General features: G+C 58.6%; 53 protein-coding genes. 25 read left to right on the forward strand and 28 right to left on the reverse strand.

Going from position 1 to position 56,928, the window contains the following annotated elements:
• Window positions 1–47: 47 nt before the first annotated feature.
• Together ACS1BR_RS01800 and ACS1BR_RS01805 are read left to right on the forward strand one after the other, a co-directional pair.
• A complete protein-coding gene (locus ACS1BR_RS01800) occupies window positions 48–683 on the forward strand; it encodes a TipC family immunity protein (RefSeq protein WP_463559748.1) in 636 nt (211 codons plus the stop codon).
• A 145-nt stretch (window positions 684–828) separates the two neighbouring features.
• Entirely contained in the window at window positions 829–1,470 is a 642-nt protein-coding gene (locus ACS1BR_RS01805) for a TipC family immunity protein (RefSeq protein WP_463559750.1), read from the forward strand.
• A 170-nt stretch (window positions 1,471–1,640) separates the two neighbouring features.
• Here the strand turns inward: ACS1BR_RS01805 and ACS1BR_RS01810 are convergent, their stop codons facing one another.
• The 5 genes from ACS1BR_RS01810 to ACS1BR_RS01830 all read right to left on the reverse strand — a co-directional run bounded on the left by ACS1BR_RS01810 (window position 1,641) and on the right by ACS1BR_RS01830 (window position 6,768).
• The gene (locus tag ACS1BR_RS01810) at window positions 1,641–3,242 is read right to left on the reverse strand and encodes a Na+/H+ antiporter (RefSeq protein WP_463559751.1); all 1,602 of its coding nucleotides are present in this window, start codon (window positions 3,240–3,242) and stop codon (window positions 1,641–1,643) included.
• 26 nt (window positions 3,243–3,268) lie between these two features.
• Window positions 3,269–4,426 carry a cytochrome P450 gene (locus tag ACS1BR_RS01815; RefSeq protein WP_463559752.1) on the reverse strand — a complete coding sequence of 386 codons (1,158 nt, stop codon included), beginning with the start codon at window positions 4,424–4,426 and terminating at the stop codon, window positions 3,269–3,271.
• A gap of 198 nt (window positions 4,427–4,624) precedes the next feature.
• Window positions 4,625–5,548, reverse strand: a complete 924-nt coding sequence (locus ACS1BR_RS01820; protein WP_463559754.1) for an amidohydrolase family protein — start codon at window positions 5,546–5,548, stop codon at window positions 4,625–4,627.
• Window positions 5,549–5,649: 101 nt separating this feature from the next.
• Window positions 5,650–6,354 carry a type 1 glutamine amidotransferase domain-containing protein gene (locus ACS1BR_RS01825; RefSeq protein WP_463559755.1) on the reverse strand — a complete coding sequence of 235 codons (705 nt, stop codon included), beginning with the start codon at window positions 6,352–6,354 and terminating at the stop codon, window positions 5,650–5,652.
• An 18-nt stretch (window positions 6,355–6,372) separates the two neighbouring features.
• Complete coding sequence (locus tag ACS1BR_RS01830) at window positions 6,373–6,768, reverse strand: nuclear transport factor 2 family protein (protein WP_463559756.1); 396 nt, start codon at window positions 6,766–6,768, stop codon at window positions 6,373–6,375.
• 241 nt (window positions 6,769–7,009) lie between these two features.
• Here ACS1BR_RS01830 and ACS1BR_RS01835 point away from each other — a divergent pair, with 241 nt between their 5' ends.
• Both ACS1BR_RS01835 and ACS1BR_RS01840 read left to right on the forward strand, forming a co-directional pair.
• Window positions 7,010–7,861, forward strand: coding sequence for a helix-turn-helix transcriptional regulator (locus ACS1BR_RS01835; protein ID WP_463559758.1), 852 nt, complete (start codon window positions 7,010–7,012; stop codon window positions 7,859–7,861).
• Between the two features lie 76 nt (window positions 7,862–7,937).
• Window positions 7,938–9,353 (forward strand): sodium:solute symporter family protein, encoded by a 1,416-nt coding sequence (locus ACS1BR_RS01840; RefSeq protein WP_463559759.1) that lies wholly within the window; start codon window positions 7,938–7,940, stop codon window positions 9,351–9,353.
• A 14-nt stretch (window positions 9,354–9,367) separates the two neighbouring features.
• On the opposite strand, the gene ACS1BR_RS01845 is transcribed toward ACS1BR_RS01840, so the two are convergent.
• Window positions 9,368–10,726: a sugar porter family MFS transporter gene (locus ACS1BR_RS01845; protein ID WP_463559760.1), complete on the reverse strand. Its 1,359-nt coding sequence runs from the start codon at window positions 10,724–10,726 to the stop codon at window positions 9,368–9,370.
• A 35-nt stretch (window positions 10,727–10,761) separates the two neighbouring features.
• The gene (locus ACS1BR_RS01850) at window positions 10,762–11,757 is read right to left on the reverse strand and encodes an aldo/keto reductase (protein ID WP_463559761.1); all 996 of its coding nucleotides are present in this window, start codon (window positions 11,755–11,757) and stop codon (window positions 10,762–10,764) included.
• Between the two features lie 493 nt (window positions 11,758–12,250).
• On the opposite strand from ACS1BR_RS01850, the gene ACS1BR_RS01855 reads away from it, so the two are divergent.
• Complete coding sequence (locus tag ACS1BR_RS01855; RefSeq protein WP_463559762.1) at window positions 12,251–13,312, forward strand: zinc-dependent alcohol dehydrogenase family protein; 1,062 nt, start codon at window positions 12,251–12,253, stop codon at window positions 13,310–13,312.
• Window positions 13,313–13,420: 108 nt separating this feature from the next.
• On the opposite strand, the gene ACS1BR_RS01860 is transcribed toward ACS1BR_RS01855, so the two are convergent.
• The gene (locus ACS1BR_RS01860) at window positions 13,421–13,984 is read right to left on the reverse strand and encodes an arsenic metallochaperone ArsD family protein (RefSeq protein ID WP_463559764.1); all 564 of its coding nucleotides are present in this window, start codon (window positions 13,982–13,984) and stop codon (window positions 13,421–13,423) included.
• A gap of 188 nt (window positions 13,985–14,172) precedes the next feature.
• On the opposite strand from ACS1BR_RS01860, the gene ACS1BR_RS01865 reads away from it, so the two are divergent.
• A complete protein-coding gene (locus ACS1BR_RS01865) occupies window positions 14,173–14,706 on the forward strand; it encodes a PTS sugar transporter subunit IIA (protein WP_463559765.1) in 534 nt (177 codons plus the stop codon).
• An 8-nt stretch (window positions 14,707–14,714) separates the two neighbouring features.
• Here the strand turns inward: ACS1BR_RS01865 and ACS1BR_RS01870 are convergent, their stop codons facing one another.
• Together ACS1BR_RS01870 and ACS1BR_RS01875 are read right to left on the reverse strand one after the other, a co-directional pair.
• The gene (locus tag ACS1BR_RS01870) at window positions 14,715–15,875 is read right to left on the reverse strand and encodes an SMI1/KNR4 family protein (RefSeq protein WP_463559766.1); all 1,161 of its coding nucleotides are present in this window, start codon (window positions 15,873–15,875) and stop codon (window positions 14,715–14,717) included.
• A gap of 45 nt (window positions 15,876–15,920) precedes the next feature.
• A complete protein-coding gene (locus tag ACS1BR_RS01875; protein WP_463559832.1) occupies window positions 15,921–20,804 on the reverse strand; it encodes an NAD-glutamate dehydrogenase in 4,884 nt (1,627 codons plus the stop codon).
• A 328-nt stretch (window positions 20,805–21,132) separates the two neighbouring features.
• Here ACS1BR_RS01875 and ACS1BR_RS01880 point away from each other — a divergent pair, with 328 nt between their 5' ends.
• Window positions 21,133–22,158: a glycosyltransferase family 2 protein gene (locus ACS1BR_RS01880; protein WP_463559768.1), complete on the forward strand. Its 1,026-nt coding sequence runs from the start codon at window positions 21,133–21,135 to the stop codon at window positions 22,156–22,158.
• A 3-nt stretch (window positions 22,159–22,161) separates the two neighbouring features.
• On the opposite strand, the gene ACS1BR_RS01885 is transcribed toward ACS1BR_RS01880, so the two are convergent.
• Window positions 22,162–23,145 (reverse strand): sugar-binding transcriptional regulator, encoded by a 984-nt coding sequence (locus ACS1BR_RS01885; protein ID WP_463559769.1) that lies wholly within the window; start codon window positions 23,143–23,145, stop codon window positions 22,162–22,164.
• Between the two features lie 306 nt (window positions 23,146–23,451).
• Between ACS1BR_RS01885 and ACS1BR_RS01890 the strand changes: the two genes are divergently transcribed.
• The 6 genes from ACS1BR_RS01890 to ACS1BR_RS01915 are packed head-to-tail and all read left to right on the forward strand — an operon-like array spanning window position 23,452 to window position 29,095.
• Entirely contained in the window at window positions 23,452–24,450 is a 999-nt protein-coding gene (locus ACS1BR_RS01890; RefSeq protein ID WP_463559770.1) for a phosphotriesterase family protein, read from the forward strand.
• Between the two features lie 10 nt (window positions 24,451–24,460).
• A complete protein-coding gene (locus ACS1BR_RS01895) occupies window positions 24,461–25,117 on the forward strand; it encodes an orotidine 5'-phosphate decarboxylase / HUMPS family protein (RefSeq protein ID WP_463559771.1) in 657 nt (218 codons plus the stop codon).
• 11 nt (window positions 25,118–25,128) lie between these two features.
• Window positions 25,129–26,043 (forward strand): L-ribulose-5-phosphate 3-epimerase, encoded by a 915-nt coding sequence (locus ACS1BR_RS01900; RefSeq protein WP_463559772.1) that lies wholly within the window; start codon window positions 25,129–25,131, stop codon window positions 26,041–26,043.
• Between the two features lie 2 nt (window positions 26,044–26,045).
• A complete protein-coding gene (locus ACS1BR_RS01905; protein ID WP_463559773.1) occupies window positions 26,046–26,714 on the forward strand; it encodes an L-ribulose-5-phosphate 4-epimerase in 669 nt (222 codons plus the stop codon).
• Between the two features lie 33 nt (window positions 26,715–26,747).
• Entirely contained in the window at window positions 26,748–27,698 is a 951-nt protein-coding gene (locus ACS1BR_RS01910; RefSeq protein ID WP_463559775.1) for a sugar kinase, read from the forward strand.
• 20 nt (window positions 27,699–27,718) lie between these two features.
• Window positions 27,719–29,095, forward strand: a complete 1,377-nt coding sequence (locus ACS1BR_RS01915) for an MFS transporter (RefSeq protein WP_463559776.1) — start codon at window positions 27,719–27,721, stop codon at window positions 29,093–29,095.
• A 77-nt stretch (window positions 29,096–29,172) separates the two neighbouring features.
• Here ACS1BR_RS01915 and ACS1BR_RS01920 read toward each other — a convergent pair whose 3' ends face one another.
• The 5 genes from ACS1BR_RS01920 to ACS1BR_RS01940 form a co-directional block, all read right to left on the reverse strand.
• A complete protein-coding gene (locus ACS1BR_RS01920; protein WP_463559777.1) occupies window positions 29,173–30,489 on the reverse strand; it encodes a hypothetical protein in 1,317 nt (438 codons plus the stop codon).
• A 16-nt stretch (window positions 30,490–30,505) separates the two neighbouring features.
• Window positions 30,506–31,381, reverse strand: coding sequence for a glycosyltransferase family 2 protein (locus ACS1BR_RS01925; protein ID WP_463559778.1), 876 nt, complete (start codon window positions 31,379–31,381; stop codon window positions 30,506–30,508).
• Between the two features lie 31 nt (window positions 31,382–31,412).
• The gene (locus ACS1BR_RS01930) at window positions 31,413–31,838 is read right to left on the reverse strand and encodes a DUF2304 domain-containing protein (protein ID WP_463559779.1); all 426 of its coding nucleotides are present in this window, start codon (window positions 31,836–31,838) and stop codon (window positions 31,413–31,415) included.
• Window positions 31,839–31,841: 3 nt separating this feature from the next.
• Complete coding sequence (locus ACS1BR_RS01935; protein ID WP_463559781.1) at window positions 31,842–32,585, reverse strand: glycosyltransferase family 2 protein; 744 nt, start codon at window positions 32,583–32,585, stop codon at window positions 31,842–31,844.
• Window positions 32,586–32,668: 83 nt separating this feature from the next.
• On the reverse strand, window positions 32,669–34,735 hold the full coding sequence (locus tag ACS1BR_RS01940) for a DUF6541 family protein (protein WP_463559782.1): 2,067 nt from the start codon (window positions 34,733–34,735) through the stop codon (window positions 32,669–32,671).
• A gap of 212 nt (window positions 34,736–34,947) precedes the next feature.
• On the opposite strand from ACS1BR_RS01940, the gene ACS1BR_RS01945 reads away from it, so the two are divergent.
• On the forward strand, window positions 34,948–36,189 hold the full coding sequence (locus ACS1BR_RS01945) for an acetylornithine deacetylase (RefSeq protein ID WP_463559784.1): 1,242 nt from the start codon (window positions 34,948–34,950) through the stop codon (window positions 36,187–36,189).
• A gap of 17 nt (window positions 36,190–36,206) precedes the next feature.
• On the opposite strand, the gene ACS1BR_RS01950 is transcribed toward ACS1BR_RS01945, so the two are convergent.
• From ACS1BR_RS01950 to ACS1BR_RS01965, 4 genes are all read right to left on the reverse strand, one after another.
• Window positions 36,207–36,830, reverse strand: a complete 624-nt coding sequence (locus tag ACS1BR_RS01950; protein ID WP_463559785.1) for a VanZ family protein — start codon at window positions 36,828–36,830, stop codon at window positions 36,207–36,209.
• 68 nt (window positions 36,831–36,898) lie between these two features.
• Entirely contained in the window at window positions 36,899–37,210 is a 312-nt protein-coding gene (locus ACS1BR_RS01955) for a hypothetical protein (RefSeq protein ID WP_463559787.1), read from the reverse strand.
• Between the two features lie 152 nt (window positions 37,211–37,362).
• The gene (locus ACS1BR_RS01960; RefSeq protein WP_463559789.1) at window positions 37,363–38,028 is read right to left on the reverse strand and encodes a VanZ family protein; all 666 of its coding nucleotides are present in this window, start codon (window positions 38,026–38,028) and stop codon (window positions 37,363–37,365) included.
• Between the two features lie 245 nt (window positions 38,029–38,273).
• Window positions 38,274–39,299 (reverse strand): ornithine cyclodeaminase, encoded by a 1,026-nt coding sequence (locus tag ACS1BR_RS01965; protein ID WP_463559791.1) that lies wholly within the window; start codon window positions 39,297–39,299, stop codon window positions 38,274–38,276.
• A 140-nt stretch (window positions 39,300–39,439) separates the two neighbouring features.
• Here ACS1BR_RS01965 and ACS1BR_RS01970 point away from each other — a divergent pair, with 140 nt between their 5' ends.
• On the forward strand, window positions 39,440–39,871 hold the full coding sequence (locus ACS1BR_RS01970; RefSeq protein ID WP_463559794.1) for an Lrp/AsnC family transcriptional regulator: 432 nt from the start codon (window positions 39,440–39,442) through the stop codon (window positions 39,869–39,871).
• Between the two features lie 21 nt (window positions 39,872–39,892).
• On the opposite strand, the gene ACS1BR_RS01975 is transcribed toward ACS1BR_RS01970, so the two are convergent.
• Complete coding sequence (locus ACS1BR_RS01975; RefSeq protein ID WP_463559795.1) at window positions 39,893–41,461, reverse strand: amino acid permease; 1,569 nt, start codon at window positions 41,459–41,461, stop codon at window positions 39,893–39,895.
• Between the two features lie 389 nt (window positions 41,462–41,850).
• On the opposite strand from ACS1BR_RS01975, the gene ACS1BR_RS01980 reads away from it, so the two are divergent.
• Entirely contained in the window at window positions 41,851–42,594 is a 744-nt protein-coding gene (locus ACS1BR_RS01980) for a hypothetical protein (protein ID WP_463559797.1), read from the forward strand.
• Between the two features lie 88 nt (window positions 42,595–42,682).
• Here ACS1BR_RS01980 and ACS1BR_RS01985 read toward each other — a convergent pair whose 3' ends face one another.
• The 5 genes from ACS1BR_RS01985 to brnQ all read right to left on the reverse strand — a co-directional run bounded on the left by ACS1BR_RS01985 (window position 42,683) and on the right by brnQ (window position 48,202).
• Complete coding sequence (locus ACS1BR_RS01985) at window positions 42,683–43,078, reverse strand: fluoride efflux transporter FluC (RefSeq protein WP_463559799.1); 396 nt, start codon at window positions 43,076–43,078, stop codon at window positions 42,683–42,685.
• Window positions 43,075–43,509, reverse strand: a complete 435-nt coding sequence (locus ACS1BR_RS01990) for a CrcB family protein (RefSeq protein WP_463559801.1) — start codon at window positions 43,507–43,509, stop codon at window positions 43,075–43,077. The genes ACS1BR_RS01985 and ACS1BR_RS01990 overlap by 4 nt, the downstream gene beginning before the upstream one ends.
• 77 nt (window positions 43,510–43,586) lie before the next feature.
• On the reverse strand, window positions 43,587–45,149 hold the full coding sequence (locus ACS1BR_RS01995; protein ID WP_463559803.1) for a sensor histidine kinase: 1,563 nt from the start codon (window positions 45,147–45,149) through the stop codon (window positions 43,587–43,589).
• A 4-nt stretch (window positions 45,150–45,153) separates the two neighbouring features.
• Window positions 45,154–45,897 carry a response regulator transcription factor gene (locus ACS1BR_RS02000; protein WP_463559804.1) on the reverse strand — a complete coding sequence of 248 codons (744 nt, stop codon included), beginning with the start codon at window positions 45,895–45,897 and terminating at the stop codon, window positions 45,154–45,156.
• A gap of 952 nt (window positions 45,898–46,849) precedes the next feature.
• Entirely contained in the window at window positions 46,850–48,202 is a 1,353-nt protein-coding gene (gene brnQ, locus ACS1BR_RS02005) for a branched-chain amino acid transport system II carrier protein (protein WP_463559805.1), read from the reverse strand.
• A 241-nt stretch (window positions 48,203–48,443) separates the two neighbouring features.
• Here brnQ and ACS1BR_RS02010 point away from each other — a divergent pair, with 241 nt between their 5' ends.
• The 9 genes from ACS1BR_RS02010 to ACS1BR_RS02050 all read left to right on the forward strand — a co-directional run bounded on the left by ACS1BR_RS02010 (window position 48,444) and on the right by ACS1BR_RS02050 (window position 55,959).
• Complete coding sequence (locus ACS1BR_RS02010) at window positions 48,444–49,292, forward strand: PRD domain-containing protein (protein WP_463559833.1); 849 nt, start codon at window positions 48,444–48,446, stop codon at window positions 49,290–49,292.
• Window positions 49,293–49,487: 195 nt separating this feature from the next.
• A complete protein-coding gene (locus ACS1BR_RS02015) occupies window positions 49,488–50,483 on the forward strand; it encodes a mannose/fructose/sorbose PTS transporter subunit IIA (protein ID WP_463559806.1) in 996 nt (331 codons plus the stop codon).
• Window positions 50,480–51,292: a PTS mannose/fructose/sorbose transporter subunit IIC gene (locus ACS1BR_RS02020; protein ID WP_463559807.1), complete on the forward strand. Its 813-nt coding sequence runs from the start codon at window positions 50,480–50,482 to the stop codon at window positions 51,290–51,292. Before ACS1BR_RS02015 ends, ACS1BR_RS02020 begins: the two co-directional genes overlap by 4 nt.
• 9 nt (window positions 51,293–51,301) lie before the next feature.
• Window positions 51,302–52,171: a PTS system mannose/fructose/sorbose family transporter subunit IID gene (locus ACS1BR_RS02025; RefSeq protein ID WP_463559808.1), complete on the forward strand. Its 870-nt coding sequence runs from the start codon at window positions 51,302–51,304 to the stop codon at window positions 52,169–52,171.
• A 25-nt stretch (window positions 52,172–52,196) separates the two neighbouring features.
• Window positions 52,197–52,967 (forward strand): HAD-IIB family hydrolase, encoded by a 771-nt coding sequence (locus ACS1BR_RS02030; RefSeq protein WP_463559809.1) that lies wholly within the window; start codon window positions 52,197–52,199, stop codon window positions 52,965–52,967.
• On the forward strand, window positions 52,960–53,367 hold the full coding sequence (locus tag ACS1BR_RS02035) for a hypothetical protein (RefSeq protein WP_463559810.1): 408 nt from the start codon (window positions 52,960–52,962) through the stop codon (window positions 53,365–53,367). Before ACS1BR_RS02030 ends, ACS1BR_RS02035 begins: the two co-directional genes overlap by 8 nt.
• A gap of 127 nt (window positions 53,368–53,494) precedes the next feature.
• Complete coding sequence (locus ACS1BR_RS02040; protein WP_463559812.1) at window positions 53,495–54,616, forward strand: LLM class flavin-dependent oxidoreductase; 1,122 nt, start codon at window positions 53,495–53,497, stop codon at window positions 54,614–54,616.
• Window positions 54,617–54,626: 10 nt separating this feature from the next.
• Window positions 54,627–55,367, forward strand: a complete 741-nt coding sequence (locus tag ACS1BR_RS02045) for a CE1759 family FMN reductase (RefSeq protein ID WP_463559814.1) — start codon at window positions 54,627–54,629, stop codon at window positions 55,365–55,367.
• A gap of 112 nt (window positions 55,368–55,479) precedes the next feature.
• Entirely contained in the window at window positions 55,480–55,959 is a 480-nt protein-coding gene (locus ACS1BR_RS02050) for a MarR family winged helix-turn-helix transcriptional regulator (RefSeq protein ID WP_463559815.1), read from the forward strand.
• Here the strand turns inward: ACS1BR_RS02050 and ACS1BR_RS02055 are convergent.
• Together ACS1BR_RS02055 and ACS1BR_RS02060 are read right to left on the reverse strand one after the other, a co-directional pair.
• A complete protein-coding gene (locus ACS1BR_RS02055; RefSeq protein WP_463559816.1) occupies window positions 55,956–56,204 on the reverse strand; it encodes a hypothetical protein in 249 nt (82 codons plus the stop codon). The two genes, ACS1BR_RS02050 and ACS1BR_RS02055, sit on opposite strands and share 4 nt — an antisense overlap.
• A 10-nt stretch (window positions 56,205–56,214) precedes the next feature.
• A complete protein-coding gene (locus ACS1BR_RS02060; protein ID WP_463559818.1) occupies window positions 56,215–56,616 on the reverse strand; it encodes a hypothetical protein in 402 nt (133 codons plus the stop codon).
• Window positions 56,617–56,928 lie beyond the last annotated feature (312 nt).

The following is a 56,928-nucleotide window of genomic DNA, read 5'->3' on the forward strand; positions in this document are numbered from 1 at the left end:
GAGGAAGAAGACAACGAGCTCAGCTCCTATGCCGGAAGTGAAGACCAATGACCAAGACACGCGGTGATGTAATCACACTAATCATTGTCACGGTGATTGTTACCCTGTTCGCCGCCTGGGTCGGCGGCGGCATCAAGAAAAGTGTTCTCCCCCTACGGACAAATATTTTTGATGAAATATTCTACGATACTCAAAACTACTTTAGTTCTGGAGGGAACAGGTTACAGAAGGTTGAGGGGCTAACTTCACCTCGCTACGGCGGACTCCTCGGAGAACCCGTATACGAGGGTCCGGAGTATGACTATGATGATGATCGGCTTCCCGCCGGATACGAGTTTATTTCTATCACTTTCACATTTATTGATAGTGAGGAGAAAAATTTTATGATATTTTTTACAAAAAAAGTTAATGAAACTACTAAAATAACTTTTTATAATACCTATGATTCAAAAACAAAAATATTGATAGTAAACGTATTTATTGATAATGGAAGAAATAGTATTGATTATGTTGATCCCGCTGCTCGGGAAGTTCTAGACCAACAAAGTATCACTAATGAAAACCTCAGATCTTATAATGAGAGAGCCCTCAATGATGTGGTGCTAACCGACTGGACCACGGTCTATCATTCCCGGTTCTCCCCCGATAATTACGGTGATGTCGAGGTGTCCAAGCAGTGGTAGCCGTCGTCAGGGTAGACCGAAACCTGTCCAGAGACTCTCTGGATACACATGCAGAGTGTTACCGGGATTCCTATAACTTCCTGCGTTCCCTCGAGGAAGAAGACAACGAGCTCGGCCGCTACCACTACGCTGAAGGTGAGGACCAGTGACCAAGACACGCGGTGATGTAATCACACTAATCATTGTCACGGTGATTGTTACCCTGTTCGCTGCCTGGGTCGGCGGCGGCATCAAGAAAAGTGTTCTCCCCCTACGGACAAATATTTTTGATGAGATACTCTACAATACACAAAATTATTTTGATAGTATTCACGGTTCACGATTAACCCGGGTTCCCGGATTGACATCACCTCAATATGGCGGTTTACTTCCCGATCCGCTACTTGAACCTCATATAAATTTTACCTACAAAAGTAGAATACCTTCTACTTATGGGAATATTTCTATATCTGTTGACCCCCCAGGTTCCGAAGGAGACAGCCTATATATTTCTTTTGATAGGTATGTCGGCGATGAAAAAATACATTTTTCAAATTCCTATGACTCAAGTGACCATATTCTTGAGCAAAGAGTCTCTCTGCGAGTTAATTATCTTAATAAAGTTTATCTATATTCTGATCAGGAGGCTCAAGATTTCCTTGCCCAGCACAGTATCACCTCGGAGGACCTGGATTCCTATAATGAAGCCATCCTCAATGACCTTGTGCTAACCGACTGGACCACGGTCTATCATTCCCGGTTCTCCCCCGACGACTACGGCGATGTTGAAGTGACCAAGCAATGGTAGCAGCTTGCTGTCGCTGGGGCGGCGAAATGATCGTAGAGACCCCATCAAAACCCCGGCACGCTACCGGTAGGCCCTCCTGTTAGCCCACCGACAGGTGCTCACCGGTAGCCCCAGGGGTTGCCCGGTTCGGTCTCGAACCCGCACACCCCGCGCCCCTGCGGTAGAAGCCATTACTCCAACTCGACCGGCCCGGTAAGTCTGAGCTCTTCAAGGTCCGCTATGTCCATCAGGAACACAAGCGCCTCATCGTCGATCTTGCCCTGGTCACGATAGCGGATAATGTTCTCACGGTTGCGACGAATGATCGCCAGACGCATATTTATCTCACCCTGCCGCATATACTGGGCATTCTCCCGCACGTCATCGGGCAGACTGTCCATGAGCGAGTTTTTAAAATTGGTTAGCTCGGCGTGAAGACTATCGTAGACCTCCTGCGGCACCTCGTTTTCTCGCGCCATCTGCGGAAAATTATCAAGAATATCCCGCACCGAATCAATCAGGGCAGCGCGAATCTCCTTATCCTCAGCCTCCGGGTCAACCTGCACATGGGGGTTAGGGGCGGCCTCCGCCCACCGGGCAACAGCGGGCAAACTCAGCCCCTGCACCAGAAGCGAAAGAATCACTATCCCGCTGGTCACAAAAATTACGAGGTCCCGCTGCGGAAAAACCTCACCGCTGGACAGATAGAGAGGAACAGAATAGGCGACAGCCAGCGAAATTGCCCCCCTAAACCCGCAGAAAGCCAACAAAACACGCTGCCGCCAGGTGGTGCGGCGCAACTTCTGTGATTCCCTGCGGTCAATAAGGCGAATAAGACGAATAATGATCTCACCAAAAATCCAGCGCGCAAAGAACATCACCAGGTACAAAACCACCGTACCCATGAGGGCGTGGGTGAGAGTATCGCTGCTCAAACTCGACACAATCCTCGGTAGGTTGAGCCCCACCATCAAGAAGAGGAAAGCGTTAAGAATATAGGTAGTCACACCCCAGAAAGAGCGGGACAGAAAACGGGAACCCACCGAAATAAACTTTGGCCCAACCTGCGCCATGTAGAGGCCACACACCACCACCGCAAGCACACCCGAAGCCTCGATAGACTCCGCCAGAAAATAGACAATGAACGGGGTAATAATCCGGCAGGCATTCGCCAAAAGGGGCCCCTCAACAAACCGGCCCAGCCGCGCAACCGCCCAGCCGGTCACAAAACCTACCAGGCTACCGCCCACGAAAGAAACCACAAATTTAACGAGAGCTTCACCCAGGGTAACCTCTGCCTCACCGCTCGCATACTCCAGGGCCAGGGCAAAAATAACCAGCGCCGTACCGTCATTAATAAGGGATTCCGCCCGCAAGACCAGCATCTGGCCGCGAGAAATACCCTTACCGAAGGCGGCAACAGCGGTCGCATCGGTGGGACCGATAGCGGCACCAATCAGAAGGGCCGCACCCAGGGCAAAACCGATCCACTGGCCCACCAGCCCCACCGACACGGCAACAAAGATCACCATCAGGGTCCCGTTAAGCAGAATACCCCGCAAAAAACGCCGGATACCCCGCAAGGAAATATTCAGGGCCTCCCAGTAGAGCAGAAGAGGCAGAAAGACACTCAGCACCACCTCTGCCGGAACATCAATCTGCGGCACACCCGGAATAAGCGCCACCAGCACACCGGCAGCAATCAGCACAAGCGGTGATATCAGCTTAAATTTTTCGGCCACCCAGTTCCCGAGAATGAGAGCCAAACCCACAATAAGAATAATTTCAACCATAAACAACCACTATCTACCCAGCACGGCTACAGAATAACCGCCTTCACCGACGAATAACCGGCAACCGGGTAAAGAGAATTCTCTGTAGAAACTATCTCAATACTTTCGGTCCCCGCCAAAAGTTCCTCCACGAGTATACCCAGCTCTAACCGGGCAAGGGGCGCACCCGGGCAGGCGTGAATACCCGCACCGTACACCAGGTTTCTCCCCTGGTCACGCCCGGGACTGTACACGGTGGAATTTTCAAAAGCTGCCTCGTCGCGGTTAGCGGAGGTCCAGTTGAGAGTCACCCGGGAACCGGCCGGTATCACCCGCCCACCAACCTCCACCTCGGCGGTGGTAACCCGGCGGTTAGACACCAGCGGATCTTGCAGCCTCATGATCTCTTCAACCGCCGCCGCAATACCCTGAGGGTTCTCGCGAAGTCGTGCTACCTCATCCCCGTGACTCCCCAGAAAATTCACGATTATTCCCGCGCAGGCCGATACGGTCGAAAGCTCGCCCACGGTCCAGTTACGAATGAGGGAGACCACCTCTTCTTCCGTCATCGCTCGCGGCCCCTGAGGGAGGTCAACGACATCGTGGAGCAGCTCTGCGGTGATATCCTGGGTAGCCGGGGCATTACGGCGTTCGTCAAGGAGTCCCCGAATATAGCCGTCAAATTCGAGGGCCACCCGAGCTATCTCCCGACGGTCGCCAGTGAGGGTGGCCTGCCGGTTCTTTTCCATCCAGGCAATGAGCGGCCCCTCAAGTTCTGCACCCCAGCCCATAAAAATATTTTGTATACGCATGGCGTACAGCTGGGCGAAACCTCCCATAATATCGGTCTCTTCACCGCGCGGTAGATCAGCGATGAGAGCCCTCACCGCCACCCGAATTTTTGGTTCAACCGCCCTCATACGCTCATCGGTAAAATACTTGTCGTTGACTGCGCGGAAGGCCGTGTGAAGCGGTGCGTCCATCCCGTTGGGTACAGCAATGTGACGGGTTGAGACCTCATTAGAAAATATCTCGGGGTGGTCAAGGGCGTAGCTGACATCTTTGTTGGTGAAAAGGGAATAGCCCATGTAATCGTCGTGGGCAACAGGGCATTTTCTCCGCATAGAATCGTAGGCGGCTATCTGGTCTGCTTGAACCTCTGCTGAGCGAGGATCCCAGTCCTGGGCCGGCTGCATCTTGGTCATTTTCGCTTACCTACCTTGTGTGTGATACGGTCGCAGGCTCTATATTCTGCATTCAATATGCTACATTTCGAAAGTACCATTTTCCCGCACCTCCAACCGGGCACAGGCACCCCGCCCGGGTTGGTGTGCCCCGGGGTAAAACGCACAGAAACCAGCTGGTGAGAGACCCATACAACCTCTGGGGCGATTCGGGTAAAACTACCTGCTATTCACCAGGCCCTCCCAGTTCTCCCAGTAGATCTTACGGCGAATCTCATCGCTAAAAGCCCCCTCCTCAACAGACCGCAGAACCATCGCGGTGGGCCCCGCAGGTTTCACCCCCACCGGGGCGTCGGTGCCAAAAAGCACCCGGTCAGCACCGTAGTAGTCAACCGCCATCTCAACCGCGGCGGTATTACCAATAATGGCTGTGTCAACATAAAAGAGCTTAAACTGTTCAGCCTGCGTGCGCGGCAAGACCAGCGGTAACCGATTGGCAAAAAAGGGAACCATGGCCCCGGCGTGGTGCACAAGAATCTTCACCCGCGGAAAACTATCAAAAATCCCAGCCTGAATAATCCCCAGCATCGCCTGCGAAAGCTCATACTCCCAAGAAAACACCAAATTATTATCGTGCTTTTCGGGATCAAACACCGGGTGCAACCACAGCGGGCTACCCAGCCCGGCACTGATCTCAAACACCGCGCGGTAGTCTTCAGCAGCAATAGTTTTCCCCAGGGCAGTCGTAAAAATCTGCGCCCCCACAAGCTCGGGGTAAACACCCACCTGCTCGCGCAGGATACGCTCAACACCGTCCCCACTATTCATAGGAAGCATGGCCGCAGCACCCACAAAAAGATCGGGATTCTGCCGCACGGTGTGCACCAACTCCTCATTGGCCCGCCAGCACAGCTCAAAAGCCCGCTCGGGGCTATCGGTGAAATCCTCGGGGTTGAGATTTATCATGCTCAACACCTGCTTTATCCCCGGATACTCAGCCATATACTCCCGCCGCTTTTCCAGGCTCATGAGCGGCTCCACCTGCGTGTAGGGGGCAAGCCGAGGAATCTCCGGTTCAATCTCCAGCATTTCAGCGTAAAACCGGGGCGTAAGAATATGGGCAAAAACATCGACGATGCTCATAGATCTCCTCAAAAGATAATAGAGAAATGACCCCCTTCACCGCATCACACAGCGGTCAGAAGAAGGTCACCCCCCCCAGGTAGCGGACCCCAAAACCAGGCTCAACCACCCAGACGCTTAAGAACAGCTTTAGCCAGGGCTACCGACGACACCGGATTCTGCCCCGTGATCAGATTACGGTCCTCAACCACGTGCTCGGTAAAAGGCTCCGCCTCCCGATAGTCGGCGTGAAGATCAGAGACAAGCCGATCCTGCAAAAGCCAGGGGGCCTTATCGGCAAGACCGTTCTGCACCTCCTCGGCATTGCTCAGCCCCGTGAGGCGGTAGCCGGTAAAGGGGCTCTTCCCCTCCCCGTCTATAGTAGCGAAAAGAGCGCAGGGGCCGTGGCACACCAGGCTCACCGGCTTACCCGCACCGTGGAAATCCCGCAGAATCTTACCCGACTCGCGATCGGTGGGCAGATCCTCCATGGGCCCCCAGCCGCCGGGGTAGAAAACAGCCTCGTAGTCTTCGGCACGAACTTCGGCCAGACTGATCGGCCTGTGCAGCTCGCCGGCATCTTCGTAGCGTTGACGCTGAACGGCAGCGCCCTCCTCCCCGCCGTTGAAATCAGGGGAAAGGCTCATGGGATCGACGGTCGGCACCACACCTCCGGGAGTTGCCACCGTAATTTCATAGCCGGCATTTTTAAAAACATCGTAGGGCCCCAGGGCCTCCTCCGCCCAGAAGCCGGTGGGCTGCTCACTACCGTCATTGAGGGTCCACACCCTGGCACCGGTCACAACAAACAGAATTTTCTGAGACATACTTTTTCCTCATCTCCTCTAGCGGTCTTCAATAGCCTGCTGGGCCGTATAGCTGTCAGCAGACTGGAAAAGACGCACCAGCTTGCCGTCCTCAACGGTCCACTCGTGGATATAGCGTGCCCGGTAACTGTTGCCCGCCTTCGACACAATGCTGTAGTAGCCCACAACAAAAACCCGGTTACTGCCCTCAGCACCGTAAAAATCCTCAAAAACGGGGGTCCACTGCTCAACCTGGGGAAGAATCTCCCCAAAGAAACCCTCATTCACGGCTGCCCAGCCCCGGTACACGCCGCCGCGGGGAAAACCGGGAGTAATATTCCACTCAAGGCTGTCGGATACAACCTCAGCCACCACCTCGGGCGCCATTCCCGATTCATAGAAACGGCGCACCAGGGAAACATTATCTGTAACCATGTATAAATCCTGACTCTAGTAGGTAGGCTGCACGATCAATGAGCCGCCAACGAGCTTACCGCGGGCAAACCCCGCATACCAGAAGCTAAGGGGGTACTGGCTGGGCACCTCTCCCCTATCGTTTTTCCACCGCTCTCGGGTCTACATTTATTGTTTGGCACGCAGGGAATCTGCACCGGAAAGCACCCGGGTATCGCCCTTCCTCGCCCGTCACACGATTGGTTGTTTTCACTTTAGAACTATGGCTATCAACAACGAACTCCATCATTTTTTTACCAGCCACCGGGCAAAAATCACGCCCCACATGGCAGGGCTCAAAGTCCGCAATGAGACCCGCAGAGTAGAGGGCCTCCGCCGAGAAGAGGTCGCTGCGCTGGCCGGTATCAGCCTTGAATACTACAAACGTATTGAGCGTGGCAGGGTGGGTAACATATCGGAGGGGGTCTTTGAGGGGCTGGCACGCGCCCTACAGCTCGACGATGCTGCCCGTGACTACCTGCGCCAGCTGATCCGCGAGTATAACCTCCCCCGGGCAAAAGCTGAGCAGACTACCGCCCCGCAAACCTACGTCCGTCCCGCGATTACCCAGGCTCTGGGGGCCATGAGTTTTCCCGCCTACCTGCGCAACAACCGCTTTGATATTCTGGCGGCCAACGATCTGGCGCGGAGGCTCTACTCCCCCATCTATAGTTTTGCCGGTGAAGGTAGGCCCAATCTGGCCCGCTATATGTTTCTCAGCCCCACCGCGCCCGATTTCTATGCGGACTATGAGCGCACCACCAGCGAATTTGTCTCCGTGTTACGTTCGGAAGTTGGGCAAGCGCCCAATGATCGGGCGCTGCTTGGGCTTGTTTCCCAGCTGCAGGAGAGCAGCGAAACCTTTGTGCGCGCGTGGAATATGTACAACGTGAGCTACCACTGCTCGGGGCCCAAGACCCTGCGCCACCCGGTGGTGGGTGAACTCACCATGAACTACGAAATTTTTGACCTCCCCAACGATAGCGGACAGCGGCTCAACATCTACACCTATGCGCCGAAATCTACCGCAGAAGAAAAGATCGACCGGCTAGCCCAGCGGTCATCACCCGCGTAAACACGAGCCGTCCGCTGCCGGTAGCGCCTCTATGCGACAATAGTGAAGTCCTGACCGCTTCTACCCTCAGCAGGCCATGAACGTTCTTATTATCTGCCTCTACATCCTTGCGCTCATCAGCTTTGGGCTCATTGGCCGCCGTCGATCCACCACCAACGAGGAGTTTCGGGTGGCAGGCCGCCGGCTGGGCCCCGTGCTATACACGGGCACCCTCTGCGCCCTGGTACTGGGTGGAGCCTCCACCATCGGCGGTGTCTCCCTGGGTTACCAGCAGGGAATCTCGGGCATGTGGCTGGTGGTTTCTATCGCCCTGGGCGTGATCCTACTCAGCCTCTTTTTTGCCCCCATCATCACCCGTTTTAAGCTCTACACGGTAGCGCAGGTGCTCACAGCACGCTACGGTTCAAAGATCACCTCGAGGGTCTCATCGGTGGTCATGCTGGCCTACACCATCATGATTGCGGTCACCTCAACCACCGCCTACGCCTCTATCTTTCGGGTGCTCCTGGGAATAGATAGCCTCTGGGCAATCCTGCTGGGATCCTCGGTGGTCATTCTCTATTCCATGCTGGGCGGCATGTGGGCAATTACCCTGACCGACATGTTCCAGTTCGCCTTCATGACCGTGGGGGTTTTCTTCCTGCTGCTGCCCGCCTCTCTAGCGCAGGCCGGCGGCTGGGAGGGGCTCACCTCCCGCCTCGATAGCGACTTTTTTGACCCCTTCGCCCCGGGTCTACCCTCACTACTCACCATGTTTGTGCTCTACACCTTAGGCCAGCTCTCCGGCCAAGTTATCTGGCAGCGAGTCTTCACCGCCCGCAGCCCTGCCGTAGCCCGCTGGGGCGGAGTAACCGCCGGAATATACGTGGCGCTCTACGGTGTGGCCGGGGCAGTGATCGGCATGAGCGCCCGGGTGCTCACCCCCGACCTCAACAGGGCCGACGACGCCTTCGCCACGCTGGCCCAGAGCTTCCTCCCGGCGGGTCTGGGCGGGGTTGTGCTGGCAGCCGGTGTTGCGGCCATGATGTCCACGGCTTCGGGCACCCTCATCGCCGCGTCAACCATTATGCGCGTGGATATTGTGCCCATCATCACCGGAAAGCCCGCCCCGACCCAGGGTCGGGGCGGCGTATTAGCCGACCGTGTCTACCTGGTACTGCTCGGGGTGATCGCCACCGTGCTGGCACTGGTTATGACAGATACGGTGACAGCTATTCGCCTGGCCTATAACATTCTGATCGGCGGCCTGCTGGTGGCGATACTGGGGGGGCTCATCTGGCGTCGAGCTACGGGGACCGGGGCCGCCCTCTCTATTGCGTCTGGCACCACCGGGGTGCTCATAGGTATTGCCTTTTTTGGTGTAACCGCTAACCAGCCTATCTATATAGGCCTGGGATGCTCCCTGGTTTTCTATGTGCTGGGGTCGCTGCTGTCCAAACCCACCGACCCCGAGATTATGCGCCGCTGGCAGCACACCACCGCCGGCTCCTAGCAGAAGACCGGCGGTTAAAGTTCCCTACCGCTGGTTTCTGGCACGCAGAGCCTGGTAAAGAACAGTGCCAGCACACCCAAGCCCGCAAAAATCCAGAACGTGGGAGCTAGACCGATCCCCGCAACCACCTGCGGAAAAGAGAAGGAAACCGCAAAGTTTGCCAGCCAAGAGGCAAAAGTGGCCGTACCCATACCCGCCCCACGCGCCCGGGCCGGAAAAATCTCAGACATCAGCACCCAGGTGGCCGGGGAAACCATCGCCTGCTGAAACACCAGAAAGAGCACCGAGATCGCCAGCACCGCCCAGGCCCGCGCCGTACCGGACACCGACTGCGAGACCAGTGCCAGCGCCACCAGCGCTAGGGTGGTGCCGGTCAGACCACAGGTGAGGACCGGCCGACGCGGCAGCCTCCCTACAACCCACAACCCCAGGGCCGCGCCCACCACCGAAATAAGACCGTTAGCAATATTGGCAACCAGGGCGGAGTCGGTGCTAAAACCCGACTCACGCAGCACCTGGGTGCCGTAGTACATGAGGGCGTTTACGCCGGTAATCTGCTGGGTCACCCCAATTCCCGCACCCACCAGAAGCAGCGACAGAAGAGACGGCGAGCGCAGAAGGTCCAGCAGGGTGGCTGTTTTGTGGCCGGTCTCGGACTCCAGAGAAGCCGAGAGACGGCTGGCCCGCTGCCCCGCGTGTTCCCCCTCCAGGCGGCGCAGAGCGTCCAGGGCTTCCTGTCCCCTGCCCACGAGCAGAAGCCAGCGGGGAGACTCCGGCACCGCAAACATTCCCACAAAGAGGGCCAGGGCCGGCAGAGCAGAGAGCGCAAACATCCACCGCCACACTCCGGGGTGGTCAAGAAAAATATTTCCCAGCCAAGCATTTGTGGCGTAGGAGAGAAGCTGCCCGCTCACAATCATGAGCTGGTTGCGGGTGACGATGGCTCCTCGCCGATGCACCGGTGCTAACTCGGCAAGATAGACCGGCACCACGGCCGAGACCGCCCCCACCGCCAGGCCGACCACCACCCGAAAAAAGATGAGAACCCCCAGTGTGGGGGCAAGGGCTATGCCCGCTGATCCCAGACAAAAAAGGAGAGCCAATACCAAAAGCACCCGACGACGACCGAACCGGTCCACCAGCTGCCCGATCGTCACCGCCCCGAGCGCCGCCCCTAGGGTAAGAGCGCCGGTCACGGTGCCCTCGGCCAGGGGGGAGAGACGGAAATCGCTCTGTAGAAAGGGAAGGGCACCGTTAATAATCCCGGTGTCATAGCCAAAAAGAAAACCACCCAGGGTAATGATCCAGGTGTACAGGCCCAGCCACTGGCGGGGGCGGGTATTCCGCGTATCTGAGCGCAAAGATTCGGCCACGTAAAACTCCTTATTCCCGGGTAGACTACAGCGGACTAAAAAAGAGCGATCTTTTCCGGTGCCGGAAAAATTTCATCGAGTGTTGCAAGATCCTGCTCGCTCAAACCCACCGACGCCGCCCGAGCATTGATGCGCACCTGCTCGGGTGTGGTTGCCCCGGCGATCACCGACGACACCGGATCCTGCTGCACCAGCCAGCTCATCGCCGCCTGAATCTCCGTGATACCGCGTGCAGCGCAGTAGGACGAAAAGGCCTCTAGTCGATCCCAGTCGACGCTCCGCAGGTATTCTTGGCGCGAGTGCGAAAGCCGGGACCCCGCGGGTGCGTCTTCGTCGCGGCGGTATTTACCGGTGAGCAGGCCGTTGGCTAGGGGAAAATAGGGTAGAAGGCCGAGCCCAAATTCCCGGGCGGCCGGCAGTACCTCAAGTTCGGCTCGGCGGTCCAATAGGTTGTAATGGTTCTCGGCCGCGATAAACCGGTGGGTGCCGAGCTGGCGTGCCAAGAATTCTGCCTGCGCAATCTGATATCCCGCCTGGTTGGAGTGGCCAATGTAGCGCACCTTGCCCTGCTCGATCAGCGTGTTGAGGGCGGCCAACGTTTCTTCAATGGGGGTGAGCCCGTCCGGGGTGTGATAGATGTAGAGATCAATGTGATCGACACCCAGGCGGGTCAGTGAACCCTCAACCGCCCGCATAATATAGTTGCGGGAGCCTCTGGCTGCGCGGTCTTGACCGTTACGGCCCTGCATGTTCATACCAAACTTGGAGACGACCACGAGATGATCGCGGGTAGCCGACCCCAGCTTTTTGAGCGCGCGACCGAACAGGGTCTCCGAGGTGCCGGGCACCCCACCGTAGACGTCGGCAATATCAAAAATATTAATGCCGGCCTCAACCGCGGTAGCCACCACCGCATTGGTACCCGACTGGGTCTCGGTGGCAGTTCCCGGGCGGCCGAGATTGTTACAGCCCAGGCCCACGGTAGATACGGTGAGGCCGGATTTCCCTAGCTGGCGGTATGCAATATCCATGGTGATAGCATAACCCGGCCGGTGTGGTTCGTGTACCGTTACCCGGGTTCTCAAGCATAGACCCTCGGCGCTAATCAGACATAACACCGAGGGCTCTCCTCGGCGCGTATTAGGGGATGACGCCAAGGAGTGGGGTTGAACATCCGTCAGTTTGGGGATACGAGCAGATGCCCACCTTATTCACCTATAGGCGGTAGCCGGCCGACCGTATCAGACAGCAGCGGCCACCTGCCGGCTGTTCGCATGCAACCGACATACTATTTATACACCACCGTTTTTCGGTTATGCCAATAATTGTGCCCGCGCTTGAGAGTTCTTCACCGAAATAGTGCATGAATTTACATCGTGTACGGCCCCGCCCCGGCGGCGTGGGGCCCTACCCTGGGCAGGGCCGCGAAGAATACCCAAACGTTAGAGAGTATATTCTGGCTGTGCAGCATTAAATCGCTAGTGTGGAACTAGCACAGTGGACAGCGAGAAGATGGGAAGAATTATGCGTGCCACAGTACTCTACGGTGAGGGCGACATTCGGGTTGACGAGACCGAAAAACCAACCCTGAGCGTCGGCTCACGGTCCAACGGGAAAGATGCCCTGGTCAAAACGGTTGCGGCTTGTGTCTGCGGCTCCGACCTCTGGCCCTACCGCGGCGTCGGCGCGGGCTCCACACCGCGGCTGATGGGCCACGAGCTGGTGGGAATCGTTGAAGATACCGCAGAAAATGTTCGTGCGGTTAAACCGGGAGACTTTGTTATTGCCGCCTTCAACATCGCCTGCGGGGAGTGCGCCAACTGTGCCAATGGCTGGTACTCCAACTGTCTCAACGGCGGCCGCTGGGGCTTTGAGAATGCCGACGGCTACACCGGCGGCTGTCAGGCGGACTATGTGCGTGTACCTTTCGCCGACGGCACCCTCACCAGGGTTGATGCCCCGGTGACCGAAGAACTCATTCCGCACCTGCTGACCCTCTCCGATGTCATGGCAACCGGCTACCACGCCGCGGCCTCTGCCAACGTCAAAGAGGGCGATACCGTCGCCGTGATCGGTGACGGGGCGGTGGGACTGTGCGCCGTTATTGCGGCAAAGATGCTGGGGGCCTCCCGTATTGTTGCCATGAGTCGCCACGCAGACCGTGCCGCTCTTGCCAGCGAGTTCGGGGCCACGGACACGGTACCCGAGAGGGGCGAGGAGGCCGTGGCCAAGCTCAAAGAAATGTTTAACGGCATTGGCCCCGACGCCGTACTCGAGTGCGTGGGGACTTCCGAATCCCTTCTCCAGGCGATGAACTCTGTACGGCCCGGCGGACATGTGGGCTACGTGGGGATACCCCACGGCGCTAAAGATTTTGATTTTGCGGCGGGGTTCTGGAATAACACCCATTTTGCCGGCGGGGTTGCACCGGTCAAGCGCTACCTGCCGCAGCTTCTACCCGCTGTTCTTTCCGGCAGTATTAGGCCCGGCCTCGTCTTTGATCTTTCCCTCCCCCTTGATCGGGCAGATGATGCCTACCGCGCCATGGACACCCGGCAGGCGACCAAGGTGATGCTGCGTCCATAGAAACACTCACGCGGGCCCCGTCTCCTCGCGGGGTTTGACCCGGGTGGTACACGCTGGGATTCTGACGGGGCTTGTGTGCTTGCTACATCGCACACAGGATAAAGATCGCTAGCAGCCGCAGCCCCTGTCCGCAGCTTTCTGCCCGGGCGCAGGGTCAGTTCCCTGCCCACCGGAGCCCATGAGGTTGGTGCGGTGGCCTATATCGGGTCCACCGGTAGGTCTCGGGGTGATACCCGCCAACGTGGCAGCAAACCCGGCAGGCTCAGCCAGTGGTGCCCGCGCCGGGGCCTCGACGGTCGGACCGCAGGCAGCGGCAGCCGCCGAAACACGCTTCTGCGCCACGGCGCGGGCCCGCGAAAACCTCTCCAGCTGCTCCCTATCCGGGTAGCCAAAAGAAACCTTGACCACACCATCAACCAGCAGAATCGGCAACACCTCGCTACCGGAAATCTCTATCTGATCCGCCACCGGGGCGCATTCGGTGAAAGCCGCGGGGTAGATATCTGTCGAGTAGACAGCTATATCCAGCCCGGAGTCCAGAAGCTGCTGAGCCATCTCAAGAAAATCGGCGCGTTCGGCGTCCTGCGGGTCTTGAGGGTTTTCTCCCGGACCAGGAATAAAAACCTCAAGCTCGGCGGTGTTATCGGTTTCAGCGCTAGCGGCGGTAGTCACCAGAACTCCTTACACATCAGCTATACGGGACTATCAAGATTACTCCCCCCACCGAGGGTCTGCCCAGTCCCAGGGCAGACCGGGGATACCAGAAAAATTTTCGGACGCGAAAGAATAAAGAAAATTCGCTGCGTCTTAGCTAAAACGGGTAGGCTTGATGATCAAGAGATCGTGTAGGAGGAATTCACGTGTTTGGTTTTGGCAAGAAGAAAAAACAGGAGCAGGAAGCCGCTGCTGAGCCGCAGACTCAGGCCACCGTATCCGAGGACGAGCTGGTAGCCCCGGCAAACGGCCGCTACAAGCCCCTCTCCGAGGTCTCCGACCCGGTTTTTGCGCAGGGAATGATGGGGGAAGGCTATGCCCTTGAACCCGACGACAGCACCGTCGTCGCCCCCGTAACCGGCGAGGTTGCACTGCTCCAAGACACCCTGCACGCCTTCATGATTCGCACCCCGAACCAGGCCGAGGTGCTGGTGCACGTGGGGATCGACACCGTAGAACTTGAAGGCCGCGGATTCAGCAGCCTGGTAGAAGTTGGCCAGCAGGTGCAGGCCGGAGACCCCGTGCTCACCGTCGACTGGCAGGCCATCAAAGATGATATTCCCTCCACAGACATCATGGTGATGGTCACCAACCAGAAGCTTTTCGGTGTCTCCCACGATGACGACACCCCCCGCCCCGTCTCCGCGGGCAGCCGGGTTGCCAGCACCCGCAAAAAATAGTTCAGGGGCTACTGGCCGCCCGAGAAGAGCCGCCTGAGGGCCGCCTTAAAACCTGTGCCGGGCCCCGACCTCGATGCGGCAGAGGTAGAGGTATCAGTCTCCTCTACCGTATCGTTGTGCCCGGTGCCGGGACCAAAGGCCACCGCCGCTAGGTCATCTGCCAGATTGCGCTCTGTTTCGTTGAGCCGATCCACGTTGTGGGTTTCCAGGTGGCCGCTGAGATCGCGAATTTCTTCTTCGGTATCAGCCGGCTCCTCTCCCTGAGCGGGGGGCTCGCCGGCGGTGTAGGATTCGTCGGTGTTCGCCATCGCTGATTCGAGAAAAACCCCGGCGGTATCCTGGCTGGGTTCAAGTAGCGATATCATGGTCTGCCACTCAACCATGACAGTGTCAGCGCTCAGCCAGCGCCCGGTAACAAACTGGGCCAGGGACAGCGCCACCGGGTAGGGCACCTGCACCCGATTTTTTGGCCGGGCTATCACCTGCCCCTCTTTCCCGGCCGGCCCCGGCGCGAGATCCACGGCGTAGCGTGTTTGGCTATCGTGGGCTATCTCAACCCAGAGGTCATGGGCAAGCACCGGCTGCACCGCCCCGCCTTCACCCACCTCCGGAAGACCAGATTCCGCCTCCGCGCCAGCCTGCACCCCCTCATTGAAGTCAGAACCGATGGGTGAAGCGTAGATAGCCCCCGCCGGGCCCTCAGCCACCTTGCCTTCGCGCACCAGGGAACGATAGTAGGAGATCTCCGGTAGGGTTTTGCCGCGCCTCCGCGCATCGTCCCTAATTTCTGCATTGGTGTAGCCGCTACCGTGACCAAACGTGAGGAGAGCAGACCGGAGCACCAGGCCGTCATTATTGATACGCGAGGAGTACCCCGACCGGTGCCCCGTGCTGTCCAGCTGCGTGCCCGCCACCGTGTGCAGACGAAGCTCGCACTCGGCGGGTAGCATACCGCCCTCGATCAACTGATCAATTTCACTGCTGAGACTGCTCATCAGCCCGGCGGGTGAAAGCGCATCACCACGGTCATTACCGAGCCTCAGATTGGTGAGCTGGCCCCCCGTAATACGGGCCAGCACCGACAGCGGCCGGCCGGTGGTCGCCGAATAATCTTCAAGAAGGCCGGTGAGAGAAGGCAGATGTGGTGGCAGTGCGCTCTCAGAAGTCATAGGGCCATTTTCTCACAATTAAAGAAGACTTTTCGTGCCATTCCCCTAGGAGACAGCCCCGCGCAGGGCACGCAGGGCAACCGATAGTACCGCCAGGCGGGGACGGCCGTCGTCACCCGGGGCAGCGCCGGCAATATCCGCAAGAGCACTATCAACACGGCTCATTCTCACCGGGTGTTCCCCCACCCAGGTGCTCAGGTAGCCGTCTGCCTCCTCCACCGAAGCGGGCACAGAGCTCACCTTCATATCGCGCACCACGGCAAGGGCTAGAGCGGCGGCAATCTCGTAGAGGTCATCGCGCAGGGCCGAACGCGCCAGGGTCTCCCAGCGGTCGTTGCGCGGTAGCCGCGAGATCAGAGTGAGTAGGCCGTCTACCCCAAAACGGTCGTAGACCGAGAAGTAGATGTGCGCCAGCTTTTCAACATCAAGGTTGTGCGCCTGCCCGGTACGTACCACGTCCATGAGCGCAAAACCCTCAAAGCTGCGGATCCAGATCACCAAAAGCTCTTCGGGCAGGCCCCAGCCCTCAGCCCGGTTACGCAGAGCACGCACCCGGGCGCGGGATTCTCGGGAGAGGTAGACCGGCAGGTGCCGCCGCAGCCCGGTAATATCGGAGTATCTGCCGATGATTTCGGCTATGGGGGTTCCCACCACCACCTGCCGTTCGGCAATAAACCAGCGCACCAGACGGTCAAGCACCCGCTGCCAGTCACGAATCACCGCCTGCCAGCCCTCCACCGGAATAGCAGCCGGAAGCTGCCGGTGCAGCCGGGCCTCCTCCCCCACGTCAAAGAGCTCGCGGGCAACCATAAAGGCGCGGGCAATAGCGTCAACCTCCGCCCCGGTTTCTTCTTGGGCCCGGAAGACGTGGGTGATACCCGCGGTATCAACAATCATGTTGGCCACCCTGGTGCAAATAATCTCCCTGCGCAACGGGTGGGACTCCAGGTGATCACCAAAGCGCTCCACCAGAGCCGGCGGAAAATAGTCGCGTAACACGCCCACCAGGTAGGGGTCATCGGCAAAAGAGGTCTTCTCCAGCTCTGCGGTCACATGAATTTTCACGTAGGCGGCAAGCACCGAAAGTTCTGGCGAGGTCAGGGCGATTCCGGTATCGCGGTAGCGATCGCGAATCTCCCCGTCGCCGGGAATGAACTCAACGGCCCGCACCAGGCCGGCCCTCTCCTCCAGGTTGTGGATCAGGCGAATATAGGCCTCAACCCCGGGGATCACCCCGTGGCGTTCAGCCTGTAGGAGCACATTCTGCTCCGCATTGGTTTCCAGCACCTGCCGGCCTACATCTTCGCGGTGGGACTCGATAAAGTCGGCGCGTTCCTCCGCTGTCAGCAGGCCGCGGGCAACCAGTCGATCCACCAAAATCTTAATATTGACCTCGCGGTCGGAGGTCTCGACACCCGCCGAGTTATCAATCGCGTCGGTGTTGAGGATGACGCCGGCCTCAGCCGCCTCGATACGGCCCAGCTGGGTCATACCCAGGTTACCGCCCTCGGCGATCATGGTGGCGCGCACGTCGCGGCCGTCGATCCGCAGAGAGTCATTGGCCTTATCCCCCACCTGCTCGTGGGTTTCACTCGAAGCTTTGATGTAGGTGCCGATACCTCCGTTGTAGATGAGGTCGACCGGCGCCTTCAGGATCGCAGACACCAGCTGGTTGGGTGCAAGAGAGGTCACCGTGTCATCGAGCCCCAGCACCTGCCGCACCTGCGGGCTGATCTCAATGGACTTGGCCCCGCGAGAGTAAACACCGCCGCCGGCCGAGATCAGGTCGCGGTTGTAGTCCTGCCACGACGAGCGCGGTAGCCGGTAAAGCCGCACCCTCTCCTCAAAGGAGGCGGCAGCGTTCGGGTTGGGGTCCAAGAAAATATCGCGGTGGTCAAAGGCGGCAACCAGTCGGGTAGCCGGCGAGCGCATCAGCCCGTTACCGAACACGTCTCCGCTCATGTCACCGATGCCCACGGCGGTGAACTCGCTGGTGAGGTAGTCTCGGCCGAGTTCGGCAAAGTGGCGTTTGACGGATTCCCAGGCCCCGCGGGCGGTAATCCCCATTGCCTTGTGGTCGTAGCCAACCGAGCCCCCCGAGGCGAAAGCGTCGCCGAGCCAGAAATCGTATTCGGCACTGATGGCGTTGGCGGTGTCGGAGAATGCTGCGGTGCCCTTGTCAGCGGCGACCACCAGGTAGTAGTCGTCGGCATCGCGGGCAATAACGCCCCGCGGGCGAATAACCGTTTCGCTACCGTCTGCGGCAACCGAGAGATTGTCTGTGACCGAGAGGAGGCAGCGGATAAAAATTTTGTAGGATTCTCTGCCCTCGGCGATCCAGGCGTCGCGGTCCGGGGCGGGGTCGGGGAGCTGTTTGGGGTAGAAGCCGCCTTTTGCCCCGGTGGGGATAATGACCGCGTTTTTGACCATTTGCGCTTTCACCAGGCCCAGCACCTCGGTGCGGAAGTCTTCTCGGCGGTCAGACCAGCGCAGGCCCCCGCGGGCTACGGCCCCAAATCGCAGGTGTACACCCTCGACGCGCGGCGAGTAGACAAAGATTTCAAATTTTGGCCGGGGCAGGGGAGCAAAGTCAATCTGCTCCGGTGCCAGCTTGAGGGCCAGGCCGTAGTCGGGCAGGTAGGCGTTGGTGCGCAGGGTTGCCTTCATGACGGTGATCATGGAACGGATAAAACGGTCGGCGTCCAGGGTGGGGATATCGCCCAGGGCCGCGTCGAGGAGGTCCGCTATCTTCGCGCGGGCCTCCTCGCGCTCGGCCTCGTCGGCAAACTCTGCCCGGGGGTCGAAGCTGACCCGGAAAAAATCCACCAGCAAACCGGTAATGCGGGGGAAGGCCAACAGGGTGTCGGCCATAAAGTCTCCGGTGCTACCGCGGCCCAGCTGCCCCAGGTAGTGCGTGTAGGCGCGCAGTACCGCCACGTCCTTCCAGCTGAGCTTGTTAGCGATAATGAGCCGGTCTAGCGAGTCCGATTCACGCCGACCCTGCAGGTAGGCGCCCAGGGCCTGCTCGTAGAGTTCGGCCACCTCAGCGGGTTCTACCCCGTCGGGAAAAACAACCCCAAAATCGTAGAGGAGGAAGGACCTGCCGTCTGCCGGTGTGATCTCGTAGGGGCGCTGGTCTATCACGGTGAGCCCCATATCCTGCATGACCGGTAGCAGCTCGGTGAGCGTGTGCGCCTTGGCCAGGTAGGTTTTGACCCGCACCACGCCGTTCACCGGCCGGATACGCACGGCCACCGGTGTAGCGCCCGGGGCAGCGAGAGACTCAAAGATGGCGATGTCCTCAACGGCATCATCAACCGAGTAGTCGGCCCGGTAGGTAACGGGAGCGGCCTCGGCCCAGGCGGTGGAGGCAGCCCGGCCGGCCGCACCGGGGGTGGCATTCTCCAGCGCTGTGGCGGTCGCCTCCCCCCAGGAGCGCACCGCGGACTGCAACCGCTTTTCGAGGGCCGCGGTGTCTACGGCGGGAATTTCGTTGGGGTTTTCCAGGCGCAGGCGGAAAAAGAGCCGGGCCAGTGAAGAGGTGGACAAGCGCACCTCAAAGTCCAGGTCCTTGAGGTCGAACTCGCTGTAGAAAACCTCCTCAATACGGCGACGCACCCCGGTGTTATAGCGGTCACGGGGGAGGAAGACGACCGCAGACACAAACCTCCCAAAGTCGTCGGGCCGCAGGAAGAGGCGGGTGGTTCGGCGCTCCTCCAGACCCATAATCCCCCGAAATATTCCGGTGAGGGTATCAACATCGGTGTGGAGCAGCTCCGAGCGCGGGTAATCCTCGATGATCCCCGTCAGCGTCTTATCGGAGTGGCTACCCGGCTGAAACCCCAGGCGCCGGCGCACAATCGCCACGCGCTCGCGAACCAGCGGTGTCTCGCTGGCCGGTAGCGAGTAGGCTTGCAGGGAAAAAAGACCCAAAATCACGTATTCGCCGAGCACCTTACCCGACGGGTCGAAATGCCGAACCCCGATATAGTCAAGGTATTCGTGCCGGTGGATCGTTGACCGCGAGTTTGCCTTGGTAATGTATATCGGCTTGGGGTCGCGGGCATTCTCCGCAAAAAAACCGGTGAGCTTGAGGGTCTTGGTGTCTTCACCGGCAAGGATCCCCAGGCCGCTTCCGGTGCGGTCAACCAGGCTGAGGTCACCACCGCTCGCGGCGAGAGCGCGCTCTTTGAATCCCATAAAAAGAAAGTTGCCGCGGGCCAGCCAGCGCAGAAACTCCTGCACGCTGGCCACCCGGCTCGCGGGGTCCGTCTCGGAGTTGATGGTCCCCGTGTAATGTTCGGAGCCGCCCAGGGTGATATCTTGCAGGGCATCCATGTTTTCGGCAATATCCAGGGCCCGCGCTGTCATCGCTTCGGTGTCGTGGGCGGCGCGGCGCACGTCGTCGAGAATGTCGCGAATATCCGAGACGAGCCGGCTGCTCTCCTGCTGGTTCAGGCGGGTGGAGAGCTGTACCGAAATCCACGATTCTATAGCCGCGTTCTTGCCCTGCGCTACCCTGAGCGCCGGGAGAGTGGCGGTGGCTGTATCTCCCGACGCCACCGGCTGGTCGAGGCCGGTACTTTGAATATCGGTCAGCACCCCGTCAGAGTCACGCTCAACGATAAAGGTGGGGTGGTTCAGCGAGGATATACCGCCGTACTGCGAGGCGATCTCGGCGGTCAGTGAGCTCACCAGGAAGCTCATGTCGTTGGTCACCACCAGCAGGGTGCTCTGCGAGTCATCGCCTATCATGTCAACCAGCACCTGCCCGGTCTGCCTGGTTTTGGCAAGCTCCCGGTGCCTGCGGGCGAGATTCTCTAGATCGCCCTTACTGTACCCCGAGAGTTCATCGGCAGAGGTGTGCTGAAAATACCGGTTGATCCAGGCGTCCTCGCCCGCCCAAAGCTCTTTGTTCTTTTCTGAGATTCCGTTTGTGTCAATGCCGTGCTTCACAGACAAAGCCGCCTCCGAATAATGTCTGAAGCTACCTCGTTGTAGCTTGCCTACGAGCCGAAAAAATTTCCGCTTGTTTATAAGGATATATGGTGAACAGAGATACTTTCAGCACCTGGGTCATCTGAACATTAACTATTTCTGCGCCTTGCCCAAAGCGTTCATCTGAAAAGATGACAGCCGGTCATAGATCAAGGAGCAGACCCGTATCCGGTCTGCGGCGCGGACAGACCGGGGGTCCCCTCATTTCCGGATAATCTGCCTAAAATGGTGCAGTTCGCTCACCGTTTGAGGAGTTTTTGTGTCCGTCCTATCCCACCCGCAGCCGGCTGAACCAGCCCCGCGCACCTCGATTATTATGCCGGTGTATAAAACCGCAGAAAGGGTGGTTGACTCTATCCGGTCGGTGCTCGAGCAGACCGATCCCGATTTTGAACTACTCGTGATGATCGACGCCTCACCCGATGACGCGGCGGCGCGTATCAGCGGTTTTTTGGAGCAGAATCCCGATTCCAGGGTGCGGGTTTTTAACAATGAGGTCAACCGGGGTGTTGCCGCGGTGCGCAACCAGGGACTGGACCGGGCGCGCGGTCACTGGGTTTCTTTTCTCGACTCCGACGATAGGTACCTGCCCACCTTTTTAGAGACCCTGCACACCTGTGCCCGTGAAAGCGGTGCCGATGTGGCGGTGGGGGCCCATTTTCTTGTTGATCAGAGCGGTGAATCCACCCTGCGGGTGCGTGCCCGCCCGGGGCTCTACACCGGTGAGCAGGCTGCGCTTTCCCTGCTGGAAGACTCGTTCACCCCCTATGTCTGGGATAAGCTTTTTGCCGCACACCTGTTTGAGGGGGTGCGGTTTCCTCAGGATATTCACCGGGCCGAAGACGCGGTGGTGGTGCTGGCAACCGTGGTGAAAGCCGGTTTTGTGGCGGTCTGTGACACCCCGGTTCACCGCTATACCGTGGAAGCGAGCGGCCTCACCTGGGGCAGAGTTACCCCCGTTACCGAAAGCATACGCCTCATGGAATATATGGGGGACGCGGCAGCACCCCTGCCGCAAAACCCGAGACTGAAAAGGGCGTGGGCGGTGAGCTGGTTAGCGACCTTCCTCAACAATGCCCAACAGGCCCTGATTCTTGACGGACGGTCCAGCCCCCTGATCGGTCAGTGCCGCGACCGCATCATGTGGGGACACATCGCCCGCGCTGCGGGGGCCCGGCCCCTGTTTTCAGCAGCCGGGGCCCTGCTCAAAATTTCGCCCCGCCTCTACGAAAAGCTCTACGGCTCCTATGTGCGCCGCACCTACGGCGTAGAGTCCCGGGACTAGAGGCTAGTCTGCTTCCAGCAGGGCAAGCGCGGTGTTGCGATCGGTCACCAGGGTGGTCACAAAGCCACCGCGGATAGCTCCCCGGATAGCGTCAAGTTTCTGCTCCCCCCAGGCGACACCCACCACCCTCGGGATCCGTTTGATCTGCTGCAGCCCCACACCGATGGTGCGGTGGCACAGCGACGTCTCAATATGCTGCCCCTCAATATTGAAATGGTGTCCGCAGATATGGCCCACAGCTTTTTCGCGGATGAGGGTCGCGCACACGTGGCTATCGGTAAAGCCCTCAAGAATGTGCCCTGACCGCCCTCGATCAACCGTGCCAATCCCCACCAGCGCCAGGTCCGCCCGCTGGGCAAGGTCAAGAATCGATGAGACCTGCGAGCTCTCTGAAAGGGATCGGGCCACATCGGCAGAAGCAACAACCAGCGGGGCCGGCAGGGCATAGTGGCGGCCACCGAGCTGACGGGCGAGCCTCCGGCAGGTTTCTGAAGAATCCGCCAGAACCTCCGAGCTGCTGACCGAACCAATCATCTGAACCACCCGGGAGTGAACCCAGTGGGTGTGCGGCATGGCCTCGATGGTCGCCTTCACGGCGTAGCCGTTCGACACCGCAATGGCCACGTCTTCGGGAGAAGTCTCAACAATGTAGTCTGCCGCGCAGCGGCTCACCTCGTCAGCCCGAGTTCCACGATCCGCCACCTGTGCGATCCGCGCATCGTGGAGGCCAAATTTTTCGATGAGTTCTTTTTCCATGCTCATGGCCCGCTCCAGCGGGTGGTCGATACGGATACGAACCACCCCCTTGTCTCTAGCCTCGGTGAGCAGGCGCGATACAGTCGGGCGCGAGTAGCCAACCTTTGCCGCGATGTGAGACTGCGTGGCACCGTCTTCGTAGTACATGCGGGCCACCCGGAGAAGTAGGCGCACGTGTTCGCGCTCGTCGGACGTCTGCGAACGGTGCAGGCGGGGAGGCTGTTGACTCATTTCGGGTACATTCTCCTGTGAACATCTGTGCGTAAATGAAAGGCAGATCACTTGGGGGCTCATGCTGTCCGTAAGACACAGGACCTAACGTCTCCAGGATACACCCGCCCCTGCGGGACGGGGCCCAAGGTCAAATATTCCCCCAACCATCCTCACACACCCCGCACCGATGAACATATGTGCACACCCAACCTTGGGGCCGAACCCACAAAATTCTAGTCTAGAAGTATCGAAAATCATACAGATCAGATTTTCACCCCGTAGTACACGATGGCGTACACCCTACGCCCCCATCAAGGAGTTCCCATGTCAGAACAGTACACCGGCAAGGCACGAACCATCCGCGGCGACGTCGACGCCAACACCCTCGGTGTCGTCAACGCACACGACCACCTGATTCGAGTCGGTGCCGGCGAGGTCTACATCGACCGAGACCACCAGCTTGCCGACGTCGATAAAGCGATCGAAGAGGGCACCTACTTTGCAGAAGCCTCCAAAAAATGGAGCACCCACGGCGGCACGGTGGTCGACATGTGCCCCATCAACTGCGGCCGCGACCTCGACCGCCTGGCTAAGGTAGAAGAAGCGGTGAGCGGACTCCAGGTCATTGCGGCAACCGGCTTCCACCGCGAACACGTATACCTGGAAACCGAATCCCACTGGGTCAACCGCTACAGTGTCGACAAGATTGCCGAACTGGTGATCGCCGATATTGAAGAGGGCATCGACCGCCACGACTACTCGGGCCCCATCGTTGAGCGCACCGAATACAGGGCCGGTGTCATCAAGGTCGCCACCGCCTACGGCAAAATCACCCCCTTCGAACGCAAGTGCATCGAAGCCGCGGCTATCGCCTCCATCGAAACCGGGGCACCCATCAACACCCACACCACCTACGGCACCTGCGGGCTCGAACAGGCCCAGCTCATGAAAGAGCTCGGTGTCCCCGCCGACCAAATCGCTATCGGCCACATTCAGCGCAACGCCGATGTCTACTATCTACAGCAAATCCTCGACGAGGGCGTCTACCTGGAAATCGACGGCACCTACCGTATCAAGTACCAGCCCGAGGCAAACCGCATCATGGAGCTGCGCGAACTGGGCGAAAAGGGCTACGGCAAACGTATTCTGCTGGGCACCGACTCCGGCAAAGCCTCCTACCAGAAGGCATACGGGGCAGTAACCGGGGTCGACTACAACCCGGCCGTCGATGGCCCGCGCATGATCGCCGAGGGCTTTGACCCCGCATACGTTGATGACCTTCTCATCAACAACGGCAACCTCTTCTTCCAGCTGCGCAAGTAGGGGGTAGGCCATGACCCGTTTACAGATTGCCCTTGACACAGCAGATCAGCCCACCGCGCTTGGCCCCCTCAACGCGGCGATCGACTCGGTGGACATCATCGAGTGCGGAACCATCCTTATTCTGCACGAGGGTCTCGGTGCCGTGCGCAATATCCGAGCTCTCTACCCGCACAAAACCATTCTTGCCGACGTGCGCATTGTGGAGGCCGGAAACATTATTGCCGGGGCCTGTTTTGAGGCCGGGGCCGACTACGTATCGGTGGTCGCCGGGGCCTCCCTGACCACCGTTGAGCAGGTGGTCAAGGTTGCCCAAGAATACGGCGGTGAGGTACAGGTTGAGCTTGCCGACGAGCACTACTCGCTTGAGCGGGCGCGGGCCTGGAGGGACGCCGGTGTGGTTCACGCAATTGTCAAAAGGTCCCGGGACCTTGAGGCCGCCGGCACACTTGAGTGGAGTCAGAAGGATTTTGAGCGGATTCGCCAGCTCAAAGAACTCGGGTTCACGGTCACGGTCACCGGTGGTATCAGAGCGGACGAGCTCGACGTGTTTGCCGGCCAGCCAGTCGACATCGTGATTTCCGGCCGGGAGATCGTTCGGGCAGACGATCCCGCCGCCGCTGCCGCCGCGCTCCGCACAAAAATCAACGAGGTTTTCCCCCGAGCATAGGAGAAAGACACATGTCTCATGCAGTTCACGAGCCCTGCGGCTGCGAGTCTCGCCCCCACGCGCTGGGGCAGGGAGATATTGCTCTGGGCATCTACGAAAAGGCAATGCCAGACGTCACCGACTGGAACAGTTTCTTTGCCGCTGTGAAGGAGGGCGGGTTCAGTTTTACAGACCTTTCAGTCGACGAGACCGCCGAACGCAAGGCCCGCCTTGACTGGCCGCTGTTGGAGCGCCGCGAGGTTCGTGATGCTGCGGCACGGCACGGTGTGCAGATCGGGGGTATCTGCCTGTCTGTGCACCGCGCCGTGGGCCCCGGCTCAGCCAGCGAGACCGTACGCGGTGAGGCAGCGGAGATTTTCCGCAAGGGAATTGAGCTCTGCCGTGACCTGGGCGCCCCGGTCCTCCAGGTGGCCGGCTATTTTGCCTACTACGAAGAGGTGACCGAGGGGCAGCGGGAGCGCTATGTTGAGGCCCTGCGGGAGGCCACCGGGTACGCGGCACGGGCCGGTGTCATGCTGGGCATTGAAAACGTCGACGGCAACGACGTCACCTCCATCTCCAAGGCTGTTGAGATCTGCGAGGAGATTGATTCGCCCTGGCTACAGGTCTACCCGGACATTGGCAATATCGCCGAGCAGCAGCTTGACACCGCATCTGAGCTGCGCGCCGGTGAGGGCCGCATGGTTGCCCTACACATTAAAGACGTGCGCGTGGGCGAGCCGCGCCGGGTTCCGCTGGGCGAGGGGATTGCCGATTTCCCCACCGCCTTTGCCGAACTGAAACGGCAGGGGTGGTCGGGCCGCCTCATGATCGAAATGTGGAACGATAACGCACCCGATTCTGCGGCCATATCGGCTGCGGCACGACAAAAGGTTGAGGGCTGGATCAAAGAGGCCGGCCTGAGTATAGCGAAAGTAGCGAGGTAGCGATGCTCGAAGAGCTCAAAAAGCAGGTGTACGAGGGAAATATTGCCCTGGCCAAAGAAGGTCTGGTGGTGTGGACGGGGGGAAACCTCTCCGCCTACGACGAGGAGCACGACGTCATTGTTATCAAACCGTCGGGGATGCTCTACGATCAGATGTCTGCCGACGATATGGTGGTTGTCGATATGGCGGGCAAGATTGTTGAGGGCGAGCACGGCCCCTCCTCAGACACCCTCTCTCATCTGGGCATCTATAAAAACCGCCCCGATGTGCGCTCCGTCGTGCACACACACTCCACCTACGCCACCGCCTTTGCCGCTGTGGGTCGAGAAATTCCCTGCGTTCTTACGGCTATTGCCGACGAGTTTGGGGGGCCGGTGCCCTGCGGCGGCTACGCCCCTATCGGGGGTGATGCCATCGGTAAGGAGGTGGTGGCAAAGATCGGCCGCTCCCCCGCTATCCTGATGCAGCAGCACGGTGTTTTCACCATCGGCTCCTCCATTAAGGCCGCGGTTAAAGCCGCGGTGATGGTTGAGGATGTTGCGCGCACCGTCTCCATTGCCGAGCAGATCGGCACTGTTACCCCGCTGTCCGATGAAGAAATTGAATCCAACTACGACCGCTACCACAACCGCTACGGCACCGCTGCCGCCAGCCTGGGTGTGAGCGACTAACACCACGGATCACATGTGTATAGGAGAAGAACAATGAAGTACGATCTCTCAACCATAGGCGAGGGCCAGATTAGGCTGACCGTCCCCCAGGGCGAGCGCCTCAATTCGACCCGGAATCTGCGTATGACCGCTGCCGGTTCGGAGGCCAATGTGGCCGGTCTGCTGGCTCAGCTGGGCCGCGAGACCACCTGGGCCACCGTGCTGCCTCGCGGGCCGGTAGCCCGCCGCGTTATTTCTGAGTACCGTGCCTCGGGTATGAACATGGATCATGTGCGGCGGGTTGAGGAAGGCCGGGTTGCCCTGTATTTCTTGGAGCCGGGGGAGTTTCCCATGCCGGGAAGGGTAATTTACGACCGTATGCACACCCCCTTCCGGTCGATCAAGCCCGAGGATTTTGACTGGGATGATCTGCTTGACACCAGGATTCTTTTCCTGACCGGTATCACCGCCGCCCTCACCGAGGACACCGCCAATGTTGTGCAGTTTGCTGCCCGCCAAGCCAAGGAGCGCGGGGTGAAGCTGGTACTGGATGTCAACCACCGCACCACCCTGTGGAGCAATGAAGACGCAGGCCGGGTGCTCACCCCGGTAGCGGAGCTGGCCGATCTGCTGCTGTGCTCCCGCAAAGACGCCGCGGCGGTGTTCGGTATTGAGGCCGGCGGGGTTGAGGTTTCGCGTCAACTGCGCGAGCGTTTTGGGGCAACCCATGTGGTGTCCACCGACGGTATCGACGGCGTCTATATGTCGTCTGAAACCGAGGGCGATGACACCTTCGCGGTGAACCGGGTTCCCGTGATTGACCGCCCCGGCGCCGGCGATTCTTTTGTGGCCGGAACCATTCACGGCTACCTCAACGATGATGTGCGCAGCGGTATCTCATACGGCCAGCGCACCTCTGCCTTCGCCCTGACCCATCACGGGGATCTCACAACTCTCTCCCCCAGAGAGCTGGATATTCCCATTACTAATGACATTGTGCGTTAGCAAGTGAGGAGTGATTTATCATGAGTTCTACCGCCGCAGAGAAGCAGTTTAGCGCCATGACGGCGCAGGAGCAGCTGGATAGCCGCAAGCTGACCGGCCATCAGAAGTCTCTGATTGGCATGGTGATCACCGGTAATATTGCGGAGTTTTTCGATATTTTTATCGTCGGATTTATTATTGCCATCCTGACCAAAGAGTGGAGCCTCTCCGGTTTTGAATCAGGGATTATTCTGGCCTGTGCGGGCCTGGGAACCGTGCTGGGGGCTATCTCCTGGGGTGCTCTTGCCGATAGGTTTGGGCGGCGTAACGCCTTTATCTGGTGCGTCATCATTTTTACGCTCTTTACCTTCCTCTGCCTTTTTGTGGGACAGGACGGCTGGTTCGGTATTCCGGGCTGGGTAATTTTTGCCGCACTCCGGGTGCTGGTCGGTTTCGGCGTGGGTGGTCTGAATATCACCTCTATCCCCTACGTGCAGGAGTTTGTGCCCACCAAACACCGCGGTTTCCTGGCCGGGCTGGGATCGGTTTTTATCCCCGCGGGGCTGCTACTGGGTTCGCTGGCTTCGCAGGCGGCCGGGGATGACTGGCACCTTCTGATCGCGCTGGGCACCCTCCCCGTTCTGCTCCTTTTCTGGGCGCGGGTGGTTCCCGAGTCTCCGCGGTACTACCAGCAGCGCGGGGATGAAGACAGTGCCCGTGCCGCTTTCGCCTGGGCGATGAACATCCCCAAGGAGGAAGTGGGGCAGCTGCCGCCGGCACCCAAAGAGCAGAAGAACGCCTACTCCCTGGTCTTTTCGTCCTATAAGAAATCTCTGCTGGTGATCACCCTGGGGTCTTTCATGTTTATCCTGGGCTCGTTCACCATCCAGTCCTGGGGCCAGACCCTGCTCGGCAGTGTCTTCGGTTTTTCGGTGAGCGCTGTCGCCGGTCTTTTTGCCGCGGTATCGATCGCCGACCTCCTGGGCCGCCTGGGTTCTGCCTACCTGGCCGACATTATTGGCCGCCGCTACACCATGCTGATCTTCGGTGTTCTGGGTGGTATCGGCTGTCTGATCGCCGCTTTCCACGGTGGAAGCGGGTGGGTTTTCTTCACCGGTATTCTGGTGGCTATGGCTTTCGGTGACGGCGCCTTCGGTATCCTCAACGCCTTCGGTGGAGAACAGTTTCCCACCGCGGCACGGTCTACCGGTCTGGGCCTGGGCTACGGTATCGGTGCTATCGCCAAGATTGTTGGACCCTACATGATGGGGGCAATGATTGGTGCCGAGAGCGTGGCAGCCGCCGACCCGCAGGTGGTCTCGCAGGCATTCATCTTCTTCGCCATCTGCCTGTTTATCGGTGCGGCTATCTACATGTTTGCCAAGGAGACCCGCGGTAGAGAGCTCGAGGAGGCGTAGCCGTCTTTCTGCCGCTCCATCGACTTCCTAGTTTTTGACCGACTTCCTGGGTTATTTCCTAGGAAGTCGGTCAAAAACTAGGATTTCGGCGCGGACGCACGGGATGCGATGAATACGGTTCCCGCCAGGTGCACCGCAAAACCACAGACCGGACCAACGTAAAGAGCCACCAGGGTGCGACCCACCAGGGGCAGAGGCAAAAAGGCCAGCAGGGTGGCCACCGCAGCTGCAACAACCCAGCCGAGCACATAGATCCGGTGAGCGTCGAGGGCAAGCACCGCCGTGCCCGAGAGCACCAGCAGAGCCATGAGAGCCGACCCAAAAACAAGGGCACCCAGAAGCCAGCCGGTCAGATACTGGTCATAGACAGCAACCTCGTTGGATTTGGGCGCATAGATCAGGCGGAACAGCAGGGGACCCACAGCCCAGGCGGCGGCGGCACCGAGCACACCGATACCCAGTAGGGCCGCCGAAGGTTTAGCCAGAGCGGACAGGGGGCGGTCCCGGTGTTTGAGGAATGTTGAAATAGCCACCCCCTGAAACTGCTGTAGGGGGATCATGATGGGGGACCTGCAAATGGAGATCGCCAGAATGAGGGTGGAGAGCAGAATCTTTGACTCCTCGTCGGTGGCGGTTCCCATGCTTGCCCTCAGCACAATGGGGAAACCCATCATCAGCACCGCCGAGGCGGCGGAAGAACCCATCGCCAAAAGAACCCGGCGGGTAAAAGCGCGCGCACCGACATCTGCCCGCGCCATAAAAGTTTTTCTACCCTCCCCCGTTACAAGCACAAGAAGAACCCACAGCACAACGGTGGACACCACGGCCACCTCAAGACCAAAAAGGCTGCCGATGGACATCGCGGCCGCCACCATGGCGATCAGCCGCCAGGTTGCCTCGCCCCCGCCCAGGGCGGCAAAGAGTATCCACCGTTCTCGGCCACCGGCGGCACCGCTCATCGCCGCATGAACCGCGTAGAGGCTCACACCCGCGGCCACTAGTAGCACCGTTGCCGGGGTGTGGGTGGGCAAATACTTGCTCCCCCACAGCGGCGATGAGGCAAGCACCAGCCCACCGATCAGACAGCCGATAGCAAAAGCGAGGGGTATCACCGGTGCCCCGCGGGAGGTGGCATCGTTAAGCCGCCTCTGTAGGCGCGCCGTACCCACCGCCCGGGTGGTCTCCTGCTGAACCCCGGAGACAATCCCAAAAATCCCAAAAAGGATGGACCAGAACAGTAAAAACTCTTCGAGGGGGGCACTGTCGAGTGTGCGTTTAGCAATGACGGTGGCCAACAGTGCAGAAACAGCGGTTACCGCAGATGCCACAAGCAACAGCATCGACTCTCTGGAGGTGATACCGGTCTTATCCTCCCGCTGTCCCTCGCTTTCCACAGCCGCCTCTCCCCGTCTAGCGAACCGCGTGACGAGCCAGATTTTTTACCCCGCTCCACTTTCGTGCCGCTACCGCCCGGGGGAGCAAAGTGGTGGCGTGCAAACGCGACGAGAAGTGCAGCCTGGCAATCTTTGCCGCTTTCTTCCAGCCCTGAGCCTCCAGTTCGGCGGCGATCGTGTCAAAGTAGGTGCGTTCCTCGTCGAAACGGGTCCCCTCCAGTGCCCGCCAGGACGAATCAGAACCACCGTGCCGCCGATACATGAAGGCCAGGGTCTGATCGTAGTAGAGGGAGCCGCCGGCCATGGCAATATCGAGCACCAGGGCCATATCCTGCACCACGTTGAGCCCCTCACGAAAACCAGTCTCGGTGATAGCCGATGCCCGCCAGCCCAGCGAGGGAAAGTAGAACCAGTTACCGCGCAGAAGGGACACGGCGAGTTCTTGTCCGGTGAGCACGGTGCTCTGCCGGGGCCGGTAAAACGCCTTGGTCTTTTCCACAAGGGTGTTTGAGGCCCTGTTCTTTTCGTCGATCACCACCACCCCCGGCTGGAATACGCTCGCCTCGGGGTGCTCTGCCGCCGCCGCTGTCAGCCAGTCAATATAGTTGGGCAGCATCAAATCGTCGGCACCCATCACGGTCACCAGCTCGTTCTCCACGAAGGTCAGGGCCTTACGGTAGTTGCCGTTCGCGCCGAGATTCTTTTCGTTCCGCATATAGGTGATCCGGGAATTCCCCAGGGATTCAAACCAGCCGGGAATCGAGTCGTCGGGGTAGCCGTCGTCGACAACGACCATCCGCCAGTGGGGGTTGTTCTGCCCTATGACAGAGCGCACCGCCTGCTTCATGAGGTCGACGTCGCCGTAGTAGGGAAACAGAATATCTACAGTCATGATTTATCTTCCGGTCTTGGAGTAAAGGTTTCTAGGCGCGCGGGTCGTCGCTGCCGGTTGCTGCGGGTTGGCCCGTGTGCAGGTTGTCCGCTGCCGACACACGGTTTTCGTGGCCGGCACCGCCGGGTTGCCGCTGGAGCGAGCGCATCATCGCCACCTCTTCGGCCAGGATTCTGGTCTCATCCGCCATCTTGGAGAGTTCCTGCGTCAGGTGCAGGGAAACACCGATGAGCATGATGATCGCCAGCAGAAAGAGCAGGTTCACCGGGGTTTCTATCCCCACCAGGTTGGCCAACCAGTCGAGTAGCCGGGGGAAGAGCGCAAGAATAATGATCAGGGCAGAAACAAGGAGCCACAGCGCGGCGTATTTCTCTTTCATTTTCTGGTTGCGCACCTGAACAAGCACCATCACCACCAAAATGACTGCGAGAACGAGAAAGAAGATATTTGCTCCCATTTCTTAGTTTTCTCCTACAGAGGTTTTCTTGCGGGTCATTGACATTCCAAAGGAAAAGAATGATCGCACCAGGTAAACCGCCGATTTGAGGGGGCTGGACGACGGTGTTCCCGCCTGCCGCTGGCGCATATGAACGGGCACCTGTTTGACGGTGAGGCCCGCCCGTATCGCCATGACACAGGCGTCGATGCAGTCGCCCAGGTACTCTGCCGGAAGGTGTTCGCAGTACTGGTCGATTGCCTGTCGGTCCGCGGCGCGAAAGCCGGAGGTGGCATCGGTGAATTTTTCGCCCGAAATTTTGGTGAACATGAAGGCCAACACGGTCATCGCCCATTTGCGAGGGCCGGTCACCCTGTAGTCGCCCGGCTGGGCGAAGCGGGAGCCGATGGAGATGTTGGTGCCGTCGTCGAGTCCGGCAAGAACCGTGCGTATCCCCTTGGGGTCGTGCTGGCCGTCGGCGTCCACCTGGATGGCGCGGTCGTAGTTCATGCGGCGGGCGTACTTGTAGCCGGTGCGCAGGGCGCCGCCAATTCCCATGTTGTAGGGGAGGTCGATCACAAAGGCGCCTGCCTCGCGGGCGATTTCTGAGGTGCGGTCCTGTGAACCGTCGTTGACCACGACCAGGTCGATGTCGGGCATCGTGTGAAACAGCTCGGTGATGGTGCCACCGATCACCTCTTCCTCATTCCAGGCAGGCATGATGATGAGGGTTTTCGGTTCACCGCTGTGCACGGAAGAAGATTGCATCTGTGTTAGCTCCAGTACTGTATGCGCCGGGGTGCGGCTAATCGTACTCAGTTTAGCAGTTGCGCCCCGGTGTTCTGTCTGCCCTAGGTGCAGGCGGTGATCTCGTAGAGGGTTGCCTGGCCGTCTGAGTAGAGCGGGGTCATAGCGCCGGTTTCTGTGGCGCCGATGTAGCCCGAGAAGCGCTCCCGGTGGCTTCCTCCGTGCACCTCCTGTGTGCCAAAGTCCAGGTAGTAGCGGGCATCGTGTTCGTTGATGAGTTCGCACACTCTGGGGTCGGTGTTGATCCGGTTGAGGTTTTTGCTCAGGTAGCCGCTGAGTTCGGTGTCGGTGAAGCTGGTGTGGTAGGCGGTTACTTTTCTGTCGGCGATTGCGTAGGCGAGGGATCCTCCGGTCCAGGGCTGTACGAGGATGGTGGCGTCTTCGGGCACGTAGTCGTCGACGTGTTCGAGTACTTCTTTTTCATCGGAGGTCAGCAGTCCTGTCACGGTGTCGGTGTCGGGGCTGTAGGTCCAGTAGGTGGCGGCCACATAGTCGGTGAGCGGTTTGGCTGTTTGGCCAAAAAACCCGATTCCCAGGGTTGTGACCAGGGCGAGGGCGGTGAGCCCGGCTTGCGGTCCGGTGACTGTGCTGGCTGGTCGGGATTCCCAGCGGTGGTATAGAGCGCGGGCCAGGTTGCTCGCGAGAGCCCGGGCGGCCAGGCGGTCTACCGCGAGGACGGCCAGCGGAATCATCACGATGGGGGTGAGCGCGGCTACCCGGTAGGGGTCGTGGTACCAGACCCCCGTGACCCAGTCGCGGTCGTGGTCCCAGCCCAGGTAGCGGATTGCCGTGTAAAAGTAGGCGGTAACGGCCCAGGATCCGAGTAGCCACAGGCTGCGGTTGCGGTCCCGGCAGAGGGTAATCGCCCCGATAGCGGCCAGTATGGAGACCAACCAGAGCGCACCGGTGTCCATGACCCCGTTGAGGATAAACTCACCGAAGCTCTGCGCCTGGGTGAGCTGCGGCTCCCAGCCACCGGCCTCGCGGGGCGGGCGAATAACACCCCAGAGGTAGTTGATCAGCAGGAGGATGCCGGTAATTCCCAGCAGCTGGACACCCACTATCCAGCGGGGGGTGAGTTTTTTGACTCCGCGAATTATTTGCAGCAGTGCACGGCAGACAAAGATGGGGATAACCATCACCAGCAGCGACATGATCGCGTTGGGGTGGGAGAGGGCTATACCGAGTGCCACGAAGAGCCCCAGGCACACGGACTGAGCCGTGGCGAGTAGGCGGTGGGGGGTGACCCTCAGCATCTGCGCTACCACCGCTATTCCGACGGGCATAAGCGTGATACCCAGCAGGTTGGGGTAGAGCACCCCAAAGTTGAGGAGGAGCAGGGGAAACGCAACGAAGGCGGCAGAGAGCACCCCGATGCTCATCATACCCACCGGGCCCGGGCGCAGGATGGAGCGGATCATGAAGACCAGGCTCAGCGGCCAGATGACAGCACAGGCAACCAGTGCCATGGCGCTGGTCGCCAGCTCAACGGTGGTACCGGTTCCGGTGAACATGAGCGATACGGTGTCGTGCCAGGCTGCCGGATAGAAATCCGGGGGGTTGTCACCCGCGGTCATGGAGGCCACAAAGAGTGATGAGCCGTTGGCGTGGTCAGCGATATAGCGCACCGCGTTGAGGTGAAAAATGTTGTCGTAGGTCTGTGACACCCAGTCGGGGTAGCCGATCGCGTTGGTGGTGTTGCGGGCCAGTAGCACCGCCGCTATCGCCAGGGTGGCCCAGTATAGTCCCTGCTCGCGTGAGAACCAGCGAGGCTCGGTGAGGCCGGGGGCTGCAAAACCGGCGCCGGGTATCCCCTGTTCTGCCCGTTTGCGGGGGGCATCCCAGATCTGTAGACGTAAAAGAATGCGGGTGAGCAGGTAGAGGACGAGCGCGGTGACCAGAGCGAAAGCCAGGGGCACCCACAGTGCCCAGCCGATCCCGAACACGGGGGCTACGATAGCGCTGATAGCTATCACCGCCACGGAGATGGCCGGTGCTATGGTCACGGCATCTATACCGCGCATGCGCATTGAGGCCGCCACGATGAGGCCGGGAACAACCACCAAGAATACGCCCACCACCAGGGGGGCGGTGATGACCAGCCAGCTCATATATCTCCTCCGCACCGTATGCGCTCGATCGTACAACCTCTCAAGTTTACCCCGCTCCCCTCCCGTTACGCCGGTTCCCGCGCACAAGACAATAATTCCCCGACCCCGCCATATGAGGGCGCGGGTTTGACCGCCCCGATGTCACTATGGGTTCTGGCCCATATACTGGATTGAACAGCACATTGTTTTCTGCCTCTGTAAGGTGTTGACCCATGCGTAGTTTGCCTGCCTGCCTCCCCTGGATTGAGAAGCTGGTTTCTATACCCACTGTTGTTGAGACCCCTAACACCGAGCTTTTAGAGGTGGCTGCCGCAGAGTTTAGGCGGTACGGGTTTGAGCCTCTCTACACTCACAGCGATGACTCCACCCGCGCCAACATGTTTGTTACCCTGCCGGCGGCCGATGGTTCGGTGGACGGGGGTCTGGTACTTTCTGGGCACACCGACGTGGTGCCGGTAGAGGGTCAACCCTGGGATACCGATCCTTTCACCGCCACCGTCAGAGGTGATCGGGTGTACGGGCGCGGTGTGGCGGATATGAAGTCTTTCCTTGCCGCTGTTCTGTGGATCCTTCCCCGTCTGGCAGAGGCACGGCGGGTGCACCCGGTCCACTGTGCTTTCACCTATGACGAGGAGATCGGCTGTGTGGGTGCTCCGCGCATGCTCGCCGATCTGGCCCGCCGCGGTATCAACCCCGATTTCGCGATTATTGGTGAGCCCTCGTCGATGCGTCCGATTGCCGCCCACAAGGGCGCTCACCGGGGGCGCGCCACGTTTCACGGTGTGGTTAAGCACGGTTCGCTGGCACCTCACGGGGTGAATGCGGTGGCCGCCGCAGCTAGGTTTGCCGCTTTTATTGAGGATATGGCCGATGAGTGGATTGAGTCGGGGCCTTTTGCTGAGGGGTTTGTGACCCCTTCTTCTACGGCCGGGGCTAACCTGCTGCACGGTGGTCTGCAGTACAACATTGTGGGTGAGCAGGCTGTGGTGGAGTATGATTTCCGCACGATCCCGGCCACACCCACGAGCCAGGTGGTTGACCGTCTCGAGCGCAAGCTGTGGGGAGATCTGCTGCCCGAGTTGGAGGCTAAGGCGGAGCGGGCCGAGCGGCTTTCCGGTGCGCCGGCGGGTTCGCTGAGGTCACAGGTGTCGGTTACCCACGAGCTTCTGGCGGCGGTTCCGGGCCTTGATACGGGCGCGGACGACCCCGTTTTCCGTCTCTGTGCCGCACTGACTGGCCACCCCGAATACGCGACTGAGCCTCTTGTCAAGGTCACCTACGGTACGGAGGCGGGCCAGTTTCAGCGGGCCGGCATGGGCGCTGTGGTGTGCGGGCCCGGCGATATTGCCCAGGCGCATACCGGCAACGAGTGGATTGAGCTTGAGCAGGTTTCTCTCTGCGAGCGCTTCATGGAGCGGGTGCTTGACTGGGCGCGGGGCGATCTGCGGGTATAGGTTCTTCACCGCACCGGCTAGCGGCTGTCTCCGTGTGTGCCCGTGCGGGGCTTGCGGTGGGCCCGGCGGGTAAGCAGTTCGACGCAGAGCCAGCCGATCACGGCACCGAGTGTGTTAGTGATCATGTCATCGACGTCGAATGTTCGGTAGCGGCAGCTGAAGTATCCCCAGAGGCCGGTGAGTTGGCTGAGCTCGATGGTGAGGGTGGTAGCGAAGGCGCTGAATAGGGTGGTGCGAAAGGTCCATCTGAATATCCAGCGGGCAAAAATGCCGAAGGGCACAAAGAGTAGCACGTTGAGGTATATCTGCACGAAGAGCCAGGTGAAGAAACGGGTAGCTCCCAGCCCGGCCGTGTTGTCGAGGGCGAACCGGAGGCTCCATCCGGGGAAGTAGCGCGGGTAGTAGAGGGAGCTGGAGCACTGCAGGGTGTCCGGATCAGGCAGGGGTAGCGAGGTGAAGGAGATAACCCCCACCAGGTAGATAATGATGAGCGGTGCCGCCCACACCCAGCGACCCAACAGTCTGGAGTTTTTTTGATAGTGGACCAGGGCAACGAGGGGCAGAATAATAAGGCAGGTAGCAAGTCCCAGTAGGAGAGCCTGCTGAAGGATTGGCCCTGACCACCGAAACAGCGTATTCATATTTTTAACCCTAACCCGCGTATTGAAGAGGCGGGTTTAGTCTACCTCGGGGTCCTGGCGGTGGTTCTTTAGCGGGAGTACACGATAGCCCGGCCCGTCTCGCTGCTGCCGTCGGGAAAGTCTATGCTGTATTCGAGTTTTACCTCACCGGCAGAATCTGCGCGGAACATGAGGTGGTCTCCCTCCACATAGGCGGCACCGTGGGGGGTGCTCAGCCAGGTGAGCGGGGTGCCATACATGTTGAGTAGCCACACCGATGCCTCGGTGTCCGGGGCCCCGTAGGGCTTGCCGGGGACCACCTCGATCCTGGTACCGATTCCGCGCAGAGCGGTAACAATGTTCTCTCCATAAGAAATCGGGGTATCCACGACTACTGACACCTGGGGCTGTTCCTTTATAACGTTAAATACAGTGCGAACGAAGGGCCGGTTTTATCTCAAACCTGCTCTACTATTAGAGGATACTGGCAAAGCCGGTCCCCCGGTGTGCTCATACCCCGTTTTTAGTGCCATCTCTTATGCGGACACGTCAGCTATTTTGGTGACATGTCCTGCGTATGCTTACAGGTTTTTCTTCCGCACCCGTCCCCTGAACTTTCGTGGCGGGGTGGAATAAACTCGTGTTTCGGGCGGCGGCGGGCAGCAACCCAGCCGGCCGCCAGCAGCGCACCGCAGAGACCCCCCAGGGTGTTGGTGATCAGGTCATCCGCGTCGAAGATCCGGTAGGCGCAGGGATAGTAGCCCCACAAGCCGGTGAGCTGCGTGGTCTCGATCAGAAGCGACCCACCGGCAGCCAGTAAACCCGTTGTCACAATTCCCCGTTTGAAGACAGCGCGCAGGATAAAGCCGCCGGGCACAAAAAGCAGTACGTTGAAAAATATTTGCAAAAAATTGTGGCCGGTCAGTACACCGGCAAGCCCGCTCTCTTGACTCTCTGCCAGGATCGTGGCAAGACCTGAAAAGGGGACGAGCTGGACCGGGTTTCTACTGCACACCACCCCGGACGATCCCAGCGGCAGTATCGTAAAGCAGACGACACCGGTGACATAGACGGTGACAGCCGCACAGACTAACAACCAGTAGGCCCGTAGTCTCTGGCGGAAAATGAGCTGGGCGCAGGCAAGCAGGGGGACGGTGACCGCGCACAGTGCCAAACCCCAAATTATCCCGGTCACCCCAAAGGTGCCCCAGTTGTTCACCCGCGCCTCACCCTCGGTACAGCTCGGCTTCCGCTCAATACCGGGGTGTCCGCCGCTATGTCCGGTAGCTTGGGAGTGGTGCTAGGGGCGGGTTCTGCGGGGTGAAACATAGGGTTTTCTCCTGCCGGTTGCCAGATCTCTGTCTCCCAAGCTAACCCCGCAGCGGCAGTCTTCGCACCGATTGAGGGGCGAGAGATTGGGCACGTGGGGGCCGGCAGTGTGCAACCGGCAGTGCGGCCGAAACCCTAGACCGGGGCGTTAACTTTCACCAGCGAAAAGAGATCTTTCGGGTCATCGGGTTCCGCCACCAAATCTATGTACTGCTGGAGGCTACTGTCTGCCGTGGCATCTGAGCAGTAGCGCAGGGCGGAGAAGTCGGCGATCGCAAAACCTACGGAGTCAAAGAGCGTGATGTCCTCATCCCCGGTGCGCCCGGGTGCGTCCCCGGTGAGCACCTGCCAGAACTCGGTGACGGGAAAATCATCGTCTTTCTGCTGAATCTCACCCTCAATGCGGGTCTGGGGCGGAAATTCCACAAACACCTTGGCCCGGTCAAGAATTGCGGAGTCAAGTTCGGTCTTACCGGGGCAGTCGCCGCCCACGGCGTTGAGGTGCACACCGGCTACCACCTGGTGGTCCGCAAGAATGGTGTTCTGCGCCTTATCCGCGGTGCAGGTGGTCACGATATCCGCTCCCGCCAGCGCCCGGTCCACCGATTCCGCCTCGCGGATCTTGAAGCCAAGCGGCTCGAGGTTGCGGCGGAATTTCTCCACCGCCAGCGGGTCAATATCGTAGACGGAAATATCTTCAATACCCAGCACAGCCCGCATACCCAGGGCCTGGAACTCTGCCTGAGATCCGGCCCCGATCATCGCCATGTGCCGGGAGTCCGGGCGGGCCAGTCGCTTGGCCACCATGGCCGACATTGCCGCGGTACGGAGCGCGGTCAACAGTGTCATTTCGGCCAGGAAGACGGGGTAGCCGTTGTCGACATCTGCCAGGAGGCCAAAGGCGGTGACGGTCTGAAAGCCGCGCGCGGGGTTGGACGGGTGCCCGTTGACGTACTTGAAAGAGTAGGTTTCGTGGTCGGAGGTGGGCATAAGCTCAATCACACCGAAGGGGGTGTGGCTGGCAACGCGAGGAATTTTGTCAAACCGTTCCCACCGCTTGAAGTCGCTTTCAAGGTAGGGAACCATACCGCCGATGATATTCTCCACGCCATCGCGTTGAATCCATCGGGCCATGCTCGCAACATCTACAAACTGGGTCATCTAGATTTTCCTTTCATTAATGCACCGGGAAAGGAGTTGAGTCATATTTTATAGGTAAATATAGGTATCAATGGGCCCAAAACTGTGTAAAAACACCTCTCGGGTGCGCAACTTGTTCAGGTGCTGATAACATTTTGTTCATGACTCGCCTCACTCAGTTTGAGCAGCAGCTTCTGGCGGCCCTGCGACAGAATAGCCGCACCCCGGTCTCGGTACTCGCCGAACAGCTCGGGGTATCCCGCGCCACCGTCACCAAAACCATGGCGCGGTTAGAGAACCGGGGAACAATTGCCGGTTACACGGTTCGTCTGGGAGGGCAGACTGATTCTGACGAGGTCCGCGCTATCACCTGCATAGAGATTGAAAGCTCCTCCACCCGCCGGGTGACCGCCCAGCTACAGGGTTTCCCCGAGATTCACGCTCTCCACACCACAAACGGGGTGTGGGATCTGATCGTGGAGCTTCGGTGCCCGGATCTTGCCCATTTTGACCGGCTACTACGCCGGATCAGGGAGACCAAGGGGGTCGTCAGTTCGCAAACCAGCCTCCTGCTCAACAGCCTGTACCCGTAGAGCGGCGGGCCCACCGGCCGTCTACGCCTCAGGGTCCTCGCTATGATTTACGCGGATCTCCACCTTGGCTTTCCCCTCATTCTTGTAGAGATCAGAGCCCGGGGTTCGCGCGATAACGGGGAATCTGCCGGTGTAGCCGTCGCGAACTGCCGCGTATTCGTAGACACGTTGACGCACCAGGTACCAGCCGCCCCAGAGTAGCGGAATCACCCCGAGCGTGGAAATGAGGGTGTAGGTGCCCACGGGGTAGTCCAGGGCGGTGAGCACCAAAACCAGCAGGATGAAAGCGATGACAGCCCAGTCGGCCACCACGCCACCGGGGGCCCGGTAGCTGGGGCGCGTGTACCTGCCCTTTTTGGCCAGGCGCAGGAACTTCTGGTGCGACATCACGATAGCCACCCAGCTGGCCATGGTCCCGATAGCGGCGATATTGAGCACCACCTCAAAAGCAGCATCCTCCACCCAGTAGTTGAGGGCGACACCAAAGAGAGCAACCACGGTTGTCAGCAGAATACCGGCCACGGGCACACCGCCTTTGGAGAGCTTTGCCGCTATTTTAGGGGCCGATCCGGCCACCGCCATGGAGTGCAGAATACGGCCGGTGGAGTACATGCCGGCGTTCATGGAGGAGGCCGCCGCGGTGATCACCACCAGCTGCATGATGGGGGCTGCGTAGTCGATTCCCACCGAGTCAAAGAAGGTGACGAAAGGGGATTCGTTACTGCTGTAGCGGGTGTAGGGCAGCAGCAGGCAGAGCAGAACCACCGAACCCACATAGAATACAGCGATACGCAGGACCACGGTATTGATGGCCCGGGGAATAATTTTTTCAACGTTTTTTGTCTCGCCCGAAGTGGTGCCGACAAGCTCGATACCCGCGTACGCAAAGACCACGCCCTGCATGATGATCACCGCCGGCAGTATGCCGTTGGGTAGGATACCTCCCGATTCGGAGATGAGCGAGAAACCTACCGGTTCGCCGGTGGGGGTTCCGAAGATGATAAAGCAGATACCAACCACCATAAAGAGCAGGAGGGCCGCCACTTTGATGAGGGCAAACCAGAATTCGAGCTCGCCGAAGACTTTAACCGATATGAGGTTCATGGACACCACCACGACCACCACAACCAGGGCGGTCGCCCAGTTGGGGATGTTCGCTATTGTGTCGTTGTACTGGCCAAACCAGGAGATGTAGATGGCGATGGCGGTGGCGTCGGCAACAGCGGTCATAGCCCAGTTGAGCCAGTAGAGCCAGCCTGCCACGTAGGCTGATTTTTCACCGTAAAATTCGCGGGTGTAGGAGACGAAGGAACCCGATGAGGGCCGGTGAACGATGAGCTCTCCCAGGGCTCGGAGAATAAGGTAGCCAAAAAAACCGCATACCGCGTAGATGATGGCCAGCGAGGGTCCGGCTTGTTCAAGCCGTGTTCCGGTACCCAGGAAAAGCCCGGTGCCGATCGCTGATCCGATGGCAATCATTTGGAGCTGTCGCGCACCCAGCCCCTTGTGAAACCCCTCTTGCTCGTGGGCAAAGGGGTCGTCGTTTGCCGGCTGTTTGGGCTGTGTCTCGGTGTGTTTTTCTGTGGACATGGGGAACCAATCTCGGTCGGGGGCACCCCGCGGGGCGCTCGAAAGATTCAAGCTACAGGATTCCCGGTGCAGTGGCGCGTAGCTCGTTGAGGACATTAAGACTATAACCCATGCACCGCCTTCTTGTAACCCCTATTACATTTCGCCGATGTAAAATTTTTGCCCCGTTCCCCGGCCCCTTTTCCATACCACTGTGAGTGTTCTCGCGTGAGGACACGCTGCCCCGGTGGGATTAAATATATTTAAAGATGTACCCTAAAGAGGGTAAATGTCATCACAATAACCGACATGAGGTTATCAGTAATCCGCGTATCAGCGCGTCGATTTGTATCGCAAGATTAAAAACACCGTGTCTTTTATTCACTAGAACCAACACACTAAGGAAAACAATGGAAACATCGCGCCGCACCCTTGTTAAAGGAGCAGCCTGGGCAGCACCGGTCGTCGCCGCAACCGCAGCAATCCCGGCCTACGCAGCGTCAAGGGAATCTAATCTGACAGCGGTGAGTGTAGACGGGCCCGGGCGAACCGGTTCCGGTTACATGTGCGATAAGGTCTACAACGAAGGTTCTGGAAACGCCCTTCTCGACTACAATTCAAACGAATACATGGTCATGACCGGGGTGTGGGTTAACGATAGCGAAACCGATGTTCCCGCCGGAGTTACCCTGTGGCCGCGCTACATGACCCAGGATTATTTCGCGCAGGCTCTGCTGGTCAGCGCAACTCTCGATGGAAGAGATCTTCAGTACACCAACCTGCGCTACACCTACAACAACTACACCAACGGTAAGACAACCTCAGATCGTATTACCTTCAATGACGGTGAGATAGCTCAGGGCCAGAATCCCGGTATTTTGCTGACCACGGCGGAAGCTATTCCTCCCGGGGGGAGAATTACCGTTGTGTACAGGGTGCGTTTCCGGGAACTCTCCGGCTGGGACGCCTCAACCAGTACCTACTTTACCGATGAGGCTAAGCGCCGCCCCCAGGTCGGTGGGTACCCGATGATTTATCATTTCTCCTACGAGGGTGAAACCAATAAGACCGCCGCTAATAACTCAAAGAGTAATTCACACTTGCTTTACTCTAACTACAACACCAGCTGCGGGCAGCCCTGGCCTCTCTACTAGTTTCGGGTCTGGGCACGTTTGGGCGGGTGTGTTGATCGCACCCGCCCAATATTTTTTACCCCCGAGTCTTTATCTGTCGGACACATAACTATGATCCGGCTAGTCTCAGGCCCAGAGCCGCCGCAGTAAAAGCCGTACAGGGCTGAATCAGAAGCAACAACAGGCTGCCGCCCACCCTGCGCTGTCGCAGTTGTTGGACCGCCTCCACCGTGGCGGTTGAGAAGGTGGTGAATCCACCCAGGAATCCGGCACCCAGAATAGTTGATAGGGTGTGGGCGGCTTGGGTTCCCCAGGTAGTTGCCAGCACTCCGGTGCAGAGCCCGGTGACCAGCCCCAGCCCCAGGGAGCCGGATACGTTGACGGTGAAGGTTCCCAGCGGTATAGCGCTTTTGTTGCCGCGATCAACAATGCGGTCAAGGGCGAATCTGCACCATGCTCCGGCGCCACCGCAGATAAAGAGGACAGGCAGCAGTGCGGGACTCATACGGTGCTTTCCAACTTACCGGACCGGCCGCCCCCGCTGGCACAACGAAGAATATATTCTGCAAAAAGCATACTTGTCCAGCAGCAGAAAATCGCCGCCAGCAGGGTTCCCCCCGAATAGAGCAGAAAGGCTGCGGCGCTACCGTCCCCAACCAGTTCGACTGCCTGCACCGCAAAGCTGGAGTAGGTGGTGAATCCACCCAGTAGACCGGTGCCCAGGCTCAGGCGGATGCGCTGCCGCGTACCGCTTTTTCCCAGATACGGTAGCAGTCCCAGCAAAAACCCCAGCAGAAGGGCACCCACCACATTGACAGCACAAATAACGAGATACCCCCGGTAGGGGAATGCCTCACCAATTCCCCAGCGCATAAGGACTCCGCTACCACCGCCGACAAACACCCAAAGTCCTGCCGGAATTTTTTGTAATTTCATGTTTTCACACTACCCCGCCCAAACCCGGTGGGCCGTGTACCTTATAGAGTTTCCGGGCCGGGCACAGGGGTGGAACATTATCCCTTCTCCTGTGTGAGAGGTAGCCGCACCGCAAATTCTGTGCGCCCGGGCCGCGACGAAACCTCGATGGCCCCGCCGTGCGCCTCAACAATCGCCTTGGCGATGGGCAGACCGAGGCCGGTTGTCCCGTCCGAACCCGAACGCGCCTCATCTGCGCGGCTAAAACGGTCAAAAATTTTACCGATAAATTCGGGGTCTATCCCCTGCCCTTCATCGACCACGGTCATGATTACTTCCCGCCCGGTAGCGGAGACCCTGAGGCCGGCAGTGACACGGGTCCCCTCGACGGTGTGTTTTCTGGCGTTGGAGAGCATGTTGAGGAGCACCTGCTGAAGCTGGTTTCGATCACCCAGCACTTCCACCGGTTCCCGGGGAAGCTCAAGCTGCCAGACATGGTCCGGGGCGGCCACCCGAAAATCAGAGACGTTCTCCACCAGAAGTTCTGTGAGATCCACCTTCTCATAGACCGGGTCCCTACCTTCATCGAGGTGGGCGAGGAGGAGCAGATCCTCAACCAACCGGCTCATGCGCCGGGTTTGCGAGTCGATACGCTCTACCGACTGCTGCCCCGATTCGCTCAGTTCCTCTGTCCACCGGATGAGATCGGAGTAGCCCCTAATGGCCGCGAGCGGGGTGCGCAGCTCGTGGGACGCATCGGCAACGAACGCCCGCATCCGGTCCTCGGTGTGCTGGCGGGCTTCCAGGGCGTACTGCACGTTATCAAGCAGCTGGTTCAGCGCGTAGCCCACCGCCCCCACTTCGGAATTTGGGTTGGCGTCGCGGTGCATCACCCGCTCAGTTTTGGGCAGGAGCTCGGTTTCGAGGTTGGATCGGGCCACACCGGTAGCCACCGCGGAGACTCGCTCAAGCGGCTGCATGGTGCGGCGGATAATCCATGACCCGAGCCAGCCCGCACTCACCATCACCGCAGCCGATCCTCCGGCCATCACGGCCACCAGGGTGGCCAACGTGCGCTGCGAGTCCCGCAGGGGGATACCTGTCACCACCACCGTTTCGGTCTCGGGGGAAACATCGACTGCCTCCACCAGGTAGCTTCCGGTTTCAAGACTGACCTCGGTGGCCGTGCCGTCGGCGGTTATTCCTCTGAGGGTGTCGATGTCCGCGCTGCTGAGCGGCTGCGAATTGCCGTCTTTATCAAGTACCCCCGAAAAAATAACGGTACCCCGGTCAAGGCACATACTGAGGGTTCCGGCCGCCTGCCCCGGTGCATCCAGCGGGCTCTTGTTCTGCTCTTCACCGCACCCCCGTGTTGTCTCAGCAGAAGTACCGGGCTGCACGGGGTCCTCGGATACCGGGTTGGGGGCCTCCGGAGAAGCACCCGGTGCGGGTTTGTAGGAGACCGCCCGGTTTGACGCCTCATCCAGCCTGTTAACGATCTGCCCCATCAGCGAATTTTTGAGGGTGATATAGCTTGAGACCCCGATGATCAGGCAGGCGACCCCCAGCATCACCACCAAAATGACGGTGAGTTTTGTGCGCAAACGCGGCACGGGCACAGGACGGCGCCCGTTTTCTTCAGTTTCGTGAGAGGCAGTCAAGAGTTTAGGTGGCGGGTTTAATGACGTAGCCGGCCCCGCGCACCGTGTGAATCATGGGGTCGCGACCGGCATCTATTTTTTTCCGCAGGTAGGAGATATAGAGTTCCACAATGTTGGCCTGGCCGCCAAAGTCATAGTTCCACACGTTGTCGAGGATTTGGGATTTGGAGACCACTCGCTTAGCGTTTTCCATCAGGTAGCGCAGAAGCTCAAACTGGGTGGCGGTGAGATGGATGTTGTCCCCGCCGCGAAAAACCTCGCGGGTGTCCTGGTTGAGCACCAGGTCTCCCACCACCAGCTCCACCTCATTGGCCGATGCCGCCCCCGACCGCTGGACCAGGCGGTGTAGACGAATCATGACCTCCTCCATTGAGAAGGGTTTGGTGACGTAGTCGTCTGCACCGGCGGACAGTCCCACTATGCGATCGTCCACCGAGTCTTTGGCGGTGAGGAAGAGGCAGGGGATACCGGGGTAGAGTTTGCGAAGGCGTTTGAGCAGTTCGACGCCGTCGAATCCGGGCATCATAATATCGAGCACGAGCACGTCGGGCCGCCAGTCTCGGGCAAGGTTGAAGGCGTCGGGTCCGTTGCCTGCCGACTTTACTTCCCAGCCGGTCATTCGTAGTCCTACGCTGACCAGTTCTTCGAGCATCACTTCGTCATCTACCACGAGGGCGCGGATGGGGGACCCGTCCGGGTGTTCGAGAGCCGGTAGGTTTTTGGCAATTTCGGTTGCTTTGCTGCTCATGTTTTAAGGGTAGCCGGCCAGGCGGTGGCCTCGGAGCTTTTTTCGGTTTTTAAGCCGGACGCATGGTGTGTGCTCCTGCCCGCTGCCAGAACGGGTCCGGATTTTCGTGGCGGCTACCGGGAGGCGCCCGTTGGGTAGTTGCCACCGCATCCCTCCGGTAGGTGTTTGCCACCCAAAGAGGTGACAAATTACGCGGTGTAAACCTGCCGGCTGTACACCCTGTGCAGCGCGGTATGAATAGCTATTTTTTGTACTCTCACTAGTAAAAACATCTTTTGTGGCTGTGCATTTTAGCCGCGCAAAAATTTATTTCACCGTCAGCTTTGCCCCCATAAATGGGGGCAAAAATTCTATTTTCTGAGCGTTTTAAAAGGGTTTCCAAAGGGTCCCGCAAGCCTCCCAAAACATGGCTCTGACTAGGGGTTTTAATCGCCAGACCAAATCCTTCAAGCGCGAAAGACACGAGTCGGTTACCGGTGAGTAATATTTTTTCGTAATTTTCACAAAATTACTTGCAATCGAAAGGGTTTCCTGTGCTATAGTCGTCTTGTTGTCAACTATTGCACCCAACAGGGTGTGTGCGAGACCGAACTTGCTGAGCACTGCTCGCAGTTCACCCAGACGGGCTCGTGCCGGAGGTTGTGGTTCCCCCCGGCACGAGCCTCTTTTTTGCGCCTTCTCGTCCCGGAAAAATCCCGCTAACCCCGGCCTCCGCGGCACACCACACCCATATATCGGCTGCCGTAGCCCAGTACGCACAGTTACTGCGGGGCCGGATTAGACCGGCGACCGGATGCCCGGGCCCAATCTTCTGCCCGCCCTGATGATCGGTATCCTTTTTGTGCTGGCGATGGACTATCGGGTTTTAGTGTCGGGTATGCGTGAGGCCCGTGTTCACGGCAGGACGGCCAGGGCGGTGATCACGGTCGCCACCCTTGGGGGCAGGGATTATCTAAGCGGAAGCGTTCGCTGTTTTTCTGCCTCGTGCGTCAAAGGCGCAGCCGATCCCGGCAGCTATCAGGGTGGGCACCATCCAGCCAAGGTCTTGGTTGTGCCCGGGGGAGAAACCTATGATTGGCTCGATCACGGCGCTCCCCCAGCCCAGCGTATTGAGGGTCATGAGGGCCGCCCACACTACCGCCACGGTGAGGGCTGCTTTGAAGGTGATATTGATTTTCTTGCCGGTGAGTGTGTTAAGGAGCGGCTCGATGAGGGTGAGCAGGATGAGGGTGATGGCCGGCGGGTAGAGGAAACCCAGAATCGGTGCGGCGATAGCGAGCACGCTTTGAAGGCCAACGGTGGAGACCGCAAAGGAAATAAGGGTGAAAAGCACCAGCCACCGAGAATATTCCATTCCGGGAATAAGTCGGGAGAAGAACTCTGAGGTGGAGCTGAGCAAACCAACCGCGGTGGTGAGGCAGGCCAGCAGAACGATCAGCCCAAAGATCAGTGCACCGGCCGAACCCAACACCTGGGAAGCTGCCGCGGACAGCAGCAAAGCGCCGTCCGGGTAGTTCTGCCCACCGTCGATTGAGTGCCCTATCCAGCTCAACCCCAGGTAGACCAGAGCCAGCAGAACACCGGCAATAATCGACGATACGGTGATCCCGCGCATCAGCAGCCCACCTCGCTCAAGCCCCTTGTATTTGAGCGAAGAGATAAGAATGATGCCAAAGGCCAGGGCAGCCAGCGAGTCCATGGTGAAGTATCCCTGCAAGAAACCGGCAGCAAAGGGGTTTTCTGTGTAGGTGTCGGTTGCCGGTGCCGGGTCCGTGTGCAGGGTAAAAACCGAGAGCACCATCAGCAGAGCCAGAAGCAGCACCAGGGCCGGTGTCAGAAATTTACCCAGGGCGTCCACCACCGAGCTGGGCCGCAAACAGATTACCAGTGTCACCGCAAAGAACACGGCAACAAACAGGACCAGAGAGAATTGCGAGTCCCAGTCAAAGACCGGGGTCACAAACATCGAATAGCTCACCGTGGCGGTGCGGGGTACCGCATAGAAAGCACCGATCGCCAGGTAGACCAGGGAGGGGAAGACAACGGAGAAAACCTTTCCGCCTCGTCTCGCCAGGGCCCGAATATCAGAGCCCGTGCGCGCCAGAGCAAAAATGGTCAGAATGGGAAGGGCCACCCCCGTGACCAAAAACCCCAGGAGCGCGGGAACAAAATTTTCTCCCGATTCTGCGCCCAAGACCGGCGGAAAAATGAGGTTTCCCGCACCAAAAAACATGGAAAACAGCATCAGCGAGGTGACGAGGACTATCCCGCCAAAACCCGCCTTTTTGGGTGTCTGCTGACTCATCTGTGCATCCTGACAGCTTGTGAAAAACGGTGCGCTCGGGCTGAACGCGTCCCTCTATAGTAAACCAAAGAAAGAACCCGCCGGAGGGATAGGGGCTTTTCGGTTCCGCGCATTACAGTTGACCGGGCAGAGAGGACACCGGCGATCACCCCCGATGGCACCGGCTCAAAATAATAGTCACCGTGCCATAAGATGGTCTGGTACACGCAGTTTCCAGGGAAGGGAGGGCCCGTTGCGTATTGTGCGTATTTACAACAACAACGTAGCCCTCGCCGCAAATTTTTCGGGTGAGGAGACCGTGGTGATTGGCCGCGGGTTGGCGTTTGGTAAGCGCAAGGGTGACCTGGTGGACCCCACCCGTGTGGAGCAGACCTTTGTACCTGAGGGAAGTACTTCTGATGACCGCCTTTCCTGGTCTCTCTCTGAGATTCCGGCGGATATTCTCGCTCTGGCGGTTGAGCTTGAGGACGAGGTGAAGCGCACGGGAGATTTTTCTATTTCCCACTCTTTTGTGGTTCCGCTCGCCGACCACCTGAATTTTGCTCTGGCGCGTGCCCGGCAGGGGACCGTGGTTGATTACCCGCTGGCTCTGGAGGTTTCTCAGCTTTACCCGCGGGAGGTGGAGTTTGGGCGGCGCGCTGTGGCGCTTGTTGCCGAGCGTACCGGAGTGGTCCTCGGTGAACAGGAGTCTATTCCTCTTGCACTGCATCTGGTCAACTCGCAGTTTGCTGCCGGTGATATGTCGCAGACTTTTCGGATGACAGAGGTTTTCTCACGGATTTTTGATCTGATCTCTGCCTCCTATGGGAAGAGCGTTGATCGGTCATCCATGAGCGCCGCGCGGTTTGTGACCCATTTGCGCTACCTGTTTGTGCGGACCGGCGCGAAGCAGCAGGGGGCATCCGGGGAGGATTCAACACCGGTTTTACGTGAGGCTGTACGGCAGAGCTACCCCACCGCTTTTGCCTGTGCGCAGAAGGTTCATCTGCTTTTGGAGATGCAGTTGCAGCAGGAGCTCACCGACGACGAGCTAACCTATCTCACTATCCACGTGGCACGCCTGGCCAAAGACCTCTCTCTGGGATCCTGACCCGTAGAAGGTTGAGCTGCCAGCCTCTACAAGTTCCCCTCCCGTGTTCTTTTCATGGCCGGGCCTTCAAAGACCCGGTGTTAAGGTCAATAAATTTTTATTTTCACATTGTGAAAGTTGTATCCGTTATCGCCACCGCAGGGTGTAGCTTTGAAGCCGTAACGCACATTTTGCCTAGCCGGTGAGAGGATCACTATGGTTGCAATCATCGTGGCAGCACACGGGGAGTCGGCGCCGGCCCTGTTGGCAACTGCCGGCATGATTCTCGGAGATTTTGATCATGTCCACCCGGTATCTTTTATGCCGGGACAGGGTCCGGAAGATCTTCTAGAGAACTACCGGTCTATCACCCAAGAGCTCCCCGAGGATGAGGGGGTTCTTCTACTCGTCGATCTCTTTGGTGGTAGTCCCTATAACGCCGCGGCCCGCTTTGCCTCGGAGCGTAAGAACACCGATGTTATTGCCGGGGTGAATTTGCCCATGCTCATCGAGGTGATCAGTGCCTCAGCCCGGAAAAGCGCCACCCTCGAAAACCTGGTTGCCACCGCCTACAGGGCTGGGGCCAAGGGTATTCGCGGTTTTCACACTACGGCGGCGCCGGCAACTGAGATACCCGATACACAGAAAACTGCCGGGGAGCCGGCAGAAGATTCTGCGCCCCTGAACCAGCCGGAGCCGGCCCAGCCCGGCGGCCATATGGACGTCACCTTTCTGCGCATCGACTCCCGTCTCATTCACGGCCAGGTGGCCGGTAGCTGGGTGAACAATATTGCCCCGCAAACCCTGATCGCCGCATCCGATCAAGCCGCCCACGACCAGCTGCGCAAAACCCTACTTCTACAGGTGGCACCCTCACACATTAAAACCAACGTGCTCGACATCGCTAAAACCGGCCGGGTCTATCGCAACCCCAAATACACCGGAATGAAAACCATGATTGTGGTGGAAAGCCCCCGGGACGCGCTGCGGCTTCTCGACGAGGGTGTAGAGGTCACAGAGATCAATGTGGGAGGGGTAACCTTCAAGCCCGGCATGAAGCAGGTCTCCGACGCTGTCTACGCCACCGATGAAGACATCCGCATCTACCGGGACATAGCAGACCGCGGTATCACACTCACCCTCCAGCAGGTCCCCAACAGCAACCGAGAAGACATGATCAAACGTCTCACAGAGAAAGGTCTCCTACCGTGAGTCCCCTCGAAATCACCCTTATTGTTCTCGTCTCCCTGGTCTGCGGCATGGCCTCGGTACTCGACGAACGCCAATTCCACCGGCCCCTCATCGCCTGCACCCTCATGGGTCTGGTGCTGGGTGACCTCCAGACCGGGATAATTCTCGGCGGTAGCCTGGAGCTCATCGCTTTAGGCTGGATGAATGTCGGTGCGGCCATGGCCCCCGATTCCGCGCTCGCCTCAACGATTGCCGCGATCGTGGTGATCGAGGGGAATCAGAGTATCCCCGAAGGTATTGCCCTTGCTGTGCCGCTGGCAGCAGCGGGCCAGGTCCTCACTATTTTTGTGCGAACCATTACTGTTTTCTTCCAGCATCAGGCAGACAGGTATGCCTCCGAGGCAAATTTCAGGGGTATAGAAATGGTGCATTTCTCCGGTCTGCTCTTGCAGGGTCTGCGCGTGGCGGTGCCTACCGCTGCGGTTGCCGCCGTTGCCGGAACCGATATTGTTCAGAGCTGGCTCGATTCTATCCCCGATGTTGTTACCTCGGGTCTGCAAGTGGCCGGCGGGTTTATTGTGGTGGTGGGTTACGCCATGGTGATTAACATGATGAAGGCTAGATCGCTGATGCCCTTCTTCTTCCTGGGTTTTGTGCTGGCAGCCTTCATTCCAGAGTTCAACCTGGTTGGTTTGGGCATTATTGGCGCCTGCCTGGCGGTGATCTATGTGCAGCTTAATCCGGTTTTTCACGATTCCATTGTTGCCCCGGCACCAGCGGCAACTACCGGTGCGGGGTCATCGGGCGATCTTGATAACGAGCTTGAGTAGGAGTAAACCATGACAGCAGAGAGTAATAATCCTGTGGAGACTACCCGCGCCCCGGAGCGTGAACTGACCCGCGGTGACTACTATTCCACCTATTTCCGTTCTACCTTTCTGCTTGGCTCTTTTAACTTTGAGCGTATGCAGGCTATCGGTTTTGCGGTGTCTATGATCCCGGCCATTAAACGCTTCTATTCTAAGAAGGAGGATCAGGCTGCGGCCCTGAGCCGGCACCTTGAGTTTTTCAATACTCAGCCCTGGATCGCGTCTCCCATTATCGGGGTTACCGCGGCTATGGAGCGGCAGAAAGCTGCCGGTGAAGATATTGATGAGGCCGCGATTACCAACGTGAAGGTGGGTCTGATGGGTCCGCTGGCGGGTGTGGGAGACCCTATTTTCTGGGGTACTGCCCGTCCTGTTTTAGCCGCGCTCGGTGCGTCTTTGGCCCTTGCCGGCGGTAGTATTCTGGGGCCGCTCGTCTTCTTTTTTGGGCTCACTATAATCCGTGTCCTCACCCGCTGGTACGGTTTCAAGATGGGCTACCAGAAGGGCGTGGAAGTGGTGTCTGAGGTGGGCGGTCATACGCTGCGTCGTCTGACCCAGGTAGCCTCTATCGTGGGTTTGTTTGTGATGGGTTCTCTGGTGTCCCGGTGGACAACCATTAATGTGCCCCTGGAGATTTCGCGCTATACGGCACAGGATGGCTCCGAGCAGGTAGAGACGGTGCAGTCGATTCTCGATAGCCTTTTGCCGGGGCTGCTGGCTCTGTTGCTGACTTTCCTCTGCATGTGGTTGCTCAAGAAGAAAGTGAATGCTATTTGGATTATTTTCGGTATGTTTGCTTTGGGTATTTTTGGGTACTGGGCAAATATTCTAGCCCCCTAGGTTTCACGAGCTGGTAAGGAAGTCCATGAAAAAGCTCCTGGCGTGCGATGTTGATGGCACCCTTCTTTTTGATCGCAGGGTTGAGGCCGAGACTGTGGCGGCTATTGCCCGCTGGCAGCAAGCGGGCAATCTTGCGGTGTGCAACACCGGTAAAAGTATTTTTGCCAACCAGATTGCCTTCAAAGATTCCGGTATCGCTTTTGACTACTATGTGCTGTATACCGGCGCGGTGGTAACCGATCAGGATTACTCTATTCTGACCAAGAGAACCCTGGATTTTGATGTAGTGAGGGCTGTGGTTGACCATCTGTCCGGTAGGGATAGTATCAGTCTTTTTGCCACCACCGTGGATCGTGACTATCGGCTGAGTGATGGTACCGGCGAGGTCCCCAGTGTTCTTCCGGCTTTTTCGCCGCTGGGTCTTTCTGAGCTAGCAGATCATGAATACGTGGGTATTCCCATCTGGTCGCCCAACCCCGAGCAGCGCGCGGAGATTTTTGACTGGATCATCGAGAATTTTGCAGACCGTGTTGACTGCCACCGCAACGTAGATTTTCTTGATATTGTGCCCCGTGGCTGTGACAAGGGTTCGGGGCTGAAGTGGCTGGTGGATAACCAGCTGGCCGGTGAGAAGGTTGAGGTTTACACTATCGGGGATTCCTGGAACGATCTCAGTATGCACGCTTATGCGGATTATTCGGCGTCGTTTACGTACTCTCCCGCTGATGTTCGCGAGTCCACCGGGGCGGTGGTCGATAAAGCATACGAGTTTATTAACCGGGTGCTTGATGTCTAGGCCGAGTTTTAGGGAGACCTTTATTGCGGTGGGTCGGCGCACGCTGGACAAGGACCGGCAGGGTGAGGGTATTTATATCGTGTCGGTTGCCCCTATAGTGACGGGACTGATGGTGGTCGCCGCCCTGCTTTATGTGTGGACCCGTGGCTGGGGCACCCTTGTTGCTCTGGTGTGCGCGCTGGTGGTCTTGTGGGGGCGCTGGGTGTTGCAGCGGCAGGCGTCTAAAGATTTTGCTGATCTGTATATGTCGCAAGACGGGTTTGAGAAAACGGGCAAACCCGAGTATTTGGATTTTATTCGTTTGCGGACTGAACAGATGCTTCGTGACAATAAGGCGCTTACCTCTGCCGCTAGGGCTGAAATTGTGTCTTTGCAGGGCTGGGAGAGGGAGCAGCGGTAGTTGTACTGCCCGGCGCAGAAAGGCCGGTGGCCGGTCCCCACTCCCCAAAATACTTTACTTGTAAAGTATTTTGATATATTGTTACAGATGTAAAAGATAGTTCTTCGAGATATTTAAGGAAAATATTATGCAATTCGGTATCTTCTCCGTAGGCGACCTCACCCAGGACCCCACAACGGGCAAGACCCCCAGTGAGCACGAACGCATCAAGTCATATGTGGAGATTGCCCGCAAGGCGGAAGAGGTGGGTCTCGACGTTTTCGCGCTGGGCCAGCACCACAACCCTCCCTTTGTCACCAGCTCCCCCACCACAACCCTGGCATATATCGGCGCTCAGACCAAGAATATTATTCTCTCCACGGCTACCACTCTGATTACCACCACGGACCCGGTGCGTATCGCCGAAGACTACGGTATGCTCCAGCACCATCTTGATGGCCGCATGGATCTTATGCTGGGCCGCGGCAATACCGGCCCGGTGTATCCCTGGTTTGGTAAAGATATCCGGCAGGGTGTCAGCCTGGCTATTGAAAACTATGCGCTGCTGCACCGCCTCTGGCGTGAGGAATATGTGAACTGGCAGGGCAAGTTCCGCACCCCGCTCAACGGGTTCACCGCTACCCCGCGTCCGCTCGACGACACCCCGCCGTTTGTCTGGCACGGCTCTATCAGCACTCCCGAGATTGCCGAGCAGGCCGCCTATTACGGGGACGGCTTCTTCCACAACAACATTTTCTGGAATAAAGAGCACACCGAGCAGATGATCCGCCTTTACCGTGAGCGTTTTGCCCACTACGGGCACGGCACCGCTGAACAGGCGATTGTCGGTCTGGGTGGCCATGTTTATATGGCTAAAAATTCTCAGGACGCGGTGCGCGAGTTCCGCCCCTATTTTGATCGGGCTCCCGTTTACGGTGGTGGTCCTTCGCTGGAGGATTTTGCCGAGCAGACCCCGTTGACCGTGGGTTCACCTCAGCAGGTGATTGAGAAGACTCTGACTTTCCGTGACTATGCCGGTGATTACCAGCGGCAGCTTTTCCTTATTGATCATGCTGGCCTGCCTCTGAAGACAGTGCTTAAGCAGCTTGATATTCTGGGTGAGGAGGTTGTGCCGGTTCTTCGTCAGGAGTTCGCCAAGAATCGTCCTGCGGATGTTCCCGAGGCACCCACCCACGAGCAGCTGGTGATCCGTCATCGGGCGGGGAAGGATCCTCTGCCCGGCGGTTCTCGCGCCCAGGCTAACCGGTAAGGGGAAGAAAATGGATACTGTGAAAATTGCTGTTGTTACGGCGGGTCTTTCTGAGCCTTCAGCTACGGCTCTTTTGGGGGTTCAGCTGCGGGAGGCTACGGAGAAGGCTCTGTCTGCTCGGTCTCTGTCAGCGGATTTTGAGGTTATTCCGCTGCGCACGCTCTTCAAGGAGATAACGTCCCACTATCTCACCGGTTTTCCTACCGGTCAGCTTGCTCTTGCCCTCGATGCGGTGCGGGATTCCGACGCGGTGATTGCGGTGACCCCCACTTTTAAGGCCGGCTATACCGGTATGTTTAAGAGTTTTTGGGATCTGATTGACGATGATGCTCTGTTGGGTAAGCCTACCCTGTTGGCGGCTACCGGTGGCACGGCTCGGCATTCGCTGATGATTGATACCGCGATGAGGCCGCTGTTTGCCTATTTCAAGGCGCAGCTGGTTTCTACCGGGGTGTTTGCGGCGACCGATGATTTTGGTGCGGATACCTCTTTGCAGAGCAGGATTGATCGGGCTGGCGGTGAGCTTGCGAGTATGCTTGCCTGGAAGGTGGGTGCCGATCCTGTCGATGAGGATGCTGAGGGTTCTTCCGGCCCTGTTTTCGATGACAGGGGCGGGGCTAACAGCGGTAGTTTCTTTGGGATTGCTGTTGAGTCGAGCCAGGCTGATGAGAGCTCCGGGAAAGTCTATAAGGCGCCGGGGTTGGAGCCGTTGAAGGTAACTCCTTTTGAGAAGCTTTTAGGATCTATGTAGCTTTTCTTTAAAAAATTTTTGGTGTCCCCCCGCATATCTGTTGGGTTGACTGGTATGTTTATCTGAAACGAGGCGAGAAACTTCGAGAAAGATAAACTAGGACCACACCCCTATGACAGCAGATTTTCCTCCCGAAATTGGTGAGCTGTGGAGACTGTATACGCAGGTATATAGCAGTTTTAATAGCCATCTTGACAGGGTACTTCGGCAAGAGGCCGCCATGCGGTTCAACGACTACCGTATTCTTACGGTGCTTGCGAACGCGGGCGGCTCGGCCGCGGGGCGGGACGTGAATACTGTTCGGATGGGCCGGTTGGCGGCAGAGCTCAATGCGTCTCCTTCCCGGCTCACTTACCAGGTTGATCGGCTGATTCAGCGCGGGTGGTTGGAGCGTACCGCGGTGGAGAAGGATCGCCGCGGTAAGGTCGTGTTTATCACCGAGCGGGGTTATACCGCTTATCGTGACGCCGCCCAGGTGCATCGGCGGGAGCTGCATGAGATTTTGAGTGCCAGAATTTCCCGCTATGAGGCTGAGATACTGACCTCGGTAATTCGGCGGATCCTTCGGGGGATTGAATCGCGAAAAGGCTAGTTTTCTCGGCTGTGGCTGCCGCTAGTTTTTTGGGTTGAGGCTTTGGGTATGGTACCGACCAGCTGCGCCCTGTGTAGGTGTTCACGGTTGGCTAGAACCACCAGTGACATGGCGTTGAGCGCTAAACCGATGATAAAGATGATCCAACCGATGATCATGAGGGAGGTTCCGGCTAGAACTGCCCCTACGGTGAGGGAGACCGCCGATACCAGGTAGACGGGTGAGAAAAGGAATTTGGTGTTCACGGCCCCTGCCCTATCGGCTGCGTGGGCGCTGCGGGCGGGTGCGGGGGATTTTTTCTTCCCGACGGTCGTACACCTGCTCCTCGTCTGTTTCGATAACCCGGTGCGCTTCGGTGTCGGCTGCGGGTTCTTCGATGGTGTGCAGGGCTACCGTCATTTCGTCGTCCGGGGTGGGGGCCGGTTCTGGTTCGAAGTGTTCTTCCTCGTGGCTGTCGTAGATAAAGGTGGGGATGGGTCCGCCTTTATAGCGCCGGATAGATACCAGGCTGGCGAGGACATTGAGAGCAAGGGCGATCAGAAGCAGTAGCCAGCCGAACACGGTTGCTGCGGTGGAGTTCAACCCGATGAGGATTGCTCCCACAACGATGCCCGCAAGAGAGGTGAGGAATGCCGGCGAGAGTTCTTTGGTATCCATTGTTCCTTAGCTGTTTTGGTGGTCGGATTCGGTGTATCCGGTTTGTACCGGCTGAAGTTTATTTTAGGGTAGGTCCCTGAAAAATAAATACAAGGATACTTATACACTAGCGGGAATGTCACTTGTCTTCCACACCTGCGGGCACTCGTGTTTCTTGCGGTCTAAAATTTTTGCCGGGCGAGGCGCTGATGTCCAAGGGATCAGCTCTCACAAGATAACGGTCGAGCTTTGATCCTGCCCCGGTGCGCTTGTTGCTACTCCTGGCAGAGACGGGTAGGTGAATCTGATTTTCTACACAACATACACCTACTG

This window comes from Rothia sp. 18CD1-1 (assembly GCF_055285355.1).

Coding starts and splice junctions, on each gene's coding strand:
- ACS1BR_RS01950 (WP_463559785.1), bottom strand. CDS start 36,830: ATGAATACGCTGTTTCGGTGGTCAGGGCCAATCCTTCAGCAGGCTCTC.
- ACS1BR_RS01855 (WP_463559762.1), top strand. CDS start 12,251: ATGCGTGCCACAGTACTCTACGGTGAGGGCGACATTCGGGTTGACGAG.
- ACS1BR_RS01915 (WP_463559776.1), top strand. CDS start 27,719: ATGAGTTCTACCGCCGCAGAGAAGCAGTTTAGCGCCATGACGGCGCAG.
- ACS1BR_RS01895 (WP_463559771.1), top strand. CDS start 24,461: ATGACCCGTTTACAGATTGCCCTTGACACAGCAGATCAGCCCACCGCG.
- ACS1BR_RS01985 (WP_463559799.1), bottom strand. CDS start 43,078: ATGAGTCCCGCACTGCTGCCTGTCCTCTTTATCTGCGGTGGCGCCGGA.
- ACS1BR_RS01975 (WP_463559795.1), bottom strand. CDS start 41,461: ATGTCCACAGAAAAACACACCGAGACACAGCCCAAACAGCCGGCAAAC.
- ACS1BR_RS01835 (WP_463559758.1), top strand. CDS start 7,010: ATGGCTATCAACAACGAACTCCATCATTTTTTTACCAGCCACCGGGCA.
- ACS1BR_RS01905 (WP_463559773.1), top strand. CDS start 26,046: ATGCTCGAAGAGCTCAAAAAGCAGGTGTACGAGGGAAATATTGCCCTG.
- ACS1BR_RS01930 (WP_463559779.1), bottom strand. CDS start 31,838: ATGGGAGCAAATATCTTCTTTCTCGTTCTCGCAGTCATTTTGGTGGTG.
- ACS1BR_RS01935 (WP_463559781.1), bottom strand. CDS start 32,585: ATGCAATCTTCTTCCGTGCACAGCGGTGAACCGAAAACCCTCATCATC.
- ACS1BR_RS01870 (WP_463559766.1), bottom strand. CDS start 15,875: ATGACTTCTGAGAGCGCACTGCCACCACATCTGCCTTCTCTCACCGGC.
- ACS1BR_RS02060 (WP_463559818.1), bottom strand. CDS start 56,616: ATGGATACCAAAGAACTCTCGCCGGCATTCCTCACCTCTCTTGCGGGC.
- ACS1BR_RS01980 (WP_463559797.1), top strand. CDS start 41,851: ATGGAAACATCGCGCCGCACCCTTGTTAAAGGAGCAGCCTGGGCAGCA.
- ACS1BR_RS02025 (WP_463559808.1), top strand. CDS start 51,302: ATGACAGCAGAGAGTAATAATCCTGTGGAGACTACCCGCGCCCCGGAG.
- ACS1BR_RS01900 (WP_463559772.1), top strand. CDS start 25,129: ATGTCTCATGCAGTTCACGAGCCCTGCGGCTGCGAGTCTCGCCCCCAC.
- ACS1BR_RS01925 (WP_463559778.1), bottom strand. CDS start 31,381: ATGACTGTAGATATTCTGTTTCCCTACTACGGCGACGTCGACCTCATG.
- ACS1BR_RS01940 (WP_463559782.1), bottom strand. CDS start 34,735: ATGAGCTGGCTGGTCATCACCGCCCCCCTGGTGGTGGGCGTATTCTTG.
- ACS1BR_RS02015 (WP_463559806.1), top strand. CDS start 49,488: ATGGTTGCAATCATCGTGGCAGCACACGGGGAGTCGGCGCCGGCCCTG.
- ACS1BR_RS01810 (WP_463559751.1), bottom strand. CDS start 3,242: ATGGTTGAAATTATTCTTATTGTGGGTTTGGCTCTCATTCTCGGGAAC.
- brnQ (WP_463559805.1), bottom strand. CDS start 48,202: ATGAGTCAGCAGACACCCAAAAAGGCGGGTTTTGGCGGGATAGTCCTC.
- ACS1BR_RS01820 (WP_463559754.1), bottom strand. CDS start 5,548: ATGAGCATCGTCGATGTTTTTGCCCATATTCTTACGCCCCGGTTTTAC.
- ACS1BR_RS01945 (WP_463559784.1), top strand. CDS start 34,948: ATGCGTAGTTTGCCTGCCTGCCTCCCCTGGATTGAGAAGCTGGTTTCT.
- ACS1BR_RS02030 (WP_463559809.1), top strand. CDS start 52,197: ATGAAAAAGCTCCTGGCGTGCGATGTTGATGGCACCCTTCTTTTTGAT.
- ACS1BR_RS02045 (WP_463559814.1), top strand. CDS start 54,627: ATGGATACTGTGAAAATTGCTGTTGTTACGGCGGGTCTTTCTGAGCCT.
- ACS1BR_RS01885 (WP_463559769.1), bottom strand. CDS start 23,145: ATGAGTCAACAGCCTCCCCGCCTGCACCGTTCGCAGACGTCCGACGAG.
- ACS1BR_RS01800 (WP_463559748.1), top strand. CDS start 48: ATGACCAAGACACGCGGTGATGTAATCACACTAATCATTGTCACGGTG.
- ACS1BR_RS02035 (WP_463559810.1), top strand. CDS start 52,960: ATGTCTAGGCCGAGTTTTAGGGAGACCTTTATTGCGGTGGGTCGGCGC.
- ACS1BR_RS01830 (WP_463559756.1), bottom strand. CDS start 6,768: ATGGTTACAGATAATGTTTCCCTGGTGCGCCGTTTCTATGAATCGGGA.
- ACS1BR_RS01840 (WP_463559759.1), top strand. CDS start 7,938: ATGAACGTTCTTATTATCTGCCTCTACATCCTTGCGCTCATCAGCTTT.
- ACS1BR_RS01850 (WP_463559761.1), bottom strand. CDS start 11,757: ATGGATATTGCATACCGCCAGCTAGGGAAATCCGGCCTCACCGTATCT.
- ACS1BR_RS01825 (WP_463559755.1), bottom strand. CDS start 6,354: ATGTCTCAGAAAATTCTGTTTGTTGTGACCGGTGCCAGGGTGTGGACC.
- ACS1BR_RS01910 (WP_463559775.1), top strand. CDS start 26,748: ATGAAGTACGATCTCTCAACCATAGGCGAGGGCCAGATTAGGCTGACC.
- ACS1BR_RS02000 (WP_463559804.1), bottom strand. CDS start 45,897: ATGAGCAGCAAAGCAACCGAAATTGCCAAAAACCTACCGGCTCTCGAA.
- ACS1BR_RS01815 (WP_463559752.1), bottom strand. CDS start 4,426: ATGACCAAGATGCAGCCGGCCCAGGACTGGGATCCTCGCTCAGCAGAG.
- ACS1BR_RS02040 (WP_463559812.1), top strand. CDS start 53,495: ATGCAATTCGGTATCTTCTCCGTAGGCGACCTCACCCAGGACCCCACA.
- ACS1BR_RS02050 (WP_463559815.1), top strand. CDS start 55,480: ATGACAGCAGATTTTCCTCCCGAAATTGGTGAGCTGTGGAGACTGTAT.
- ACS1BR_RS01970 (WP_463559794.1), top strand. CDS start 39,440: ATGACTCGCCTCACTCAGTTTGAGCAGCAGCTTCTGGCGGCCCTGCGA.
- ACS1BR_RS01890 (WP_463559770.1), top strand. CDS start 23,452: ATGTCAGAACAGTACACCGGCAAGGCACGAACCATCCGCGGCGACGTC.
- ACS1BR_RS01965 (WP_463559791.1), bottom strand. CDS start 39,299: ATGACCCAGTTTGTAGATGTTGCGAGCATGGCCCGATGGATTCAACGC.
- ACS1BR_RS01990 (WP_463559801.1), bottom strand. CDS start 43,509: ATGAAATTACAAAAAATTCCGGCAGGACTTTGGGTGTTTGTCGGCGGT.